Raw genomic sequence first — 54747 nt, 5'->3', positions numbered from 1 at the left:
AGCTGATCATCGCCGATGCGCCGAGCGTCCTGCTCCACCACCCGGATTCGCGATAGCGAATCTTCCAGTTGCCCCTGGACAAAGCGTGCCTCGCAGAAGATGGCACCGGCCGATACCGGGGTGGCGGCCAGGTAGCGGGCCGGAAGGGCCAGTGCTTGTTCGGCCAACGGTGCGGCCCGTTCGGCGTCGCCCCGGTTGATCGCCAACTGCGCGCGCAAGGTGGCGAACTCGGCGGCGAGCTCTTGCCAGGCCGGTTCGTCAAGCTGGGCCTCGATCCAGGCGATGGCCTGTGCGGTGCGGTCGAACTGGTACTGGGCGTGAGAGACCCAGCCGTGGAGGAGGGCCAGGTGTGGCGAGGCGCCGACACGCGGCTCACCGAGCGCCGCCAGGGCCCGCGCCAGCAGGGCAAAGTGCCCCTGACCCAGCAGTGTGGGGCCTTGGACTTCGAGCAGGGCTGTCAGCGCCTCGGGATCGTCGGCCTCGATGGCTTGGGCCAGTGCGAGGCCCGGGGCGTCCAGGGCCAGCCAGGCCTCGCTGGCGCGGCGATGCAGCCGACGTTGGGCCTCCATGCTCAGCTCGTGGCGACGATGGTGCAGGTACTGGGCGAACAAGGCATGGAAGCGGCACCACTGGTCGTGGGGCTCGATGCGCTGCAGGAACAGCCCTGCTCGATCCAGGGCCGCCAGGCGCTGAGTGACCCGGTCTCCCTCCAGTAGCCGGGCCACCAGCTTCGGCGAGAAGCGCTCCAGCACGCCGAGCTGCAGCAGGAACTCGTGGTCGGCTGAGTCGAGGGTATCCTGCAGCAGGTCGTCGAACCAGGCGACGAAGTCCGGATGGGCCCCGGACAGCCGCTCGATCAGGGCATCGAAGCCGGCCCGGGTAGTGGTTCGCTCGACTAGCCAGTTGAGCGCCATTGGCCAGCCTTCGGTCAGTCGCAGGGCCCGCTCGAGGCTGACGCGTGTGGGTGGGAAACTGAGCTGTTCATCGCACAGGGTCTGGGCTTCCTCGGAGTCGAAGGCCAGCTCCAGCGGGCCGATCTCCTCCAGTTCGCCGCGAAGCCGCAGCCTTGGCAGGCCCAGAGTTGGTTGGGTTGTCGAGATGAGCGTCAGGGTAAGCCAGCGTGGCTGGTGGCGAAGCCAGTGGTTGAGTCCTTCGAGAATGACCGGATGGTGCAGGTGTTCGACGTTGTCGAGGACCAGGCGGCAGGGGCTGGCCTCGGTCGGAAGCTCGGCCAGCCAGGACTCCAGCTGGGCGTCGAGGGAGTGGCTAGCGTCCACGGCCGGTAGTGAGGCTGCCAAATGCTCTTTGCACAATCGGTCGAGCGCGGCGGCGAAATAGGAGGCGAAGCGTTCCGGTTGATCGTCGCGGGCGTCCAGGCACAGCCAGGTGGCCCGCTGTTCGAGAGCGGGTAGCCGTTCCGCCACCAGGGTGCTCTTGCCGTAACCCGGCGGTGCCTTGACCAGCAGCACCCGTACACGCTCGTCGAGCACGAAGTGGTCGTTGAGACGAGGTCGGGCGACCAGCGTCAGTGGCAGCAGGGGGGCGGAGAGTTTTTCCTGTATCAATGGCATCCGGGGTCCCGAGACGAACATGGCTAGCCGGGTATTATGCCCGACGTGACGGCCCAGACGGGGATCACTACGACGAACGTCAAAGCCACGGCCGAGCCGCTCCAGGACATCCGGGGTTTTGCGGTTGCCCCTGCTATGATGGCGGTTAAAACGGCAAGGGAGAGTCGATGTGGCAGGGTGGGTCTACTGGCTGGACATGGCGGGGGTGATCGTCTTCGCGCTTTCGGGGGTGATCCTGGCTTGTCGCTCGCGGATGGATCCCTTCGGCATGCTGGTGCTGGCCGCCGTGACCGGCATCGGGGGAGGCACCCTGCGCGACCTGGTGCTCGGCGTGCGGCCGGTGTTCTGGGTCAGCGACCCCGCCTACCTGTGGGTGATCCTGATCACCGTGGGATTGGCGATCCTCGGCTTTCATTACATCCATCGCCTTTCGCGGGTCTTCCTGCCGGTGGCCGATGCCTTCGGCCTGGCACTATTCACGGTGATCGGTACCCTCAAGGCCCAGAGCCTGGGGGCACCCGGTGTGGTGGCGGTACTGATGGGGCTGCTGACCGGGGTGGCCGGCGGCATGGTGCGCGACGTGCTGGCCCGGCGGGTGCCGATGGTGCTGCGCCAGGAGATCTATGCCACCGCCTCCATCGCCGGCGGGGTGGTGCTGGTCTCCCTCGAGGCCTTGGGGATGCCCGTAGTGGCCGCGGTGGCGGCGTCCCTGGCGAGCACATTGGCCCTGCGGCTGTCGGCCATCCACTGGCATCTGGCGCTGCCGGTCTTCGCCTGGGTGACCGTGGCGCGCCCCGCGCCACCCGCAGCTGAGGTTGATGGCGCGGGCGAGCCGCCTCCGCCGCCTCGCCGGCCCAAGGTTCGGGTCAAGATGATTCCCCCTGAGCGGTCGCGTCGTCGCAGGAGATCCTCTTGAGCCTGTTTCGATGGCGAGCGTGTCTGCTGGGTTGGCTGCTGCCGTTCCTGCTGGCCGGTTGTGCCCTTGCCCCGCCGACGCCGCCCGCCGATGAAGCGGTGGCCGCCGAGATCCGTGCCACCTATGAGCGTGCCTTGCCCGGCCTGCCGGGCGGTCAGCAGCGTCACTATGCCCAACGGCTCTATCGCATGACCGGCGAGGCACGCTACCTGCCCTTGAACCGAGACTACGGCGAGCGGCTGGTCGCGTCATTGCGCGACGAGATCGACGGGCTGTCCACGCCCGGTCATGTGTCACGACGCGCCCGGCAGAAGCTGGCCCACTATCCGCAGCGAACCGCCAAGCAGCGGCGTCGCAAGCGCCTGCTCGGCGACTGGGAAGAGATCCTCTACGCCAAGAGCCTGGCCTTCGATCTGACCCAGGCGCACTATCATGGCCTGCTCAATGATGATGCTCTGCCCGGTTATCGGCGCGCCCTGGAGTATCTGGCCGGGGTCGATTTTCGTCCCTTCCTGACCGACCCCGATGTGCTCGACGTCTATGCGGCCCAGGTGGCCAACCTGGTCTATTACCTGCATGACCTGGGGGTGGCGGACCTGCGCGACGAGACCATCGCCGCCTTTCGGGCGCGCTTTCCGCCGTCCCGGGATGCGACCCTCGACCGCGCGCTGTTCCGCAACAAGATCTACGGCATGACGCACTTCGTGATCGCCGCCAGCGACTACTATCAGCGCCCGGTGTCCGCGAACGAGGTCGCCTGGATTCTGGACTATTTCACCGCCAACGTAGGGCGGATCCTCGCCGACACCAAGGAAGACATCTACACCGAGGTGGGCATCAGCTTCCTGCTGGCCGGCCGCGGCGAGTCGCCATCGCTGCGGCGCCTGCGCGATGCCCTGGTGGCGGCCTACGATCCGGTGGCCGGCATGGTGCCGTCGGAGTCGGGCAGCACCGATCTCGCGCATGGCGAGCACCGCAACGTGCTGGCGATCATGCTGCTGGACTGGCCCGACAGACTGCATCCCGGGCCTATCCTGGCGACGCCCGTTCAGGAAGAGGTCGCGATGGCCTGGTGGGGCAGGGCGCCTTCCAGCTGTGGCGCCAGCGTCTCCTTGATGTGCCGGTAGAGCGGCATCAGGTCGCGGTTCATCTCCGCTTCGACGCGGCGCTGATCGATGTAGAAGGCGTTGCGCTTGCCGTGGAACTCGATGGTCTCGCCGACTCGGATGAAGTGGAACCCAGACATCCGCAGCAGACGCGGCAGGCGTGGCTCCATCATGGCGAAGGCATGGGGGCGGTTCGACAGCCCCAGCAGCGCATAGGTGGCCAGGAACAGGCCGATGACGATGAGGGGAAAGGTCTCGCGGTCCGTGTTGCTGAAGGGCTGTTGTTGACGGACGATGCTGTCGATTTCGTCGATGGTCGAGTGCTTGCGGAACAGCGGCGAGATCGCCAGTCGCGAGATCTCGCAGACGTGATCGAGGCACAGCCGGGCCGGATGCAGGCTGGCATGGGTCAGGCTGTCCCCGCCGTGTTCCTGCAGGGGTAGCCGACAGTCGTGACCGTCGGGGCCGTTATCGGGGAGTACCAGGCGCATGCAGCCGGCGGCGAGTCCGGTCTTCCTGTGCTCGATCAGGCACAGGATGGCTCGTTCGTCGTAGGCATCGAACTCCAGGTGGTGCTTGGGATCCGCCGGCGGTTCATACCCCAGTTCCTCGCAGTAGATGTCGTAGCGCAGTCGGAAGATACGGCGTCGTGTCTCCGTATTCCCTGCCAGCCGGAACATGAATTCCTCGCGAAAGCGTGTGTAGAGCTCGGGCTCGATGCGAATCCTGCGCGGGGATGCTTCCGGAGATGGCGAAGTCATGGCGATACGTCCCTGGGTCGATGAGCGTTAGCTGAGTTCCATGAATCAGGGCTCGGCATCGAAGATGACGTCGAGCGGCTGGGGCTTGCCGAGATGAAAGCCCTGGCCATAGGCGATGCCATAGGCGTTCAGCAGCGGAATCACCTTGTCGCTGTCGACGAACTCGGCAATGGCTTGCTTGCCGAATCCGGCGGCGATGTCGGCGATGGCCTTGACGATGACCCGATTGTCCGCGCTCAGCGCCAGGCTGCGGATGAAGGAGCCATCGATCTTGATGTAATCGACCGGCAGCTGTCCCAGATAGTGGAAGCTGCTGAAACCGACGCCAAAGTCGTCGAGAGCCGTCCGGCAGCCCAGGTCGCGCATCGACTGTAGCACGCCGCGGGCCGTCGAGAAGTCGGTGATGGCGGCGGTCTCGGTGATCTCGAGAATCAGGTGATGGGGGTCGGCGCCGCTGCTGGCCAGCTCGTCGGCCAGGAACTGCTCGAGCCCCTTGTCGTGCAACGACTGCCCCGACAGGTTGACCGCCAGGCTGATGCCCTGCTCCTGAACGCGACGCAGGGCCTTGAGGCTGTGATGCAGCACCCAGCGGTCCAACTGGACGATCATGCCGTTGCGCTCGGCCACCGGGATGAAGTGCGCCGGGGAGGCCAGGCGGCCGTCCTCCTCGCGCATGCGAATCAGCACCTCGTAGTGCTTCACGTCCTGGTCGGCGAGTCGCACGATGGGCTGCACCATCAGCGCGAAGCCCTCCTCCTGCAACGCCTTGCGCAAGCGTTCGCCCCAGTAGACACGCTCCTGCAGCTCGTTCTTGGCGCTCTCCAGCGTCGACAGCAGGTGCCAGCGCTGCGGGCCGTGTTCCTTGGCCTTGTACATGGCGACATCGGCACTGGCCAGCAGGTCGGCGGGATTGTCGCCATGAATGGGGTACTGGGCGATACCGATACTGGCCACGACACGGTGACGACGGCCGCCGGCTCTGAAATGCAGGCCCTCGAGCAGCTGGTTGCACTGCTGGGCGATACCGATCGCCTGATCGGCATCGACCTGCTCGAGCAGGATCGCGAACTCGTCGCCGCCCAGCCGCGCGATGTGGCCGCGATGGCCTATGTGGAGGCGCAGCACATCGGCCACCTCGCGCAGCAGCTTGTCGCCGGCATGGTGCCCGCTGAGTTCGTTGACTTCCTTGAACTGGTCGAGATCCAGCAGCAGCAGCGCGCCCTGGCGACCTCGCTGCAGGGTGAGCTGGATGGCTTCCTGGAAGTAGCGGCGGTTGTAGAGTTCGGTGAGCGGATCGCGCTCGGCGAGCCAGGTCAGGCGACCCTCGGCGGCCTTGCGCTCGGTGATGTCGAGCCCCACCGAGATCCAGGCCAGGCCGGTATCGCCGCCGCCCGGAAGCGGGGCGTGGTACCAGGCGATGGTATACACCTGGCCCTCGGGAGTCAGCAGGGTGCGTTCCTCCTGTTCGGCCGTCCTGGCGTCGGCGACCGGCGATTGGCCCGGCAGGGTGAAGATATCGTCGAAGCGTCGGCCGATCAGGGTCTTTTCCTCTACCTTGAGGACCGTCAGGGCATAGGCGTTGACCAGGTTGATGCGCCCCGTACCATCCTGGGCAATGATGAAGACCCGGGCCGTGTCGAGCAGCCCGCCGACGAAGTCTCGCTCCTTGGCCAGCTCGTCGACGCGCTCGGCGAGCTGCTCGCCCCGGGCCTGGATCTCTTCCTCGAGTACTTCGAGCTGCCGGGAGAGTTCGATGGTGGTGCCTTCGAGAACGTCTATCTCGTCCGGCCAGCGCCGAGTCGACGCGGGAATGGCTCGGCGGGCCTCGGCGAAGCCGCCCCTGGCCAGGGCCGGCAGCACGCCGGCGACCCGCCGCAGGCGCGCCATGGGGCCGAGCAGTATCACCAGCAGCAGCAGCTCGGCGGCGAGCCAGCCGGCCACCCCCGCCACCAGCAGGGTGCGGGTATCGTGATTGATGGACTGGACCTGGGCGGTGATATCGGAGATCAACAGGAAATAGCCGGTACTTTGGCGGTCTTGATTCTCCTCCACGCGAATCGCCGAGAGCTCTTCCAGTCGGTCGCCGTGCTGCAGGGCCAGGGGGGCGTCGGTGAGGCCTTCCAGGGAGGTATGCTCGGCGGCCCGCAGCAGCAGTGGCAGCCCCAGTTCCTCCTGGGTCAGCGCCAGCAACTGGCCATGCCAGGCCGGCAGGCGGCGTGCCGACGGTGGGATCTCGTCTTCCTCCGCCCCGGTGACCAGCAGGGCGATCTCGCTGCCTGAGACCGACTTGGCCTGGCGGATGACGTCGGCCAGGGAGCGCGACAGGATGACCAGGCCTACGCTGGTGCCATCCACCAGTACCGGCACGGCGGCATACTGCCGGCAGCCGGTCGAGCAGCGCAGGGTCGTGAGCGGCATCTCGGTGCTCAGCACGCGCCGGACCCAGGACCGGACGGGCTGTGAGCTGGCCTGGCTCTGCCCCCATGACGCCAGGGGATCGCCCCGCCGATCGAAGACCTGGATCTCGTCGATGCCCGAGTCGAGTTGCAGGGTCGGCCATTGCGAGGCCAGAGAGGCGCGCACGGCGTCGGCGTCGTTGGCCTCCATGGCGGGGCCGAGCTCAGGCGCGGCCGCGGCCAGGCTGGTGAGCTGGCGCAGGCCCTCCTCGGAGCGTTGCAGGGCGAGTCGGACCTCGCGCTGCTGACGAGCATGGTGCTGTTGGCGGCTGTCCTGAAACTGCCGGGTCAGGTTGGTATGGCCTAGCCAGGTGAACAGCGACACCAGCACCAGCAGCAGCAGGCTGCTGAGCGCGATCACGCGCCAGGTCAGGCTCAGCGCTCGACGATTCCGGAACAGCGTGATGAAGGACATGTCTCCGATTCCTACGAAAGAGTGGGCGACAGGTTCGGAGAGGGGCTAGAAGCGCAGCGACATCTGGAACAGCAGCATGTTCCAGTTCTCGACCGTCTCATCGGGGTCCGGGTTGTCTCGGGCCGGCAGCCAGCCGGTACCGTCTACGTGGTGATATTCTCCGGCGAGCAGGACTCGCGGATGAGGGGTCCACTGCAGCCCGAACGTCCAGTCCTTGGCGAATTGCGAGTAGGCGGGGCCACCACTCCTGCTCTCGAATCGTTCGCCGGAGCGGTCGTCTCGGTTGGCGACCAGGCTGTCGTATCGCACCAGCCATTGCCAGTCGTCGAAGAAGCGCCGGGTGTACTGCAGATACCAGCTCTCGCCGGTAGTATCGAAGTTGAATCGAGGATCGTTGAAACTCTCGAGCCCCGATTTGCGCAGGGCATACTCCCCCGTCAGGCTCCATAGCTCGGCGTTGTACTGCAACGACAGGACCCAGGGTCGGAAGTAGAAGTCGCCATCGCTGAGTCCGGTCTGGCGAGAGTCGAAATGGGCGCCGACGTCGGCGGTACTCAGGGCCGCGACGATACGGCCACCGTCGTGTTCGTAGCGGACCTGGCCGATGGCCGAGGTTTCCGGTTCGAGATCGCCGGGAATTCGGTCGAGACGCAGGGTTCGGCGCAGATCGTCGCCGGCCTGGACGCGACCCACGCCGGCCTGGAAGCGCAGCGTGCCCTGGGACAGGCGCTCCTCGTAGTAGCTCAGCACGCCATCGGCCGACAGGGCCAGCGACCGGGTACGGTCAAAGTAGATCGACTGCGGCAGCAGGATGCTGGGGCGAGTGAAGGCCACGTCCCGGGTCTGGTTGTAGAAGCCGAAAGGGTTCTTGAAACGTCCCAGTTGCAGGCCGACATTGCGCTTCTGGTCAGACAGGATCTGATAGTCGATCAGGCCATAGTCCAGCTCGGGACTGGCATCGCTGGCGTCGCCGCCGGCGCGGCGACTCAAGACCTGGGCCGCGATCAGCACGTCCTCATGGGGGCGCAGGGACACGTTGGCGCCGACTTCGGTGAATTTCAGGCTGCCGCCCCCTTCGCTACTGGGGCCGAAGAAATCATTGTCGTCGGTGATCACCAGTGCCTGGCTCAGGAATCCATGCAGCTGCAGCGTATCCAGGACGCCGGTTTCTTCACCGTAGGCCGGGGTGATGGCGGCCAGCGACAGCGCGCCCAGGAGCAGGGCGAGGCGTGGCTCACTCCATCGTAATGACTTGGACGCGGTCATCCACATACTCCCTTTCCAGGTAGCCCAGGGCACCGGGAGTGCTGGCGATCTGCTCGAGCATCTCGGCCTGGGTGAGGACGCGATTGGGGGCCTGTCCGGTGCCCGAGAACACCACTCGGTCCCAGGCCAGCTGCAGTTGATGGGGGTAGACGGAAAGGCGCTGCTTGACGAATCGGGCATGAACGGGGTGACGGTTGGGTAGCACGAAGATGCGGGCGGCCTGGCCGTCGGGCCAGGTGCGCTGGCGCATGGCGAATAGCGCCCGGGTAGTGTCTCGGGTCAGGTGGTGAGTCTCGACGCCGGGATTGGCCACCAGCAGGACGGAGGGCTCATCGGCCATCGTCCAGGGGGACAGGCCGATCAGCATCGCCAGGCAAAGGGCGTTGGCCAGCCGCCGCATCATCGGGCGGCCTCCACGAGGCGCTGGTGCATGCGGCGCTTCCCGGCCGGGCCTGGATGGCCAGCCGGAAGGCGATGCGAGATTCGGGCTGTCGTCAGCGGCATGGGGAAGGGGACGATAGCGCTATCTCCCTGCGGCCCTGTCCGGGCATCGTTGTTATCGAGGCGTCGGGGTCGACCGCACTCAAGCGAGCGGTCGAGCGTACGTTTCGGCACAGCTTACCCTCATTCGCTATATGACGGGAAGGCAATGAAAGTCATGTGCTTTTTCACCATTGAGCAGGCCGGCTAGTTATAGATGCCGAAACTGCCGGCGTTGAGCCACAAATGGGTGGCTACGCTTGCGGCGTAGCCCAGGGCGATCACCGGTGTCCAGCGCAGGTGACCCAGGAAGGTGTAGCTGCCCCGTGCCTGGCCCATCAGCGCGACGCCGGCCGCCGAGCCCACCGACAGCAGGCTGCCGCCGACCCCCGCGGTCAGGGTGATCAACAGCCAATGGCCGTGGGACATGTCCGGCTCCATGGTCAGCACCGCGAACATGACGGGAATGTTGTCGATCACCGCCGAGATCACCCCCAGGGCGATGTTGGCGCCAGTGGCATGCCACTGGGTGTAGAGCGCGTCGGAGAGCAGCGACAGGTAGCCCATGAAGCCCAGCCCCCCGACGCACATCACCACGCCGTAGAAGAACAGCAGGGTATCCCACTCGGCTCGGGCCACCCGGCTGAAGACATCGAACGGCACCACGCTGCCCAACTGCTCGAGGCGCTTCCAGTCGCCGCGCTGGGTGTAGAGCGAGCGCTTGCGCGCCAGGGAGCGTGGCAGGGTCTGGCGCAGGTAGTAGCCGAAGAACTGCAGATAGCCAAGGCCGGTCATCATGCCCAGTACCGGCGGCAGCTTCAGCAGCGTGTGGTAGGCGACCGCGGTCGCCACGGTGAGGATGAACAGCAGGATGATGCGCCGGGCCCCGCGCTTCATGTAGATCTCTTCCTCCAGGGCCGCCGGCTTGCGGTTCTTGATGAAGGCATTCATCGCCAGGGCCGGGATCAGGAAGTTCACCAGCGATGGCGTCAGCAGCTCGAAGAACTCGTGGAACTTGACGATCCCCGCTTGCCACACCAGCAGGGTGGTGATGTCGCCGAAGGGGCTGAAGGCGCCGCCGGCGTTGGCGGCGACCACGATATTGATGCAGGCGAGGTTGATGAAGCGCTTGTCGCCTTCCGCCACCTTGGTGACCACGGCACACATCAGCAGCGCCGTGGTCATGTTGTCGGCCACCGGCGAGATCACGAAGGCCAGCAGCCCGGTGATCCAGAACAGCGATCGAAAGCTGAAGCCCTTGTGCACCATCCAGGCGCGCAGGGCGTCGAAGACGCCGCGCTCGTCCATGGCATTGATGTAGGTCATCGCCACCAGCAGGAACAGCATCAGCTCGGTGAATTCGAGCAGCGTGGTGCGAAAGGCATGTTCCGAGGCGTCCGGCAGGCCCGACTGCACGTAGATCCAGCCGATCAAGCCCCAGATGATACCGGCCGCCACCAGCACCGGCTTGGACTTGCGCATGTGGATCTTCTCCTCGGCCATGACCAGGCTATAGGCCAGGATGAAGATCACCACGGCCAGGCCACCGACGAAGGATTGCGTCAGATCGATCTCGCCGGCGGCGGCGAGGGCGGGCGAGGCGGGAAGCGTCAGCAGGGCCAGCCCCAGGAGCGGGAGAAGGATGCCGGGTCGTCCTGTGAGATGCCGGGTCCGGTGGGGAAAGCGACAGAGGGTCAGCATGGCGTCGATCATCCGTGGCAGAGAAGTGGGCGAAAGCATCCGATTCACCTGAACACTAGCATCAGCGTACTCAGCCAAAGCGCTGATGCGCTTGCCCCTTTGGTAGGGGGACATGGGCTTGGATCAACGCTAACGACGATGCACTATGGGAGGATCGGCCGCCCGAACCAGGCAATTTTGTGGCATCATCTGGCCTCCCCCGGCTTCGGCCGTGACCAGATACGCATCGCCAACGACTTCAGGGCAGGCTCTAGACGCATGTTTCTCGATGATTACCACTCGCGCGCGGGTTCGCGACTCTGCATCTCGTCAGAGCAGGCGAGCCGCTTCGCCAAGCGCGTCGCCGGTGACTTCAACCCCATCCACAACCCGGATGCGCGGCGTTTCTGCGTGCCCGGCGACCTGCTTTTCGCCCTGGTACTGGCGCGCTTCGGACTCTCCCAGCACATGACCTTCCGCTTCTTGAGCATGGTCGGTGCCGGCGTGCCGCTGGACTTCGTCGAGGACGATGACGGTCGCATTCGGGTGCGAGACGACGGCGGCAAGTGCTATCTCGAGGTGGAGCGCGGTGGTAACACGACCCATGACGAGTCGGTGGTGGAGGCCTTCACTCGCTGCTATGTGGCCTTCTCGGGCAAGAATTTCCCGCACTACCTGAAGCCGTTGATGGAAGACAAGGGCGTGATGTTCAACCCCAAGCGCCCGCTGGTGATCTACGACAGCATGGGGTTCTCGCTCGAGCGCCTGAACGGCATCGAGCCTGGCCTGGAACTGATCGATGCCTCCCTGGAGGTAGCCGGCAAGCGTGGCGACGTGCTGCTCGAGTTCCGCATCCGCGCCGGCGGCGAGGAGGTCGGCACCGGTTCCAAGAAGCTGGTGGTCAGCGGGCTGTGCGACTATGACGCGGGCGCCATGGATGCCGTGGTCGAGGAATTCTATCGCCTCAAGGCCGCCCACGAGGCCGACGCCTGAACCCTGGCGGGCTTTGCCGGGCCTCGCGGCCTGCCGATGACCGCCCGCCTGGGCGGCCATGGCGTCAGGGCGTCGAGGGCAGGCCCAGCAGCATGCCGCCCAGGCCGCAGACCAGCACTACCGTCCAGGCCGGGCGCTGCCACACCGACAGCAAGGCGAAGCCGGCCAGTGCCAGGGCGAACTCTGCCGGCCCCAGGATGGCGCTCGTCCACACCGGCTGGTAGAGGGTTGCCCCCAGCAGACCCACCACGGCGGCATTGGCGCCGCGCATCAGCGCCTGGACCCCGGGCCGAGTCCGCAAGCGGTTCCAGAACGGCACGATGCCCACCAGCAGCAGCAGACCCGGCAGGAAGATCGCCACCAGGGCCAGCAGTGCCCCCGTCACGCCGCCCGTCGTCATGCCCAGATAGGCGGCGAAGGTGAACAAGGGGCCCGGGACCGCCTGCGCCGCTCCGTAGCCGGCCAGGAAGGTATCGGCGCTCAGCCAGCCGGTGCGCACGACCTCGGCCTCCAGCAGCGGCAGCACGACGTGCCCACCACCGAACACCAGTGCCCCCGACCGATAGAAGGCATCGAACAGCGCCACGCCCTGGCCAGCACCGGCCATCACCAGCAAGGGAAGGCCCGCCAGCAGCAACGTGAACACTGCCAGGCACGCCAGCCCTGCGCGTCTAGAGACGGCGAAGTCCAACGCCGCGGGCGACACGCGGCCGGCCTCCCGGCAGGCGGCCAGCCCGATCAGGCCTCCGAGGGCGATGGCCATCACCTGACTGCCCGCGTCGCCGGCGGCGATGACCAGCAGGGCGGCCCCCACGGCGATCGTGGCCCGGACCCTATCGGGGCAGAGGGTTCGGGCCATGCCCCACACCGCGTGGGCGATGATCGCCACCGCCACCACCTTGAGGCCGTGCAGCAGCCCGCTGCCCAGAGGGCCCGACAGGCTCGCCGCTCCCAGCGCGAAGCCCATCAGCAGCAGGGCCGATGGCAGCGTGAAGGCCGTCCAGGCGGCCAGTCCGCCGAGGGGGCCGGCGCGCATCAGCCCCAGGGCGAATCCCACCTGGCTGCTGGCAGGCCCCGGCAGGAACTGGCACAGCGCCACCAGGTCGGCATAGGCGTGCTCGTCGAGCCAGCGGCGCCGGATCACGAACTCCTGGCGGAAGTAGCCGAGATGGGCGATGGGCCCGCCGAAAGCGCTCAGGCCCAGCAGCAGGAAGGCGCGGAAGACCTCGCCGGGTCGTCGTGATGTATCGGTCATTTGGTCTCCATTGGCTCGGGGGTGGGCAAGGCGGTGGGCTTTGCCGCATGATGCCTCCCATTGTCCCGGTACAGGATGACCACTCGATGATACGCACGCTGCTGGTGGATGCCGCGGGCCGCCTTGCCCAAGGCGACGAATCCTTGATCGAGCGCTGGCGGGCAGAGCCGCAAAGCCACATCTGGATCGACCTGCAGGGCGAGCCCCTGGCCGCCGAGCGGGCCTTGCTGGAGGCCTTCGGCTGTCATCCGTTGGCCATCGATGATGCCCATCGCGACCGCCATCCACCCAAGATCGAGGAGTTCGAGGACCATACCTTGATCCTCTATCGCGGCATCTCCTCCTTCGACGCCGATCTTGCCTACCAGCCCCAGCGAATCGCCTTCTTCCTCGGTGAACGGTTCCTGATCAGCCTGCACCCCGGGCTGGCACTGAGCATCGACCGGTTGATGGCCCAGGATGCCGGCCATCTGCTGGCGCGCTCGCCGGAATACGTGGCGCTGCGGGTCATGTATGCCTCTGCCGGTTACTATCTGGACAGCCTGCTGGCCTTCGAGAACGAGCTGAGCGACCTGGAGGACGCCCTGATCGAGGACGGCAGCGATGCCCTGATGCGCCGGGTGATCGGCTATCGCTCCCGGCTGGTGAAGATGCGCCGGGTATTCAACTATCACCTGGGCATCACCCAGGAGCTTACCGCCTACGACTATGCCCATCTGCCGCGTGGCAACGAGGAAACGCTGCACGCCATCAACGACGTGCACGAGCGCTTCGAACGCCTGCACAGCCTGACGCAGATGTACTACGACATCTGCGGCGACCTGATCGACGGCTACCTGTCGCTGTCGTCGCACCAGCTCAACCAGACCATGCGGGTGCTGACGGTGATTACCGCCATCTTCGTGCCGTTGACCTTCATCGCCGGTATCTATGGCATGAACTTCAGCCATATGCCCGAGCTCGCCTACCGCTACGGCTACTTCATCGTGATGGGCGTGATGCTGGCGATTGGCGGCGGCCTGCTATGGTGGTTCCGGCGCGTCAAATGGCTGTGACCGTGGCGCCGGGGTAGGGCATAGTGACGCAGCGTGAGCGGCTCTCACGCTGCTCGCGTTCTCGCTTCGGAGGCTAACCCCATGATTCCATGATGTTATGGTCTCCAGCTTCGGCCATTCGGCGATGGCTCATGCAGCGCTGCAGGGTGGACGTCGGCGCCCAGCCCCGTAGTCTCGGAGGCTTCCACTCTGATCAAGCCCCTGACCATGCATCCCCAGCGCGAACAACTGCACAACGAGCTGCATGCCCGGCCCTCGATCTACTTCGCCGGGCCGGCTCACCTCCACCACTATGCCTTCCTCGACACCGACGGCGTCTGTGACGGCATCGTCCATCGGCTGTGCGAGCTGACCGGTACCTCCCCGGCGCTCGACGCCGTCCAGGGCATCCTCACCCTCGACGGCGGCCAAGTGCTGAAGTGGGAGCGTCATACCGAGTTCTTCACCCTGACGCTGATGGTGCCGATCGCCGACGGCGATCCGCTGTGGCCCACGCCGCCGCCCCGGCTGGCCGAGATCGCCTCGAACCATCACGAGGCGCTGATCAATGCCACCCTGATCCGGATCGAGACCGAGGAGAGCTGGGCCGGTGACACCGCCCACTATGGCTTTCGCGATCCCGCCGGCTCGCGGGTCGCTGGCGGTGACGCCACGGCCTGGAGCGATTTTCGCCTCGACGAGGGTGGCGTCAACCGGCTGCTGATCGTCAATCGAGCCCTCAACGACTTCCGCCTCGGACGTATCGCTCGGCGGCTGCTGGAGATCGAGACCTATCGCATGATGGCCTCCCTGGCGCTGCCTCAGGCCAAGGCGCTTGGCACCGAGCTGGCGACCTTCGAGGCGGAGCTGGGCGAACTCTCCGACCGCAACGCCGAAGACCGTCCCGAGGGGCCGCGCCCCTTGCTGGCGGCGATCGCCTCGCTGTCGGCGCGGCTCGAGCGCAGCGGCGCGCGTAGCCGACATCGTTTCGCCGCCACGGACGCCTATGCGCGAATCGTCTTCGCCCGGGTCGAGGAGCTGCGTGAGACTCGGGTCGGCGACTGCCAGCGGCTGGGTATCTTTCTGATGCGCCGCTTCCAGCCCACGGTGCGCTACTGCGCTGCGGTGGATCGTCGCCAGGAGCGGCTGGCCGAAAACGTGGCCCGCCTCAACGACCTGCTGCGGACTCGCGCCCAGGTCGAGATCGAGGAGCAGAACGTCGAGATGCTGCGCAGCCTCAACGAGCGCACCAGCAGCCAGTTGAAGATCCAGAAGGCCGTCGAGGGCCTGTCGATCATCGTCATCAGCTACTACATCTTCAGCCTGATCGAACTGGCGCTGCACAGCCTCGAGGCGTTGGGCATGCCCATCGCTCCGCGTCGTGCCGTCGCGATTTTCGGCCCGCTGGCGGTCCTGGCGATTGCCGCGCTGGCCTGGCGGATCTGGCGGGTGAAGCGCCACCACTAGGAGGGAAGGCCTGGCGCCGACCGAGTGGCCGGCGCCAGGCAGGAACGGGGCGCGCTGGCGGCGCGCGCCGAGGGCTATTTCAGGTAGATCTGCCCCTGCTCATGCAGCGAGCGGCAGTCGTTGGCATCGTGATAGCGGTCTTCGTCGAGGTTGATCGAGTGCACGCCAGGCCCGCCGAAGCGCGGATCGTCGCACTCGCCGTCGTTGGCCCACTGGCTGGTGTTGTCGCCCCATTCGATACCGGTATCGTCGCTCCCGGCGGTCGTGCCGCCGCCGCTGCCCCAGGAGGGATCGGCCTCGGAGATATAGAGGGTCGCTTCCGGCAGGCCACCCGAGGCGTAGGTGCCGATCCAGATGTTGTAATTGCCCGAAGGCGGGTTGCTCCACTTGATCCCCGGGTTGGTGCCGGCCGCCGTGGAGAAGTCGTCGTTGCAGTGCCAGTTGCCCGCGGCGTCGTAGACCACCAGGGTGATGTCTTCCTGGGCCTCGGCGTAGATGCTCAGGGTGTACTGTCCGGCCTCGTAGTTGAGGTCCAGGTCGGGCTTGTCGCTGACGTAGCCGCTGCAGTTGGCACCGGCCTCGTCGGCCGAGCGGCTGCCGCCGGCGGAAAGCGAGGTCACGTAGGGGTCGGGCTGGAAGCCGGAGTTGAGGTTCACCGTGCCGTAGGTGGGAGCCGCCTCCCAGTCCAGGGCCTGGACGCCGGTAGCGAGGCACAGCAGCGGAAGGGCCACGATGGCGGCCCGGCAATGAGTTGACGACAGCATAGTTCTGTTCCCTGCAATTTTTTTCAAGTCATGGTGCATGGCGCACCCGGCCATAGTACTCAGCCCCCCCGGAAAGTCACGCCGAGGTGGTCTCCCGGCGCAGGCCCTCCAGGCGGGCGTAGAGGTGCTCGGTGAAGAAGCCGTGCATCAGGAAGCGCTGACTGAGGTTCCACGGCCCGACCAGGTAATGCGGATACTTGTTGTAGGCCAGCTCGGCGAGGCTCGGGTCGTCGATCATCCGGCCGATGCGCAGCGCGATGGACTGGTCCAAGTTGAAACCGTTGATGGCGTCGCGGTACTCCTCGCGGGTCAGCAAGAGACAGAACAGGCACATGAACAGCACGTGGGCGCTCTCGAAGTCGAGCACCTGGGTGCGCCGGCGCTCGACCGTGAATTCGGCCATGTCCAGCGGCCGCCAGTGGTCCCAGCGCAGCGCCTCCGGCGGCCGCGGCGCGCTGTCCTGGCCGCGCTCGCCAAGCTCGGCGAAGGCCCGGAACAGCTCCTGGTCGTGGTCGACGAAGCTCTCCGTCAGCATGTCCTCGATGCGTCGCGGATACAGCGCCAACGGCTCGACCTTCCCGGCGGCACCGTTGTCGATCAGGAAATTGATCACGTTGGACTCGGTAGCGTAGTGGCGCAGGATCAACAGGTTGGCCTCGGGGCTGACCACGTGGCGGCAGAACCAGCAGATCAGCCGCTGCAGCAGGCCGTGGGCGCGGAACTGGGGCAGCGGCAGGCGCTTGAAGAACCAGGTCAGGTGCAGCAGCGCGCCCAGCACCAGCTGCAGCAGCGGGCGCAGCGACCAGCGGGTGGGGCGCTGCATGTCGTCGAGCCACAGCGTCAGCGCCTCGCGCTCGATGGGCAGGGTGTCGTCGGCCTCCAGGGCGCGCAAGAAGGGGCTACGCCGGCTCATGATCGATCTCCTCGAGCTGCAGGGCATACAGCCGCGCCACCACCCGGGCGGTGCGCAGGATGGCGCGGCGCTCGGCCTCGCCGCGGCAGACCCGGTCGAGCAGCGCGTAGAGCTTGTCCAGGTGGGCGTCGTCGTTGGCTCCGTGATAGCGCATGAAGCGCGTGGCGCCACCGTCGCCGCCGATGGCCGCATCGATGCGCCGGGCCCAGTCGTCGGCCATCTTGTGGCCGAGCCCCTCGATGATCCACATGGCGCCGATCAGATCGACGGGGTTGGGCTGGCCGGCGCGATACATCATGAAGGCGTGCAGCGCCTCGCTGCCGGCGTTGCGCTCGGCGTCGATGATCGTCTGGCGCTCGCCGCCGGCCGCCACGTAGTCGGCCTCCAGCATTTCATAGTCGCGGTGTTCCTCTCGGGCGTGCTCGATCACCATCGAGCGTACGTCGGCGAAGTCGCGCTCGAAGCTCGAGGCGCCGCGGGTGATCCAGCGTGCGCCCTCGATCACCTGCTGGCGCAGATGGCACAGCAGTCGGCGATAGTCGTCGTCGGTGAAGCGATCGCGTTCCAGGCGCTGGAGGATCGGCACACGGCTCAGCTGGCGCTCGAAGTCGAACCAGACGCGCATCAGGCCCTGCAGGCAGGCCTGGCCCTCGAGGGTAGTGACCTTGTCGCTCATGAGGTGGCCTCCCTGACCACGGTGAGGTGCATGTAGACGTTGTTGAAGCGCCCGCTCTCGGGCACGAAGCACAGCAGGGTCTCGCCTTCGGCGAGCTCACGGGTGCGGCGGAACTCGTCGAGCATGATGAACAGCGAGGCGCAGCCGGTGTTACCGCGGGTGTAGAGGTTGGTGTACCACTTTTCCTCGGGAATGGCGGCGCCGGCCTGGGTGAGCATGTCGTAGATCTGGCCGCGGAAGTGGTGCGAGGAGTAGTGGCACAGCAGGTGGTCGACCTCGTCGACCTTTACCCGGCTCTCGTCGATCAGCCGCAGCAGGCCGTCGACGCCGAGCTTCACCAGGTGGTCGAGCAGCCGCACGTCCTGGCGGATCAACAGCGCGCCGTCGGCCTCCGCCTCGCCATAGGTGGGGTAGTCCTGCCAGCTCGAATGGCGCCCCTGGCCGTTGGGCCGGCCCACGCTCATGCACACCGGAAAGGCATCGGCGTGGGACACGCCGCGGATCCAGTCGATGCGGAAGCTCAGGCCGCGCGGCCGGTCCTCCAGCAGCAGGGCGCCGGCGCCGTCGGAGAGCATCCAGCGCAGGAACTCGGCATTGAAGTCCGGCGTGGCCCCGGCGGCCTCGAATCGGCTGGCCTTGAACAGCCGCGAGGCCAGCTCGCTGGCGACCACCAGGGCATTGCCGTGCTCGCCGGCGCGGATCGCCGTCCAGGCCGCCTTCAGCGCCATCATGCTGCTCGAACAGATGCCGTGGCTGGTCTGCAGTTCCAGGCTCGGCAGGCCCAGCTCGGCCTGGACCATGCTGCCGAAGCCCGGCAGCACCAGGTCGCCCTGGCTGGTGGCCACGCTGAGCATGTCGACCCGGGCGTCGGGCACGTAGCCTTGGTCCAGGCAGTCGCGGCCGGCCAGGGCCGCCATCTCGGCGTTGCTGACGGTGGTGCGATGCTCGGCGTCGATGGCGTAGTGGCGCGTCTGGATGCCGTTGGCCTCGAGGATGCGCCGTTTGAGCCGGCTGGGCTTGCCGTGGACAAGGCCCAGCACTTCCTCGATGCGTTCGTTGTCCACCGGTTCGCCGGGCAGGTGGTGGCCGGTGCTGGTGATGTAGACGCTCATGCCGACCTCCGGCGCTTCAGGGCGAAGACCAAGCAGCGCAGATTCTCCTCTGCGTAGGGGAACACCGCCAGTACCGCCATGAAAGCGAGATAGCCGGGCAGGTAGCCGGCGCCGCCGTGGGGCGTTTCCAGCGGTACCAGCGACAGTTGGCCGGCCCAGTCCAGGGTCAGCAGGTCCGCCACCGTCGGGCCGTTGATCACCGCGATCAGCGCCAGCATGTAGAGCGGCAGGCTGGCCAGGTAGTTGTGGGCGTGCATCTCCCAGATGCTGATGTGTCGGCGCGGGGCGGCGTAGTGCACGTCCCAGTGGGCGACCAGCTCGTGCAGCACCCAGGCCGCCAGGCAGATCAGCAGCACCAGCACGTTGACTTCGAAGAGCAGGCACAGAAGGATCGGAATGCCGACCTGGAGGCCCATCAGCGAATGGACCAGCGACTCCTTGAGCCCCGAGGTGGCCTCTATGCGGGTCGCACGGTGGCAGCACCAGTCGATGAAGCCGGCGATGCCCCAGAGCGGCAGGAAGACGTAGAGCAGGACCTGGACCAGCAGCGCATCGGTGGTCATGGGTTGACCTCACGGTGGCTTGGACGGGCGGTGGATGACACGATGTAGGCTCCTTCCCTGGAGGTTTGGAAACGGTGTTCGAAAACAATCCTAGTCGAACGCGGACGAAATGCAAACGATCGTTTTAATTTTCTGGCGCCGTCGAGTCTTTCACCGCTGCCGGGCGGTTCGGGACGCGAAAGAACGCAAGGAAATATAAGCTATGCCGAATCAAAAGACCCGGGTTCTTCGCCCGCTCGAGGCGTCTCGGCTGAATACGCTGCAAGGCTGGTTCCCCGATGCCGCCAGCTGTCGGCGCTGGGGTGGCCCGGCCTTTCGCTACCCGTTCACGGCGCAGAGCTTCCGGGAAGACCTGGGTTTCGACGAACTGGCGAGTTTCGGTCTGCTGGGCGAGGGGGGTGAGCTGCTGGGCGTCGGTCAGCACGCCGAACGCTGGGGTCGCTGCCACCTGATGCGGCTTGCCATTGCCCCCGAGGCTCGCGGTCGGGGCCTGGGTGGAGAGCTGGTTCGTCGCCTGGCACGGGTCGGGCAGGCGTCACTGGGCGTCGAGCACTGCTCGCTGTTCGTGTTTCCCGACAATCCCGCGATCTCGCTCTACCGGCGGCTGGGCTTCGCCGAAGCGGCCTTGCCACCGGGAGAGGCAGCGCCCGAGGGCTGTCGCTATCTGGTCGCCGAACTCGTGCGTTCCGGCCCGTCGGGATAGATTCGGCGAGCGCACGGGGAGGACGCTATGCTGGTGGGCAGACCCTCGGGTCTCGTTCCTTTCCTAGCTTCGTTGGGAGATATCGCACCATGAACACGACGCCACTCACCGCCAGGCTGGGTCGCAGTCTGCTGCTGGCGCTTTCGCTGGTGGCCGGTTCGGCCCTCGCCGCAGACGGTCAGGATCTGACCTTCCAGGGCGATGCCAGCTTCCAGGGGCCCCACGGCGGCATGCCGATCCAGGCGGCACTGGTGGACACCGCCAGCGGCGATACCATCGCGGTGGAAACCGGCGAGGTCTCGGCCGATGCCGATCCGAGCTTCACCTTCACCTTTCCAGGGGCGCTCACGGACGACGGCAGCTACGCCGTGCACTACTGGATCGACTCCAACTTCGGCGGCGGCACCGCCGGCAACTGTGACGACATGCAGCACGACCATCAGTGGAGCGTGCCCATCCAACCCACCGGCGGCCCGGTGACCCATACCGAGCACCACGATCCTTCGGCTCAGACCGCCGTCTGCGACACTTTCCGCTGAGCGAAGGACTGCCGAGACTCATTTCTCAGGCGACAGCTCCCGTCGACGGTCGTCGTCGCTGACCCGGTCACGACCGCTGCGCTTGGCACAGTACAGGGCGCGATCGGCCCGGGTGACCAGGCCGTCGATGGCGGTGTCGTCCGACGTCACCAGCGTCACCCCGATGCTGACCGTCAGTGTCCAGGGAAGGCCCTTGACTACCAACTCGGTCACTTCGCCGCGGAGCCGCTCGGCGGCTTCCAGGGCCTCTTGCCGTGTGGCGACCTTGATCAGGCCGATGAACTCCTCGCCGCCGAAACGGGCGATGAGGTCGCCCTGGCGTCGCGATCGCTTGAGCAGCTCGGCGAGCGCTCGCAGGACCCGGTCGCCCAGGTCGTGCCCGAGCCGGTCGTTGATGGCCTTGAAGTCGTCCACGTCGACCAGGATCAGCGCGAAGCGTTCACCGTAGCGGTGCCAGTGCTCGAGGTAGCGCGGCGCGGCCTCGAAGAAGGCCCGGCGGTTGTCCAGGCCGGTAAGCGAATCGCTGTAGGCCTGCTGCCTCATGGCCTGCATGGTTTGCTCCAGCTCCAGCGTGCGCTCGAGGATCCGCTGCTCCTGATGGCGATTGGTTTCCTCGAGGGCCTGCTTGGCGCTGCGTAATTCCTCGACCCGTGACGCCAGCCGCTGCATCAGCGAGCGGGCGGCCCTCTCGAGGGTGAGGATCTCGTCATCGTGACGATAGCGGGGCGGCGGACACCGGTCTGCTGCGAAGTCACGATCGTCGGCTTCGTCCAGCAAGCGCGACAGCCGACTAATCGGCCGAATGGTCAGTGCGTGGAACACGGCGAACAGCACCAGCGCCAGGACCAGGGCGCGGAGAGTACCGGTCAGCAGGGTCGCCAGCATGCGGGTGGCGAAGCCATTGATGGCACTTGCCGGACTGATCTCGAGCACCAGGGTGCCGATGGGTGACTGGCCCTGGTGATGCAGCGGCAGTTCGAGTCGTCGTTCTCCGCCGAACAGCCCCGAGCCGAACGGCAGCCAGGTGGCGGGCCTGTCTACCCGGGTGTCGCCCAGCAGGATCTCGCCGGGCAGTCTCAAGCGGCATCCGTGGATGGCAGGATGGGCGGTCATGCCCTCGCACATCACCCTTGCCAGATGGCCGTCCAACTGCCAGGCGGCGGTGGCGGCAGTGCTCAGGGTGGTGGCCACCAGCTGGTCCAGCGTCTCCTGCTGCGCCCGCCGGTCGTTTCGATAGTCGATCACGATCTGCATCGCGGACAGCAGCCAACCCGCGGCCAGTGCCACGACCAGTACCAGGCGCACCTGGCGACGGGCCAGTCGGCTGCCGAATGCCGCCCGCAGCCTGCGGGCCAGTCGCCTAGTCATCCGCGGCCTCCAGGGGGCGAATGGCCGCCTGCAGGGCCGCCAGCGAGAAGTCGTAGCCGGTGCGCTCGGGATGGTGGTAGCGGCTGAAGCGCCGGAAGTCGATCCGCGACCACTGTCGTTGCGTCAGGATCTCTTGCAAGGCACCGGGGATCGGCGCGCGCAGCGCGGCCATGGGGAAGTGCAGCTGCGTCGTCTCGGCGGTGATCGGGATGCCATGGTGCAGGTCATGCAGCAGTACCATCGCCCAGGCGCCGGCCAGGAAATGGCCGCCGTGGGTGAGCGTCATCTCGCCGTCGTTGACCCGTGCCAGGGCGGCGGTGGACCAGTTCATGCCGACCACCGCATAGTCCCGCCCCGCCATCAAGCCATGCCGCTCGGCCGCCGCCATGGCACCGAGCGCGATGGGGTCGTTGGCCGCCCAGATGGCATCGAAGCGGCGCTGCGTGCTCAGCCAGGTATCGATGCGACGATAGGCCTCGTCGTAGGACCAGTCGACCACCAGGCGGCGCCGCTCGTCGACGTCCGGGGCGGCCGCCAGCGCTCGATCCAGGCCGGCCAGCCGCGCCTGGGAGGCCGGAGTGGCAACGTCGCCGGCCAGCGTCATCAGTGCGATGCGACCCGGCTGGGGCGAGAGACCGCGGGCGGCATCGAACAGCGCCGTGGCCATCTCGTGGCCGGCGCGCTCGTTGTCCGGGGTGAGGCTGCCCAGCCAGCAGGGCAATTCCTGGCCCGCTCGTCCGACGCGTGCCACCTGTCGATCGGTCAGGGTGTTGAGCAGCAGCAGGGTCGGAACGCCGCGCGCATCGGCGGCCCGCACCAGGTCGGCGGCCTGGCCGTGCTCGTTGACCAGGATCAGGTAGTCGGGCGGTGAAGGCGAGGCGATGGCGGCCTCGGCGTTGGCCCGCATGCGCGGCCATTCCCGTTCGCCGTAGCTGATCTCCAGCGACAGTCCGAGCTGCTCGGCCGCGGCGCGCATGGTCTCGCTGACCGAGCGCCAGAAGCCTCCGGAAGCGAAGCCGGGGTTCACGAACCTGACGTGGATCGGTGCCGAGGCATCCGCGGCCGTCGGTGATGACAGGCAAAGGGGGGCGAGGCAAGCGAGCACGAGCATGAAGAATCTCAATGGGCCTGCCTCGCGCGTGTCAGGGAAGGAACGTGCACGCCGTCCCCGGCAGCGAAAGGGGACCGGCGAGCAGCGACGCCCCTCATTGTCTTACCGGAGATGCCTGATATTCAATCCAGCGATATCCACGCTTCGCCGCCGCGAGGCAGGGCAGGACGCCAAGGCCGGCGGCGCTCAGGGCCGTACCTTGCCGCGCAGTGCCTTGGTCTTGCCCTTCTTGACCTTCTTGTCGACTCGTCGGCGCTGGGACGCCTTGGTCGGGCGAGTCGGCTTGCGGGTCTTGCGCTGGCGGATGGCCTGGCGGATCAGTTCGCGAAGCCGGTTCAGCGCATCCTCCTTGTTGAGCTCCAGGGTCCGATGTTCCTGAGCCTTGATGACGATCACTCCGTCCTTGCTGATGCGCTGGTCGGAGAGCGCCAGCAGGCGTTCCTTGTAGAAGTCCGGCAGGCTGGAGGCACGAATGTCGAAGCGCAGGTGCACCGCCGAGGCGACCTTGTTGACGTTCTGCCCGCCGGCGCCCTGGGCGCGAATCTGATGGATCTCGATCTCGTGATCGGGGAGCTCCACGGTGTTGGAGATGCGCAGCATGATCACCTCGTCGGTCGACGTTCAGTCTTGATGCCGGAGCGGCTCGAGGAGCTCATTGAGACCGTTGTGATCGATCTCGTGCATCAGCGCCAGCAGCCAGCCGATCTGGCCCTCCGGAAAGCCTTCGCGAGCGAACCAGGCCAGGTAGGGGCCGGGCAGGTCGGCGATCAGGGTGCCCGCGTGCTTGCCGAAGGGCATGCGCAGGGTGACCAGGCGTTGCAGGTCCTCGGGGTGCAAGGCGCCGCTCCTTCATCATGGGGTTCGTGAAATGACGTGGCAGGTTACGCCACCGCAGAGCGCGGGGCCAGCCCGTTACCGGTGCCGGTGGTGGCGCTCTGAAGCGCGCATCGCGGCCGATGCGCTCCTTGCGCCCTTGAACTTCGCGCTACCGGCCCGCATGCAGTGAAGGCAGTCATCCCCACGAGGAGATCTCATGACGACACTGGTGATCGGTGCCAACGGCCAGATCGGCCGGCAGTTCTGCGAGCTGGCCCAGGCGGCCGGGGAGCCCATCAGGGCCATGGTGCGAGGCGAGACCCAGCGCGCCTGGTTCGAAGAGCGTGGCATCCCGAGCGTTGTCGCCGACCTGGAAGGCGATTTCGCCCATGCCCTCGAGGGCTGCGACCAGCTGGCGTTCACCGCCGGTTCCGGACCCCATACCGGCCCCGACAAGACCCTGCTGATCGATCTCTACGGCGCCATGCGGGCCGTTGACCTGGCGGCCGAGCGGGGGCTCGCGCGCTTCGTGATGGTCAGCGCCCTGCGCGCCGAGGATCCCCAGGCGGCGCCCGAGAAGCTGCGCCCCTACATGGCCGCCAAGCTGGCCGCCGACGCCTATCTCAAGGCCTCCGGCGTGCCCTGGACGATCCTCAAGCCGGGGCGCCTGATCGACGAGCCGGCCACCCGTCGCGTGGCGACCTCACTGACCGAGACCGGGGGCGAGAACACCGTGTCCCGGGCCAACGTGGCCGAGGCGTTGCTGCACCTGGTGCAGGCGCATGGCCTGTCGGGCCGCGAGTTCCTTCTGCTGGACGGCGAGCGGGCAATCTCCGAGGCACTGAGCTGAGCGGCGCGAGGCCGGTTCAGCCGTCCTGGGCTGCCCGAATGCGGTTGCGTCCCGCGGCCTTGGCGCGATAGAGCGCGCGGTCGGCACGTTCCAGCAGGGCATGGCTGGCTTCGTTGCCGGCCAATGCCGCGACACCGGCCGAAAAGGTCAGGCGGAGCCCCGGCCTGGCCAACGGCTTCGTCGGCAGCTCGCAGCGCAGTCGTTCCAGACTGGTTTCGGCATCCGGCCGGGTCACCCCAGGCAGGATCACCAGGAACTCCTCTCCGCCGAGGCGGGCCAGCACGTCATAGTGGCGCAGCCCGTGCAGTAGTGCGTCGGCGGCGCCCTGCAGGGCCTCGTCGCCTGCGGTATGGCCGTATCGGTCGTTGACCTGCTTGAAATGATCCAGGTCGCAAATTGCGACGCATAGGGCGCCGCCGAGCCGCCGATGGCGAGCGATCTCCTCCTCCAGGCGGGCCAGTCCGGCGCGGCGATTGAGCAGGCCGGTAAGCTCGTCGTGACGGGCCAGGTAATCGAGCCGGCGTTCCAGGGCCTTGCGCTCGGTGATGTCGGTGACGAAGGTGACCTTCTTCGCTTCGCCGGCATCGTCGAAGAGGCGCGCGGCCTCGGCGATGATGGTGCGCCGCTCACCGTTCTTGCGTCTTACCTCCCACTCCTGGCGTCGAGCCAGGTCTTCCTCACCGCGGATCAGCCGCTGATGCATCTCGAGCAGTTGTCCACGCTGCTCACTCGGCACCATCATGGTGAAGGGCTGGCCCAGCAGTTCCTGTTCCGCATAGCCGTAGAAGTCGCAGTAGGCGGGATTGACCATCTCGTAGCGGCCCGTGGCATCGGTGATGGAGATGCCGATCGGTGCCGCCTGGATCAGTCGGGGAATGTCGTCGGGCCCGGTCAAGGTCAGCGGCATGCGGCATCCCTCCTGGACAGTGGGGCGGCGTGGAGCGCCTCGAAGCGTTCCGCTGGGACCGTCGCCAGGGCATCCAGTGCCGGCCGGGCGAAATAGTAGCCCTGTTGGAGCCCGATGCCGGCCTCTAGCAGCCAGCAAGCCTCCGCCGCGGTTTCCACGCCCTCTGCGATCAGCGTCAGGCCGAGCCGGCGTGCCAGGGTCACCGTGGCCTCGATCAGCGCCTGGCGCCGTGGATCCCGATGGCAGTCCTCGATCAGGCGCCGGTCCAGCTTGAGCTTGTCCGGGTGCAGGTCGGCCAGCATGTCCAGGTTGGCGTGGCCGGTGCCGAAGTCGTCCAGGGCGACGCGAAACCCGCGTCGCCGGTAGGCGGTAATGATGGCCATCAGGTGGTCCCGGTCACTGATGCGCTCCGACTCGACGATCTCGAAGATCAGCTTCTCGGGCGGCCAGCCGACCCGGTGCGAGACCTCGAGGGTGGCCGCCAGGCAGGCCTCGGGTTCGTAGACGGCGTTGGGCAGGAAGTTGATCGACAGCGACTCCCGCATGCCTAGCCGACTGGCTTGCTCGATGGCCCTGACCCGACAGGCCTGATCAAACCGGTAGAGCTCTACATCGGTGACGCGGTCCAACACTTGGCCGGCCGGCTCCCCACCGGGGCCGCGCACCAACGCTTCATAGGCGTGGATGCGCCGATGCTCGACGTCGACGATGGGCTGAAAGGCCATTGTGAAGTCGAAGGGCAGCGCTCCCTCGCAGCGACGGCAGTGGCCCGTGACCCGTGCACAGTGTGCCATGGTGGTTCCCCGGCGATGTGCCACCACTCGGCCCGGGCAGGGGAAAAGGGATGGCAGACAGATGTATTTCGTTGCCAAGTATCGTTTTTGTACTGTTCTTGTACAAGTATTTGGCGTGTCCTCGACGTTCTGGCACCTTGTCGGCATCATCGGTGCCTAACCGTTTTCCCAGGAAGCCCGCATGACCGACCCCCTTGCCGACGAACTGGCCCGTCGTGTTCGCCGTCAGCTCGAGATGGCTCCCGAAGCCGTGCTGCCGATGACCTATCAGCAGCTCGCCGAGGCCCTCGAGCTCACGCCGCCACGCACCATCCGCCGCGTCGCCTTGGCGCTGGAGGCGCTGATGCGCGAAGACGCCCGCGAGGGGCGTCCCTTTCTCGCGGCCCTGGTGGTCAGCCGTCAGGGCGAGGGGCTGCCTCGGGCGGGATTCTTCGAGTTGGCGGTCGAGCTGGGGCGTTTCCCCGATGACCCGGATGCCCAGGCCACGGCCTGGCGGGAGGAGTTCCGTCTTGCCCTGTCGGCACGGCTGACTGGTCGTTGAGCGACGGCGCCGTGTCGACTATCGGCCACTCTGACATGAACTGAAGGCATGCTACGAACCGAAGCCACTCACGGATAGCGTGGGGAAGAGCCGGGCAGTATCACCCGTCCATGGGCTCGTCATGGTGTCCATGCGCAGGCGCGGGTGGGCCCGCCACGGTAGGTGAGGGGGCGCGTGGCGGGAGAGACGAGCCGAGAGGGGAGATCAGGAGTGGCGCTGTCCCTGGTCGCTGACGTCGATGTCCACCTCGACCATCATGCCAGGGCCGATCAGCTCGGTGGGACCGTCGTCAAGGGCGATCCGCACCGGCAGGCGCTGGGTGATCTTGGTGAAGTTGCCGGAGGGGTTGGGGTCCGGCAGCAGCGCGAACTGACTGGTGGCCGCGCGCCCGATGACCGTGACATGGCCATGGAAGGCATCGTCGGGAAAGGCGTCGACGGTGATGTCGACCGGCTGGCCGACGCGCAGTTCGCCGATATCGGTTTCCTTGATATTGGCCTCGACCCACAGCTTGTCGGGGTCGTGCATCATCAGGATCGGCTGGCCGGCGGCGATGAACTCGCCCTCGTCGACCAGCGTCTTGTTGACCACGCCGTCGATCGGGCTCGGCACGCGCAGGTCGTCGAGGCGCAGCTGCTGCTGTGCCAGTCGTGAACGGGCCTGGGCCAGCTCCTGGTTGGCCACCGCCAGCTGGGCGCGGATCACGTCGGGATTGGGCAGCGGCATCTGCGAGCCGCTGATGAAGCCGACCCGGGCGTTGTCGGCCTGGGCCTGGCTGACCTCGACCTCCCGAGAGGCCTGGCGATACTCCGCCTGGGCCGACTGCAGGGTGTAGTAGTCTTCGTCACGCTGCTGCTGCGAGACCGAGTGGTTGGCCAGCAGTGAATTAGAGCGTTCGTAGTCCTTTCGCGCCTGTTCGAGGCGCGCGTTGGCGGCGTCCATGGCTGCACGGCTGGCTTCCAGCTCCTGATGGGTCAGGTTCTGGCCGCCCTCGAACTGCGCCTGGGCAAGCGACAGCCGCGAGCGCTCGTAATCGAGCCGTGCCTGCCGAGCGGCCACACCGGCCTGAAGCGTCGCCAGCTGTGTCTCGTCGGGGCGGCTGTAGAGCTGCGCTACCCGGTCGTCGCGAGCCAGGGTATCGCCCTCGGTGATCGAGAAGTCGGTCACCCAGCCCGCCAGGCGACTGCTGACGGTCACCTGGTTGGCCATCACCCGGGCATCCTGGGCGCTGACATGGGTCAGGCGGTGATGGATCGCCAGGCCGGCCCAGGCCAGGCCGGCCACGACCAGCAGAATGAGCAGTCCCAGGCGGGGCGCGCTGGGCAGGCGACGGGAAGCGGCTTGCGGAGTTGGCGATGCCATGTTGAAGGTCCTCGAACTGACGAAAGGATGATGGGCGACGCCTCAGGCGTGGCGCCAGCGACTGAGCAGCAGCGACGGGATGGCGACCACCATCAGGCTGCCCACCAGCAGCCAGAAGCCGTCCTGATAGGCGAGAATCGCCGCCCAAACCGACTCGAGTCGGCCCATCAGGTAGCCGGCCGCGGCCTGCTGCTGGGTGTCCGGGATGCCGAAGCGGGCGGCCAGGTCGGCGTAGTCGCCGAGTTGGCCCGAGGCCATGGCGTTGTCGGCGTTGACGCCGGCATTGAGGTGGTGGCCGTGCTGGGCGGTCTGCCGATCGAGCAGAATCACCAGGCCCGCCGTGCCGAGCGCTCCGCCCAGCTGCATGGCGAAGTTGATCGCTCCCGAGCCGTGGCCGGTGAGGCGCAGCGGCAGCGCGGCGATGGCGTTGGACAGGGTCGGGGGCGGAAAGGAGGCCATGCCGATGGCCATGATCGCCATGCTGCCCGCCAGGAAGGCGAAGGAAGTGTTCCAGTCCATCTGCGCCATGTGCCACACCGAGAACACCGTGCAGGCCAGCCCCGGCAGGGTGATCCAGTGCGGCGGATAGCGATCGCTGAGCCAGCCGACCAGTGGCACCAGTACGCCCAGCACCGCCGTCGACGGCACGAAGATCATGCCGGCGGTGACCGGGCTGTAGTGCAGCACCGACTGCACGAACTGCGGCAGCAGATACATCACGCCGTAGAAGGAGCCGCCGAACAGCAGCATCGCCAGGGTGCCGACCACGAACAGCCGATAGCGGAAGATCGCCAGGTCGAGCAGCGGATGTTCGCTGCGTCGCTGCCAGGCCACGAAGAACGCGCCGCAGGCCAGCGAGAACAGGGTCAACAGCGGGACACGCGGATCGTCCCAGCCCCAGCGCTGGCCGTTGGAGAGCGCCGCCAGCACGGCGAACACCGCGGCGAACAGCACCACCACGCCGGCCCAGTCGAACGGCGGCCGCGGGCCCTTCTGCTCGCGGGGCGGGAGGAAGAAGTAGCCCATGACCACCGCCGCCAGGCAGATCGGCAGGGTGATGAAGAACACATAGCGCCAGGTGAAGTTCTCCACCAGCCAGCCGCCGATCACTGTCGCCAGGGTCAGCGGCAGCCCCAGGCACATGCCGTACATGGCCACCGCCATGCCGCGTCCCTCGGGCGGATAGGCCGCGAACAACGCCTGCATGGCCACCGGTCGGATCAGCCCGGTCATCGCGCCCTGGATGATGCGGGCGGCGATCAGCGCCGCCATGCCATCACCCAGGCCGCCCAGGATCGAGGCGGCCACGAACACCAGCAGCAGCCCCATGAAGGTGGCGCGCTGGCCGACGGCCGCCACCAGCCAGGGGGCGACCAGCAGTGACACCGTGGTCGAGGCGAGAAAGCCGGTGGACAGCCACTGGACCTGGGAATCGCTCATGCCGAAGGCGCCCTTGATGTAGGGAATCGCCACGTTGACGATGGTGATCGACATGCCGAGTGCCACCAGCCCCAGCATCACCGTGAGGGTGACCCATAGCCGGTAGCGGGGGCCGTAGCGTTCGAAGAGCCGCTCCACCTGGGTCATGGGCGACACCCCACGACTCGGGGCAGCTGGCCCTGAGGGACATCATCGCGCAAGGGCGCTCTCCTTCATTCGCCGAGGCTTCCGGACCGATCGAGCAAGGGCGGCATGATTCGCCACCCATGCCGGGTGTCCGGCAGACAGGCGGGCCGGCACCCTGGAAGATGCCGGCCCGAAGCGAGGAAACAGCAAGCCATGAGACTGGAGTAGCCAGTTCATAGTTCGTTGGCTAAATATCCTATCGTACCCTGGCGGCAAAGCACAGGGTTGGTGGGGGTTGCGGCTCGCTGCTCGATGGGGATAGCTCGAGCATCGCCTGTCCGGGGGCACCCTCTTTCGCGCACAGGGCTCATGCTACCCTGGCGCGTCATTTCCACTATCGGAGCCGTGAATGGACGTCATCGGCCTGAGAGAGCTGTTGGGGCAAGGCGTGAGCCTGGTGGCGCTGGCGCTGTGCGTGATCGGCTTCGCCAGCAAACGCGACCAGCGGCTGTTCGGACTGCTGCTGATCGCCAACGTGGCATTTGCCGCCCAATTTGCGCTGTTCCAGAGCTGGGTGGCGGCGGGGATCTCGGCACTGATCGTGCTGCGCATCGCCCTGGTGCGCCGCTATCCGGGCAATGTCGCCATCATGGCCGCCATGCTGGTCGCCACCCTGGCGATCGCCGCCCTGACCTGGAGCGGTCCGCGTGACGTGCCGGCTCTGCTGGCCGGGCTGCTGGGCACCTACGGCATGTTCATGCTGCGCGGCATTGCCATGCGCGCGGTGCTGGCCGCGGCGGCGTTCTGCTGGATCGTCAGCAACCTGCTGGCCGGCTCCATCGGTGGCACCCTCGCCGAGGCGCTGATCTGCATCACCAACTTGGTGACCATCTGGCGCCTGAAGCGCGCCGAGAGGCGCTATGGGCCAAATAGAATGGTCTGAACCGGATCCCGAGTCGCTCAGGCGGACTCGGTCTCCTTGCACACATCCACCTCCTCGGCTTGGGCCAGTTCGGCCAGTCGAGCGGGGGAAGGCGCACCGTGCCGGGCTGGGCGCCGGCGGCGTGAAGGGCCGGCCGGCGTGAGGTGATGCGGGCAGGGCGCCCGGTTTACATCTGGGCGACGAGGTAGTTATCGCGGCCGACCAGCTTGATCAGCCGCAGCTGCTGCTCCAGCCAGTGGGCGTGATCCTCCTCGGTGTCGGAGAGCAGCGGCAGCAGGATGGCGCGGGTGTTGAAGTCGCGCTCGCGCTCGCACAGGGCGATGGCGGCCTTGAGCGCGTCGCCCACCTCGTACTCCAGCTGCAGGTCGTTGGCGAGCATCTCTTCAACGTCCTGGCCGATGCGCACGGGCGTGCGGGTGTGGATGTCCGGCTTGCCCTCGAGCATCAAGATCCGTTCGATCAGCTTCTGGGCGTGGCCCTTCTCGTCGTAGAACTCGTGGTCGATGCGCTCGTGGAGCTTGCTCAGTCCCATGTCGGCGTACATCTCGGCATGGACGAAGTACTGGTCCATGGCGGCGAGTTCGGCGGCGAGCAGGCCGTTCAGGGCGTCGATGATCTGCGGGTTGCCTTGCATGGTGTCCTTCCCTGGCGAGAATGTCTGGCTGCATCCTAGTGCGAGTCTTTTAGATGGTCAATTTTTCTTTTATTTTCAGTTATTTGAGACTATCTTTGCGTGCGATTCGCATTCGGTCCAGGGTTCGCGTCTCGCCCCTTTCCAGGCGCTGGAGCCGCCTTCAGGGGGCGGGTGGCACTCCGAACACGCTCTTCAGGTAGTTCACGTACTCCGGATCGCGGGTCGTCGCCTTGCCCGGGGCGTCGGAAACCTTGGCCACCGGCTGGCCGTTGCAAGCGATCATCTTGATCACGATGTTCATCGGTCGTACCCCGGGCAGGTCGCAGGTCAGGCTGGTGCCGATCCCGAAGCTGGTTCGGATACGGCCGTCCAGCGCGGTCTTGATCGCCATCGCCGAATCGAAGGTCAGCGCATCGCTGAAGATCAGGGTCTTGCCGCGCGGGTCGATGCCCAGCGTCTCGTAATGGCGGATGCACTTCTCGGCGAACACCATGGGGTCGCCGCTGTCATGGCGCAGGCCGTCGAACAGCTTGGCGAAGTACAGGTCGAAGTCGGCCAGGAAGGCATCCAGGGTGATGGTGTCGGTCAGCGCCACGCCGAGGTGGCCGCGATACTCCTGTACCCAGGCCTCGAGGGCGGCACGCTGGCTGTCCACCAGGCGGCTGCCGAGCTGCTGGTGGGCCATCACCCACTCGTGGGCCATGGTGCCCATGGGAGCCAGGCCGTGGCGCCGCGCGATGTCGACGTTGCTGGTGCCGACGAACTGGCCGGGAAATTCCTCGGCCAGCACCGCGACGATGGCTTCCTGCACCGGCTGTGAGAGCCGCCGCCGGGTGCCGAAATCGGCCAGTCGGAAGCCCGCCAGCTGGGCCGGCGTATAGTCGGCGCGCAGCCGGGCCATCTTCTCGCGCAGCCGTGCCACGGCCTGGTCGACGCTCGCCTCGGGGTTCAGCGTGTGGTTGCGCACTTCGCTGATGATCGCCAGGATCACGATCTCGAACAGGATGCTGTGCGTCCACGGGCCGTCGATGACGATGCACAGCTCGCTGCCTTCCATGTACAGGTCCACGTACTCGGGGCGGAAGCGATACAGCTCCAGGAAGCGGATGAAGTCCGGCGACAGGTAGGCGAACTCGCCCAGGTAGGCCGACTCCGCCTCGCTGAGCGACAGCGCCGTGAGGCTGTCGATCTGGGCGCGGATCTCGTCGAGGTAGGGAGCGAGGTCCTCGGCGTCGCGGCAGCGGAACTCCCAGGCCACGCTGGCGTTGGGATACTTGTGGTGAACCCCTTGCATCATGGTGAGCTTGTACCAGTCGGTATCCAGCAGCGAGGTGATGATCTGACCCGGGGCGCGGTACGTGGCCGCCATGAAGAATGCTCCCTGTGAGTGGCGATGAGCCCGGCGTGAGCCGGTCCATGATGGTAGCGTGTTCACTATTTGATGACGAATCGTTTTCGCCCGACGGCGTCACGAGGAGAGACGGGCGGTCAGTGCTTCGAGGAAGTTCTGGATACGCGCCGCATTGGTGCCAAGGTCGCTCTTGCCGATGCGCGAGGCCGAGCGCATGTCCACTCTCGTGCCTTCGTCGGTCGGCGTCAGGCGGATCACGATATCGTCCTTGAAGCCGAACCATCGGGTGGTGGCCACCGCTTCCAGCCGCTGCTCCGAGGCTGCCGCGATCTCCCAGCCGCGTTCCCGGGCCAGGGCCTCGGCGGCGGCGTGCACCTCGGGGAGCGGGCGAGCGATCGTGAGCGGCCCCAGGTCCGGGTAGCCGGCTCGCTGGGTCTCGGCGAAGTCGCGCGGGTAGGCGAGCGCATTGGGCGCGGTCCGGCGTGCCTCGGCCAGCGCCTCGAAGGCCGGCGGGTTGGCCAGGTCGGTAGTGATGTCGTGGATCGGCGGCACGCTGCGGGCCAGCTCGCGCAGTTGCAGGGGCTGTGCCACCAGCGCTACCACCGCGACGATCACCAGCATGCCGACCAGGGCCGGCTTCCAGCGTCGACACAGGCCAGCCACCAGGAAGGCCAGCACGCCGAGTCCGGCCGCGCCCAGGCTCAGCAGGGCGCCGCGACGCAGCAGCGAGAACGACTCGCCGAGCGACAGCCACTCCAGGCGATAGGCCGGCCCCACGCCGCCCATCAGCAGCGCCGCTACGGCCAGCAACACGACGGCCAGCCAGGCCAGTGCCACCGGCCAGCGGCCGCCGCGGGGGCGAGGCTTGAAGGTCAATGACATGGCGCGCGCGTCCTCCCTGCGTTGCGGTACATGGCCTCCTAATATAGTGCCCGTGGCGTCCGCCTGCCGATCCCCGTCACAGGCGAATCCATGCACCGGGAGAATCCGCAATAATGTCCAAGCCTGGGGCGTGGGAGACGTCTTAAGCTTCGAAGGGTTGGTGCTCAAGGAGAGATGGCATGGCGACACGGTCCAGCCGGTTTCACTACGTGAAGAGTCGGTTCATTCCCGAACTCACGGTGCTCCATGCGCAAATGAGCGACTTCAGCTACGATCGGCACGCCCACGAGGAGTACGCCTTCGGGGTCACCCTGTGCGGGCGTCAGGACTTCTTCAGCGGCGGCGAGTTTCATCGCAGCCCGCCCGGCCACGTCATCCAGTTCAATCCCGAGGAAGTGCATGACGGCCACCCGGGTGGCGAGAGTCCGCTTGGATACGTCATGGCCTATGTCTCCCCGGCGTCGCTGGAGGCATTGTTTGCCGCGGCGCTGGGGAACGAGCGCGCCGGCGGATACAGGAACAGCGAGACGCTGATGTCGGATCCCGTGCTGCGTGCTGCCATCCTGGAGCTGGTGCAACTGGTGACCCGTGGGGTCGGCAATCGCCTCGATCAGGAGCATGCCCTCTACCGGGTGGCGACGGCGCTCGTGCAGCGTGCCGGGCAGTGCCAGCCGGGAGGCCCGGCACGCCGGGCGGATGCCCTGCTGCTGCGCGCCAAGGACTACATCCTCGCGCATCTGGCGGATGACGTATCGCTGGACGACATCAGCCAGGCCGCTCATCTCTCGAAGTATCACTTCCTGCGCCTGTTTCGTCAGCAGTTCGGCATCACGCCGCACCAGTACGTGCTCAACTGCCGAATCAACGCCGCGCGCAATGCCCTGGAGGCCGGCGCCGTGCCCAGCGACGTCGCCATTCGCTTCGGCTTTGCCGACCTTAGCCATTTCAATCGTCGCTTCAAGCGCATCTACGGCATGACGCCCCACCAGTACCAGCGAAGCGTCATCAACTGATCGAGGTTCCCCCATGCTGGAGATCGTCGCCTATGCCCTGGGCGTCATGTACACCCCTGGGCCAGTGAATCTGCTCGGCCTGAATGCCGGGCTCCATGGACAGGCCAGGACCTCACTGGGGTTCTTTGTCGGGGTCGGGCTGGCCATGCTGGTACTATTCGTGATGTTCGGCTGGGTCGGCGCGGCCTGGGTCGGGGGCGACATGCTGGCGCTGGTGGCCGCCCTGGGCTGCGGCTACATCCTTTATCTGGCCATCAAGGTCGCGCGCTCGAGCATCGAGCTTGCCGTACCGCGACAGGCGCCGCGGGTGCTGAGCCTGCGCGATGGGCTGATCATGCAGCTCTGCAACCCCAAGGCCATCATCGCGACCCTGCCTATCGTCACGATCCAGTTTCCCGCCGCCGGCATCCACGGCGTCGGCCTGCTGCTCTGGTCGCTCGCGCTGGCCGTGCTGGCGACCGGAGCGCCCGGCAGCTACGCGCTGATGGGGGCCCTGCTGGGGCGGCGCATCGAGAATCCCAGGGTGCTCTCCGGCTTCAGCCTGGCGATGTCGGCCCTGCTGGTGGGAGTCTCCGTATCGATCGGCTATGAGCACGTCTGGCTGCCGCTCACCGCCGACCTGGGGTGAGGCGCCGGCAGCGTTACCCGCGGTATCTTCACGCCTATGTGGCCGGCGCAGGGCCGTCGAAGCGCTCGCCATAGAACGACACGATCCAGTCCAGAAAGACGCGCACCCGGGGCGACAGCTGGCGTCGCTCTGGGTAGACCGCATACAGCGGCAGGACGGGCTTGGGCCATTCGGCCAGCACCTCCACCAGTTCGCCGCTGGCCAGTAGCGAGGCGACCGAGAAGTGGGGCAGCTGGATCAGTCCGCAGCCCTGTCGCGCGCACTCCACGTAGTTCGTGCCGTCGTTGACCGTGATCCAGCCGCCGGCCTCGAAGCTTCGCGGGTGTCCGTCGACGAGCAGGTCCAGGGTGCTGTCCGTCGCCTGGTTGCCGGAAAAGAACCGCACCACGGCATGAGCGTGCAGCGCGTCAGGATGCGTCGGCACGCCGTGGCGTTCCAGATACGCCGGGCTGGCGCAGATCACCTGTGGCATGTCGGCCAGCTTGCGGGCAACCAGGCTGGAGTCCTCGGGGACACCGGAACGCAGCGCGCAGTCCACGCCTTCACCGATCAGGTCGACGCGGCGGTCGCCGCTGGTCAGCACCAGGCTCAGCTCGGGATAGCGGCGATGGAAATCCTGAATGCGTGGCAGCACGATTTTCCGGGCCTGAGTGCCGTGCATCTCGACGCGCAAAACGCCGGATGGCTGTCGGGCGGTGGGCTTCAGCATCGCCTCGGCGTCTTCCAGCTCGGCCAGCAGATGCACGCAGCGCTCATGGAAGGCCTTGCCCTCGAAGGTCGGACGTACCTGGCGCGTCGTGCGCTCCAGCAGGCGCACGCCCAGCCGCTGCTCCAGCTTCTGGATGGTCAGGGTCGCCGTCGCCCTCGGCATGTCGAGCCCGTTGGCCGCCTTGGTGAAACTGCCGGTCTCGACGATGCGAACGAACAGCGTCATGGCGTCGAATCGGTTCATGAAGATTGTTTTTCTCAGATGAATAGAGTTCTCAGATTAGATGATTTATCCATGCTGGTGGAATGCCGATACTCGACGGCGTTCACCGAGACAGGAGATGAAACATGGCGGAGGCAGTTCGGAAAGTCGCTCTCGTGACGGGGGCCTCGCGCGGCATCGGCCGCTCCATCGCCCTCAAGCTGGCTGAGGATGGCTTCAGGGTGGTCGTGAATTATGCCGGCAACGAGGCGTTGGCCAATCAGGTGGTGGCCGATATCCATGACCAAGGCGGCCAGGCATTGGCCTTGCAGGCGGATATCCGTGACGCGACGTCTGTCACGCGTCTCTTCGAGCGCGTGCTGGATACCTGGGGGCGCCTCGATGTGGTGATCAACAATGCCGGCAGCATGGAAATGGCCGACATCGCTACCGATAACGTCGCGGCGCTGGATCGCATGTTGAATACCAACCTGCGCGGCAGTTGGCTGGTCATGGCCAAGGCCGCCGAGACCCTGGGCGAGGGCGGTCGCATCATCGCCCTTTCATCCAGCGTGCTGGCCAAGTCCTTTCCCGGCTATGGCGCCTACATCGCCAGCAAGGCGGGAGTCGAAGGCCTGGTAAAGGTGCTGGCCAACGAGCTGCGCGGCCGGCAGATCACCGTCAACGGCGTGGCACCCGGCCCCGTCGAGACCGAGCTGTTTTTCGAGGGCAAGAGCGACGAACAGGTGCAGCGTCTCGCCGGCCTGACACCGCTGGAGCGACTGGGGCAGCCGGAGGACATCGCCGATGTGGTCGCCTTCCTGGCCGGTCCGTCAGGTCGCTGGGTCAACGGACAGATCCTGCGAGCCAACGGCGGTTTCGCCTGATCCAGGCGGTGAGCCGTTTCGGGTCGGTGCTGGGCCTCGCTCGGGTGACCGGGGCCCTTGCGCAACTCGCCTGCAGGAATTCGGCCGCATCGAAGGCCACCATCTCGTCAGAGTGATGGAAGATCGTGAGCCGGTTAAGTATCTTGGGGGCCGACATTGTCGATACCGACTTCCACGAGGCCCCATGAACCCGACCATCGAACTGCTCAAGTCCCACCGCTCAGTGCGCAAGTTCACCGAGCAGAAGATCCCCCATGAGCTGCTGCTGGAGCTGGTCCGCGCCGGCCAGGCCGCGGCGACCTCCAGCCACGTCCAGGCCTACAGCGTCATTCACGTCACCGACCCGGCCAATCGCGAGGCGATCGCCGAGCTGGCCGGCGGCCAGGGCTATGTGGCCAGCGCCTCCGACTTCCTGGTGTTCTGCGCCGACATGAAGCGTCCCACCGAGGCTTCCGAGCGCACCGGCGCCAACGTCGTGCGTGGCATGACCGAGCAGATGCTGGTGGCCAGCGTCGATACCGCGCTGATGGCGCAGAACGTGGCGGTGGCTGCCGAGTCCGAGGGCCTGGGCATCTGCTACATCGGCGGCATTCGCAACAACCCCCAGGCCATCAGCGATCTGCTGCACCTGCCCGAGCATGTCTTCCCGGTATTCGGCATGTGCCTCGGCTACCCGGCCCAGACGCCGGACCTCAAGCCGCGGCTGCCGGTGGAGGCGATCCTCAAGACGGATCGCTACGATGCGGACGACAAGCAGGTGGCGGCCTTCGACGACACCATGCAGCAGTACTATCGCCAGCGCAGCGGCGGCAACAAGGAATCCGACTGGTCGCGCAACCTCACCCCGCTGTTCGACACCAAGCTGCGCCCTCATATGCGCGATTTCCTGATCGAGCGCGGCTTCGAGATGAAGTGAAGGCAGGCGGTCAGCCTTCCTTGTTGCGCTGCCTTGCCGGGAGCAGGACGCTCGGCTAAGAGTGAATCATGCGACCGACAGGCAGCACCATGCAGTGACCCGAGCCGCAGGCGCCGTCTACGGCGACGCGTCGCCGCCGCTCAGGGGGCGCGGTCCGCGTCGACTGGGTCCCGTTGTCCAGCGAGGTGACCGCGATCAAGTACATCTGGGCAGGCGTGTTCGTCGTGGTGCTGTTCTGGTCGGGCATTCATCCCGCGGATCGCGCCACCTGGTGGCTCGAGGTGTTTCCGGCCCTTCTCGGTGCCGTCGTCCTGTGGGGCACCTACCGCACCTTCCGGCTGACGCCCCTGGTGTACACGCTGATCCTGATGCACTGCATCGTGCTGATGATTGGCGGGCATTACACCTACGCCGAGGTGCCCTTCTTCGATGGCTGGCTGGGGTCCGAGCGGAACAACTACGACAAGCTTGGCCACTTCTTCCAGGGCTTCGTGCCGGCGCTGATCGCCAGGGAAATCCTCGTCAGGAAGCGGGCGGTCAACGGGCGGTGGTGGCTCAGGCTGTTCGTGGTTTCCGTGGTGCTGGCCATCAGCGCCTTCTACGAGCTCATCGAATGGTGGGTGGCGCTGGTGTCTCGCGAGGCGGCCGACGCCTTCCTGGGCACTCAAGGCTACGTCTGGGATACCCAGTCGGACATGGCGCTGGCCTTGCTCGGGGCCATCTGCGCCGTCGTGCTGCTCTCCAGGGCGCAGGATCGCCAGATCCGTCGGCTGGCGGCGGGGAGCGGATAACGCCCCGGTCGCGCGTGGCGTTCGCCGCGTGCCGTTCGAGTCTCTGCGGTCGGCCGCCACACTATACTGATCAAAAGGGGCGCCAGACTCGATCGCCGGCATGATCTGGCCTCGTCGACCGTGCCCAAGGCATCGAACGAGGAGCAGAATCTCCGGCATGCGGGCGGTCCGGCGCTATCGATGGGCCGCGAAGAGGCGCGCCGGAAAGCGAGTCACCGGGATCTCGCTGCGCTGTGTTTCGTAAAGTCCCGTAAGCTGCTCTACCCCAGGGGGAATGGAGGGCGAGAAGATGAACGCGGCGGAATATTTGAGTGCGTATGCGGAAGGCTGGAGCAAGGGCGATGCCGAGCGGATTCTCGAGGCGACGGCGGAGGACTACACCTTCGACGATCCCAACTTCGGAATCGTGTCGCGGCAGGCCTTGCCGGAGTATCTGACGGGGTTGAAGGAGGCCATCGCCGCTCAATGCGGGGGGCGGCTTCCTGATCCCTTGATGGTGCTGTCCGACGTGCTCAGTCGGGAGGGAGACGGTGTCCTCACGGCGTCTTGCTGGTGGACCGTCCCGGGGACGCAGGTCAAGGGGAGCGGCCTGATCAAGGCCGATGCGACCGGGGTGCACTCCGAGGTGATCACCTATTACACCAGGCTCGCCGGCTAACCGGCCGCGGCTGCCCTCCTGGCGAAGTGCTACGGGCGCTCGCCGGAGGGCTCGCGAGCATCCCCGGCGCGTTGGCACAGCCCGCCGTGCACGCGCAGTATCCAGTCGCGGATCGCCCGAATCGTCGGGTCATCGCGCCGACCTTGCGGATAGACCAGGTGGAACGGCTTGCCTTCCAGCTCCGGTCCGAAGGGTTGCACCAATCTCTCTTCCTCCAGCTCATCGGCGATCAGTCGCCGGCTCATCAGTGCCACGCCCTGGCCGCCGATGGCGGCGGAAATGGCATGGGTCTCATCGGAGAACACCAGCCCTGCGCTCACGTCCAGCCCGGGCACCTCGGCCCGCTTCTGCCAGCCGGCCCAGTCCAGGGGCGTCACCGAGCCCCCCTGGGGGCGGAAGTGGATCAAGGGGTGCTCGGGCAGTTCGCACGGGTCGCTCAGCCCCAGCTGCGGGCTACAGGCCGGGATAAAGGTGTTGTCGAACAGCTTTTCCGCCACCAGCCCCGGCCACTGGCCGTCGCCGTAGCGAATCGCCAGGTCCGCGGTCACGCCGTCCAGCGCCACGGATTCGTGGGACGCATGGATACGCAGGTCGATCTCGGGGTGCGACTCTCGCAGCAGGCACACCCAGGGCAGCAGCCAGCGCACCGCCACCGCCGGGGTCGTGGAGAGCGTGACCGATTGGCGGGCAGGCGGTGTCTTCAGCCGCTCCAGGGTTTCTCCGATGCGGTCGAATGCCGCCTCCAGCGTATGGAACAGCTCTCGTCCCTGAGGAGTAAGCAACAGCTGCCGGGGCCTTCTGACGAATAGCGCCACCTCGAGGGCATCCTCCAGGCCGCGGATGTGGTGGCTGATGGCCGTGGCGGTCACGGACAGCTCTTGGGCGGCCCGCTTCGCGCTCTCGTGGCGGGCGGCGGCCTCGAAGGCGCGCAGGGCAGACAGCGAGGGGAGTCGGCGAGGGGTCATGGGTGAGGTCAACTCATTCATGTCGGCAAGTATTCATCGTTTGTGGCGCTGATGGAGTAGGCATAGGCTCGGTTCCCCATCAACGATGAGTGAGTTCATCTCATAAGACAAGGAGCCCGACATGCCCCATCTCCTGCATCTCGACGCCAGCGCCCGCCCCGGCCTTGCCGGTACCGACGAGCACGGCTCCCTGAGCCGCCGCCTCACCCACCGTTTCGTCAGCGGCTGGCGGGCTCGCCAACCGGACGCCACCGTGACCCGGCGTGACGTGGGCAGTGCCCCGCCGTCTTTCATCGACCAGCGGTGGATCCAGTCCGCCTTCACGCCCCCGGAGCGCCAGGAACCCTGGATGGCCGCGGTGCTCGCCGAGAGCGATCGGCTGATCGACGAACTCACGGCCGCCGACATCGTGGTGATCGGCGCGCCGCTGTACAACTTCGGCATGCCGGCGGCGCTGAAGGCCTGGGTGGACCAGGTGGTGCGCATGGGGCGTACGGTGGACTACGATCCGAGCCGTCCGGACGATCCCTTCACGCCGCTGCTGGCCGACCGGCCGCGCCACGCCATCATACTGTCGTCACGAGGCGGTGCCGGCTTCGAGCCCGGCGGCGAGATGGCCCACATGAATCATCTGGAGCCGGGGCTTTCCACGGTGCTGGAATTCATCGGCATCACCCGCATCCACCGGGTGGCCATCGAGCATCAGGAAGAGGGCGGAGAGCCCCTGGCCGCCTCGATCGACGCCGCGGAGCGCCGCATCGAGGCGCTGATCGACCAGCTGCAGGCGCAGTTCCAGGACAGTCGTGAGCCGGCCGTGACGGCCTGAGGAGCGACCACGGTTCGTCAAAGGATACTCACCCCGACGGGGCGCCGTCGGGGTGAGGTGTCGGCTGGCATGCATACACGCAGGATCCTGATTTCTCGAGGGCGATGCCGGCTAATGTAGGGAAACTGCACAAGCGGAGGCGGGGAGAAAAAGGCTTCCAGGTGTTGAAGGACCAGTGTTGAAGGACCAGTGTTGAAGGACCAAGTGTTGAAGAACCAGGTGTCGAAAGATTCGTGACGCTAGTGAGTCATGAAGATGTCAAGACTATGAATGGTGATGGATGCCATCCTGGAGAGATGTTTGTCGGTCACCATACCCTGTTCTACCCTAATTAAGCATTTTCGGGATTTGTCGGCCATGAGGCGATCTCCCCGAAAAAGCCTAAAAATCCATGCATTCTTTTCATTTGAATGAAGGCCATTGGCTTGAGCGAGCAGGTACGCCTCGCCAGGTATGATGCCGGCTAATGACGCATGTTGGCGAAAGTGATGGCGTCGACCATCGGTTCCCCATTATCCACCAGGGAAGGAGTGAGACATGAAGAAACGAACCACTCGTCAGCGCCTTACCGGTTCTCTGCTGGCCGTGGCGGCGGGACTGGCGGTATTTCATTCTGTCGATGCCTGTACCCGTGTCCTGTGGAACGATAACGAACTGGCCACCGTGGTCGGCCGTACCATGGACTGGCCGGAGTCCACGGACCCCGTGCTCACCGTCATGCCGAGAGGGGTGGAGCGCAATGGTGGGCTCACTGGTGATGTTGTCACGGTCGAGGAAAATCCCGCCACGTGGACGTCAAAGTACGCGAGTATGGTCACCACGATCTATGGAATCGGTTCGGCTGATGGGTTCAATGAACGCGGCTTGGCTGGCCATATGCTGTATTTGAATGCCACCGATTTCGGGTCGCGCGATCCGAGCAAGCCAGGCGTGCAGGCGGGGCTGTGGTTGCAGTACGTTCTCGATAATGCTGCCACCGTCGATGAAGCCCTGGAGTTGCTGGACGAGATTCAAGTCGTGATGACCGAAGCCAACGGCCATCAGTCGAACGTTCATCTGGCCATCGAGGATGCCAGCGGCGATTCGGCTATCGTCGAATACATCGACGGGGAGCCGGTAGTGCATCATGATCGCGAATACCAGATCATGACCAACGACCCGACCTACGATCAGCAACTCGAGTTACTGGCTGAACAGGATTTCTCCAATCCCAGCAGCGATACTCCCTTGCCGGGCAATGTGAAGGCTACCGATCGCTTCCAGCGTGCTGCCTACTATCTGGAGATGTTGCCGGAGCCCGAGGATGAGCGGGAAGCGATTGCGGGGATATTGGCGATCGCACGCAATGTGTCCGTTCCGTTCGGCGCACCCTACAAAGACTTCGGGATCTATAACACCGAATACCGCACGGCCATCAACCTGGCGGACAGACGCTATTTCTTCGAGCTGACGACGAGTCCCAACGTGATCTGGGCTGACCTCACGAAGTTTGATCTGGAGGATGGTGCGCCGGTGATGACGCTTGATCCGGATAATATCGACCTGGCAGGAAACGTTACCGCCAGCTTCATGGAGGCCGAGAGCGCACCTTTCTGACGGGGCTGGTGTCTATGCCGTCACCGCTTGGATCGTCGCTAGCAGATACATTCGGCCGGCACCACTAATATGTGGTGCCGGCTTTTATATCATGTTCTGCAAGGTGGAAGCGTGCCGGCCAACGAGACGCTCCCCGAGCATGGACGACCTGACAGCCCTGCCGCCGGCTTCTAGGCTGGCTGGTGCTGGGAAGCCCACGGCACGGGGCGTCGCCTCAACATGATAGGGACACGACAGACGAGGTGAGGGATGAAGGTCAAGCGGATCATGGCCAATATGGCCACGGAAGAGCTCGACAAGGCGGAAGCCTTCTACGGGGGCATTCTCGGCCTGGAACGTCTGATGGATCACGGCTGGTTTCGCACCTACGGCTCGGACGAGCGAATGCGGGTTCAGGTCAGCTTCGCCTCGCAGGGCGGCTCGGACACGCCGGTGCCCGATTTCTCCATCGAGGTCGATGACCTCGAGGCGGCGCTGGCGCGCTTCGAGGAGGCGGGCGTGGCCATCGAATATGGGCCCGTCAGCGAGCCTTGGGGCGTGCGGCGCTTCTACGTCCGCGACCCCTTCGGCAAGCTGGTCAATATCCTGCAGCATGAGTGAGCGGCGGTATTTTTCACTCGATGCGGAGAGTCGCCGGACAGGTGGCATAATCGGGTTGCTTCGGGCGCTGACAAGGATACGTAATGAAAAGCATGTTTCTGGCTTCCTCTTTCAAGGATGTGGCGAGCCTGTTCGTGGAATCGGTGAGTGGCGAGTGCGCCGGTAAACGCGTGACCTTCATTCCCACGGCAAGTCTCACCGAGGAGGTGAATTTCTACGTGGCGGCGGGCAAGGAGGCCCTCGAAAACCTCGGGATGATCGTCGACGAGCTTGAGATATCCACGGCTGCAGATGACGAGATAGCAAGCAAGCTCAAGGCGAATGACTATATCTATGTCTCGGGAGGCAACAGCTTCTTCCTGCTCCAGGAGCTGAAGAGGAAGGGGGCCGACCGGCTCATTGCCGAGCAAGTGGCGCTGGGAAAGGTCTATATCGGGGAGTCAGCCGGCTCCATCGTGCTGACGCACGATATCGAATATGTGGCAGAAATGGATGATGTCGCTGCTGCTCCTGGGATGGGCTCTTTTGCCTCGCTAGGGCTTATCGATATCTATCCGGTGCCTCACCACACGAATCATCCGTTCAAGGGGGCTATCGAGAGCATCATCTCGACCTACGAAGAGCGTTTGCCGCTTTGCCCCATCAGCAATACCCAGGCCATCGTTGTCAGTGGGGATGAGTACAGCATCTGGAGCGTAGAGCGCTGATCATCCGCCGCAGGCTGTGACCTGCGGCGTCGACTTGTCGATCGGTAGCACAGACTGCTGGCCCTGTGCTTGGTGCGAGGAAGGGCAGGGAGCCGGATCGACGCCTCATGTCACTCGTGGGAAAGCCCTGCTCAGCAGCCCCGTGAGGCTGTGTCCCGCCACTCCTGTATCAGCCGGCTCACGAGTTCGCCGGCGGGCAGTTCGCGTGCCAGCGGCGCGCCCTGTCCGGCCCAGTGGGCCGCGAATTCATGATGCCCATGCCCATGCCCATGCCCGGCCGCCGCCGCATTGAGCCGCTTGGCCGCGTCGTACGCCACCGGATAGGCGGGAGGCGTTGCCTCGGTCATGGAGTCGGCATGGCGGATCAGGCGATTGAGAATGCCGCGCGCCGGGCGCCCGGACAGCGCCGTGGTCATGCGGGTCTCTCCGGCGCGTTCGCTCCTGAGGTTCGCGCGATAGCCTTCGTTGGCCGCCGATTCGGGGCACAGGATGAAGGCGGTCCCCAGCTGGGCGGCGCTGGCGCCCAGCGCCAGGGCAGAGCGGATGCCCTGGCCATCCATGATGCCGCCGGCCGCGACGATCGGCAGGGCCATCTCCCTGACGAGCCGTCGAACGAGCACGGAAGTGTTCAAGCGTTCATCGTTCGCTTCCGGGTCGAAGCAGCCTCGGTGCCCGCCCGCTTCATGGCCTTGGGCCACTATCGCGTCTATGCCCCGAGCCTGGATCCACCGCGCCTCCTGCGGACTGGTGGCCGTCGCCAGCGTGTAAATGCCGGCGTCCTGCAGGGCGCGTATTCGCGCCTCGCACGGCAGGCCAAAGTGAAAGCTGACCACGGCGGGGCGAGTCTCGAGCAGCATCTCGAAGGCCTCATCGTCCTCGATGAAGCTGCGGTAGATCTCATCGAGCTCGGCCGGCGGCTCGCTGCCGCTTTCCTGGAATAGCGGCGCCAGGTGCTCGAGCCAGGACGATTCACGAGCTGCGTCACGCCGTGCGGGGGCATGACAGAAGACGTTGACGTTGAACGGGCGGGTCGTCAGCGCCTGGGTTCGTTCGATCATCTTCCGGGCCTGGGCAACGCCGCTCGCACCGATGCCCAGGGAGCCCAGGCCTCCGGCATTCGACACGGCCGCCGCCAGCTCGGGCGTGGCCACGCCGGCCATGGGCGCCTGGATGATGGGGTGGATGCCCAGTCGGGCGATCAAGGGATTCGACGATGTCATATGAGCGGCCTCCACGAGCGCAAGAAACGATGGCTTTCATTTATTCTCAATATGAGAATAAAATAGATTGATGGATTTCAAAAGGCGAATAATGTGGATCTGGAAACCCTGAAAATCTTCGAGGCCGTCGCCGCCGAGCTGAGCGTGACCCGCGCCGCCGCGCGGCTCGGGCGTGCGCCGTCGAATGTCACGACGCGCATACAGCAGTTGGAGGCGGAGCTGGACGCGGAGCTGTTCGTTCGCCTCGGCAAGCGCATCACGCTCTCGACGGCGGGGCAGCGCTTCCTCGCTTACGCGCAGCGCCTGCTGGCGCTGGAGGACGAGGCCCGGCAGGCCGTAGGCGGCGGTGGTGGCGGCAGCCTGCGCATCGGCAGCATGGAGAGCACGGCGGCCAGCCGGTTGCCGGCGCCGTTGGCGGCCTTCAATCGCGCCCATCCGGCGACCCGGCTCGAGGTAAGCACCGGCCCCTCCGGACTGCTGATGGATGAGGTGCGCGACGGGCGGCTGGACTGCGCCTTCGTGGCCTTGCCCGCCGAGCTCGAGAACGAGCCGGCCCTGGCCGAGATGGGGCTGCAAAGCGCGCCGGTCTGGGAGGAGTCGCTGCTGCTGCTGTTGCCGCCTGTCGACGCCAAGGCCACTGCGCCGGCGGAACTGCGTACCCGCGCCCTGGCGGCCTTCAAGCCGGGCTGCACGTATCGGGCCATGGCGGAGCAGCGTCTCGGCATCGTCGCCGGAAGCGAGTGGCGCATCCAGGAGCTCGGGTCCTACCATGCCATGGTGGCGGCCGTCGCCGCGGGCGCCTGCGTCACCCTGCTGCCGCGCAGCGTGCTGGAGCTGAGCCGCGTGCCGGACGATCTGGCCACGCTGGAGATGGGCACCGTCAGCACTCTTTTGCTGTGGCGCCGCGGCTACGAGACGCCCGCGTTCCAGGCGTTCGCGGATCAGTTCCTGGGGGACGCATGACCCGCGTGCCCGCGTGGATGCGCTCCGCCATCGACGCGGCGCTGGTCATGGCCATCGGCATGGGCTTCGGCCGTTTCGCCTACACCGCGCTCTATCCGCACATGGTGGAGGAAGGCGTGCTGAGCCTGAGCGGCGGTAGCATGGCGGCGTCTGCCAACTATGCGGGCTATCTGGTCGGGGCGCTGCTGGCGGTCAAGGCCAGGCCGGCGAGCGCCCATCGCTTCTGCCTGTGGGCGGTGGGAGGCACGGCGGCGTGCCTGGCCATGCTGGCCGTGATCGACGCCACCTGGGCCATCGTCGCCGTGCGCGGTGTCGCCGGCATCTTCAGTGCCATCTCCATGGTCGCCGCGTCGCTGTGGCTGCTCGAGCACCGCCAGCACCTGCAGGGAGCGCCGCTGCTTTACGCCGGGGTGGGCGTCGGTGTCGCCCTGTCGGCCGAGCTCGTCGTGGTGGCGGCGCGGCTGGGGCTCGAGAGCCCGGGGCTGTGGCTGATGCTCGGCGTCGTCAGCCTCGTGCTGGGCGGCCTGGCCGTGCCGGGGCTGACGACCGGAGCGGCGTCCGAACGGCCTGCGTCATCGGCGGCGCCACGGCGGGGCGAGTCGGTCAAGGCGCTGCCGCTGGTGACGATCTATGGCCTGGCGGGCTTCGGCTACATCGTTACCGCGACCTATCTGCCGCTGCTGGTCAAGACGGCGCTGCCCGACGTCGACGCCGCCCATGTCTGGGCCGTGTTCGGCCTCGGCGCCGCGCCGTCCTGTTTCCTCTGGCATCGCCTGCACCTGCGGCTTGGCACCCGGCGATCACTGGCATGCAACCTGGGCCTCCAGGCGTTCGGTGTCGTGCTGCCTATCCTGCTTCCCGGCGGTGTGGGCTACATGGCCAGTGCCCTGCTGGTCGGTGGCACCTTCATGGGCACCGTGACCATCGCCATGCCGGCCGCGCAGCAGGCCGCCCGTCACGCTAGCGGCAACCTGCTGGCCAGCATGACCCTCACCTACAGCATCGGGCAGATCATCGGCCCTCTGGGCGCCACCGCCCTCCATGCCATCAGCCACAGTTTCCAGGGCTCTCTGCTGGCGGCTGGCGGTGCGCTCCTGGTGGGGGCGTGCATGAGCCTTGCCGCGCTGTAACGTCTTCCCATCCGGCATTGTGAAGGAGTCTGCCGTGAATACTGTCGATCCCGATGTCTTCGTACCGGTCAACGACCTGCTGTGTCGTTTCTTCCACTGCTTCGACCGGCGGGACTGGCCGGCCATGACCGAGTGCCTCATGCCGGAGGTGACGGTCGACTACGCCTCCTCGGGGCGGGAACCGCCCTCGACGATGCCAGGGGAGGCGTTCGTCAGGCGCCGCCGGGAGGCCGTCGACACCCTGACCAAGCAGCACGGCTTCTCCAACCTGCGGGTCACCCGGGAGGGCGATGGCCACGCGGCCATCGCCAGCTGCCACTACCTGATCCTGCGATTCGAGCTGTCGCGAGAGCTCGCGGCCGAAGAGGAGAACTTCTTTCACTCCTGCGGGAGCTATGAATTCCAGCTGCGCCAGGTGAGAGGCGAATGGAAGATAGCGGGCATCAAGCAGCAGGCGCTGCAGAGCTGGGGCAATAGCAGCCTGCATGCCGGCTCGGCCCAGGGGCAGAAGTCTCAGGGGAAGGAGTGAGCCACTACCCTGGGGGGGCGTTCTGCTGTGCAAGACTGCCCCCTTCCGGCGACCACGAGTGAGCCACTACCCTGGGGGGCGTTCACGCCAGGCTGGCCTCTCGCTCCAACTGATATGCTTTTTTAGCCAACTTCTGACCCTGTTATGGTTTCGGCGCTTCTGTCATCGTGGCCGTCAATGAGGCCATGCTTGCCCTGCGGCCTGCGCGAGTCGTCGGGGCGAGTAGGCAAGGCAGATCGAAGGGTCCGTGAGCATGGGCCGATATCCAGGGCGGTGAGGGGTGATGATGATCTACGTGGCGTTCTTCCTGATCTTCGTCGGCGTGACGTTCGCGCTCCATCAAGTGTATAGCGTGCACTACGCGATCAACTTCGAGGACGAGGAGGAGCGCCCGGCGCAGGTCAACCAGGCTCTGAAGACGCTGGCCGAGGAAGCCAAAGGATGTTCCGGCAATGAGCCGTCGCCGGGCTTCGTGCAGGCGGTGAAGCGCATCTTCGGCAATCACGTCGATCCGCGTCTGGTGCTGGCGGCGATGGCGCCCGGCAGGCGCAAGGCCTTCGCCGAGCCGCTGCTGCGCCGCAAGCGCAGGATCGAGACGGCCGGCGAGCTGACCATCGCCCACCTGCCGTTCTGGCAGACCCGCCCGCCGATGCACTATCGGCGCGGGCCGGTGCTGGTGCTGGTGATGGCCTGCAGCCTGCTGGCGCTGTTCTGGGGCGGGATGAGTATCTTCACCCTGGCCTACCCGGTGGCCGTGCCGGCGCTGGCCTGGGCCAACGACCTGGCCGTGCTCACGGCGCTGGTCTATGCCTCGGCGCTGCTGGCCTACGGTGCTTCGAAGCTCGATTTCTACCTGCACGACATCCAGCAGATCGGCCGGCTGAATCGGCGCCTGAAGGCCGGCGAGCTGGGGCGCTGATCCCTACGCCTGGAGCATATGCGTGTATCCCAGCCCCGCAACCCACAGCCCCAGGCCGAAACTGGCATGTGCCAACAGGCTACGCCGCCTGGCGACGTTGGGCTGAGGCATCTTGCGAGCGGCCATCCCCGCGCCTAGACAGGGCTGCAGGACGGCAAAGGGGAAGAGTACCGTCAGCATGCCAAACACCAGCGGTGGCGCGAGCGTCGTTCGATCGAGCCAATCCGCGCCCGCCAGGGCGAGAAAGGCCGCGGCGAAGGCGATCCCGATCATATAGTGCGCGGCCCAGCCCAGGGCCGCTTCGCCCCGGATCCGCGCGCTCTTGCCGATAGGGCGATGGATAAGCGTGCCGCCGGGAAGATGGCCAAGCCAGCGCCCCACCATCGCGTAATCCAGGGAAGGGATGCCGAACAGGCGATGGCGCAGCAGGGCGACGATATCCATGAAGATCGTCGCACCGCCCCCAATAAGCGCGGCCTCTATCATCAGCTGCGTCATGGATGAGCTCCTGCCACGCGTGCAGCGTTCGCTTGCAGGGCGCGAGGATCGATCGCGAGATTCGCCATGTGATGTGTCCTCTCTGGAAAGCTTGGTTGAGGACAAGTAACCTACTACTTCAAGTCAACTTGAAGTCAAGTCGCATGCTCGATATTTCCGAACTGGCACGAAAAAGCGGAGTTCCTGCCTCGAAACTGCGTTATTACGAAGAAGTCGGGCTGATTCGTTCCGTCGGGCGAAAGGGCCTGCGCCGTGTCTTCGATGACCGCGTGCTGCCGCGCCTTTCCCTGGTCGCGTTGGGGCAGGCCGCGGGATTCTCGCTGGCCGAGATCCGCGACATGCTGGGGCAGGAAGGCACGCCAAGCATTGATCGAGACATGCTGAGCGCCAAGGCGGATTCTCTGGATCGCCATATCAAGGAATTGAGCGCCCTGCGTGATGGTTTGCGCCATGCGGCGTCCTGCACCGCCCCCAGCCACCTGGAGTGCCCGACCTTTCAGCGCCTGATGCGTATCGCCTTGGCGCGCCAGGGGGCGACAAAGCGTGATCTCAAGCGGGACTTCGCGAACAGTCACGGGGAAAGAGGCCGTCGCGATGACGGCGCATGATGCTCGATGTCTGACTCAGGACCTGCTCGCCCACGGTACGACCGGATGAGGCCATGAGCGGTATCAAAAGGTGTCGATCAATTCGCCCAGCGTCGCCATGGCCGCTTCGCTACGCGGGTTCCAGGGGTGGCCGTAGCTCAGGCGCAGGCAGTGGCGAAAGCCCCGGGTCGCCGAGAAGATCGGGCCCGGCGCCACGCTGATGCCGCGCTTCCGCGCCTGGCGAAACAGCCGCAGCGAGTCCACCCGCTCGGGGAATTCGAACCACAGGAAGTAGCCGCCGGCGGGGTGCGTGGCGCGCGTTTCGTCCGGGAAGTAGCGCGAGGCCGCGTCCAGCATCTGCCTCTGCTGGGTCTCCAGGGCATGGCGTAGCTGTCGCAGGTGGCGGTCATAGCCGCCGTGCTGGAGGTAGTCGGCGATGGCTGCCTGGGCAGGCACCGAAGGCGAGATGGTGGTCATCAGCTTGAGTCGCGAGATCGGCTCGGCGAAGCGACCGCCCGCCACCCAGCCGACCCGGTATCCCGGAGCCAGGCACTTCGAGAACGATCCGCAGTGGATGACCAGGCCTTCGTCGTCGAACTGCTTGACCGGTTTGGGCGGCGTGGTGCCGAAGTGCAGCTCCGCGTAGGCGTCGTCCTCGATCAGCGGCACCCGGTGGCGCTTGATCAGCGCGTACAGTTCGCGCTTGCTGTCGTCGTCGAGACTGGCGCCCAGCGGGTTCTGCAGGTGGCTCATGAACCAGCAGGCCTTGATGGGCAGCCGGGCCAGGCTGTCCGCCAGCACGTCCAGGTCGATGCCCGTGCGGGGATGCACGGGAACCTCCACGGCCCGAAGCTTCAAGCGCTCCAGGATCTGCAGGCTGGCATAGAAGGCCGGCGACTCGATGGCGACCAGGTCGCCGGGCGAGGTCACGGATTGCAGCCCGAGGTTCAGCGCTTCCATGGCGCCGCTGGTGATCACCAGTTCCTCGGAGGGCAGTGGCATGCCCTTCAGCGTGTAGCGCAGCACGATCTGGCGGCGCAGGTCGGCGTCGCCCGCCGTCATGTCCTTGAGCACGTCGCTGCCGGCCATGCCGCGCAGTCCCTTGGCCATGCTGCGAGACAGGCGCGCCAGCGGAAACAGCTCGGGGCTGGGAAAGGCCGAGCCGAACGGCACCGTCTCGGGGTCCTGCAGCGAGTCGAGCACCGAGAACGCCAGTTCGCTGACCGCCACGTCGGCGGTTTCCTGGCGGCGTGGCGTCATGTGCGGTTCGTGCAGCACGCGCCGCGCCTGCTCGCGCACGTAATAGCCGGAGCGCGCCTTGGCCACGATCAGCCCGCGATCCTCCAGCAGGTAATAGGCCTGGAAGACGGTGGAAGGGCTGATACCGTACTGGCGGCTCGCCTGGCGCACCGAGGGCACCCGCTCGCCCGGGGCCAGCACGCCATCGCGGATCAGCTCGGCGATCTCGTCGGCGAAGCGTTCGTAGCGTTTCATCGGAGGCCTGGTGCTCCCGGCCCTGAAGCCGTGATGGAAGAAGGAAGGGGCAATTCCATCACGGCTGGCAGGGCGGTGGAAGGCCCGGCATCGGAGCCTGCATGAAACCGGCCCCGAACGCCTTGTGCACGACTTGCTTCATCAACATGGGGTTGGAAGCGGCATCTCGGGCGGCTGTTCGGGAATCGTTCGAATATGCCGTCATGGCACTGTGCATTATTTACCGTGACACATACTCTCGATATGCTGCGTCATCGCTGTCCGACAGAGACCAGATATTGTGCCGGTTCGGCACGTCGGGGAGTTCTTCGTAACATGTTGATGTGATGCCCTATCGTCTCGTTGCTGGACGCGCCGGGCGCTTCGCAGCTGATGAAATCCCGGGCTTCGAGATGACGAGCCGGTAAGCGAGATGGCCTGGCACCGATCGCAAGGGGCAAAAAGGCGACATGTCTTAGGGCGATACTCGGCCCGAATATCGATATATGTTGCGAAGTGGCAGTCGATGACCGTCCTTCATGTGGAACTTGCCGATGAAGGCGTTATCCAATCGTGCGGATAACCGCCTGCTACGCCGCATTACGCGGCTCGGTGAATGGTAAACGATGGGCTGGGCGTCATGGCACAAGGACGCCGACGATATACAAGGAGATTAGACTTGGTAACCAGCTACTCATCAGCAAATGCTCTGCTCGAGGATATCCACGCGCAGCAGTCGGTAGAAGGAAGCGAGGCTGCGTGGCCCAAGGGCGAGGCCGAGTTGGTGTCTGATTCACAGACGATCGTATGGACTCTGGAAGACTACGGCGATCTGGTCGTGACATTGACGCGCAGTGATGATCAGTGGATCGTGCTGGCCGATATTGCCCCCGTCGCCGCCGTGAGCGATGCCGCCACGCTGAATCGTCTTCTGCTGGAGCAGGGCATTGCGGTTCCCCTGGTGTCTGCCGGTGTCATGACCCTCAACGGCGAACCCCACTATGTGGTGTATGGGCAGCTCTACGTTGACTCCCGGCCGGAGGCGATCAGCGCCGAGGTGCATGCCTGTGCGTCTGCCGCCATCGATATCGCCGATCTTGTCCAGGATTACATCGACTAATCTGCACGGAAGCATAGCCATGTTGCGTAAACTCTTTACAGCCTTTCGCGGTGCTGCCAGTGAAACCGGCGAAGCCATCATCGATCATCAAGCCATCCGCATCCTGGAGCAGGAAATGCGTGATGCGGAAAAAGAACTGAACGATGCCAAGACCCAGCTGACCTCGATCATGGCGGATCGCTCTCTGGCTCAAAAGAAGGTCGATACCCTCGAAGAGAGCATCAGCGAATATGAGGCGAGTGCCATCGCCGCCCTGGAAAAGGGGGATGAAGCGCTTGCACAGGAAGTGGCCGAGCGTATTGCTTCGCTAGAGGAAGAAAAGAGCTCTGAAGAAGCGGTGGTTGCCCAGTTCGATGGCAGTATCGAGACACTGCAGTCGACGATTCGCAAGTCGCAGAATAATCAGCGGCAGATCAAGCAGCAGATCAGTGTGGTGAAAGCCACCGAGTCGGCTCAGAAGGCTCAAGCCGCCGTTGCCGAGAAGCATTCCGGGCAGAATGCCTCCATGAGCAATGCCATGGATTCTCTGGACCGCATCAAGAAGAAGCAGGCACATCGCGCCGCTCAGATGGAAGCCGCGTCACAGATGGAGAAGGAAGCCAGCGGTGCGGATCTCGATGAGCGCCTCAAGAAGGCGGGAATCGGTTCCAGCAATCGTCAGGCCAGTGATGTGATGTCACGCCTCAAGGCGCGGGCGTCGAACACAGAAAACGGCAGCTGATCGATTCACTACAACGAAAAATCATCTCGATGAGGAAACGCCTGCTCCAGTGATGGAGGAGGCGTCGAGGTTATGTGATGCCTGTAATTCTACGTCTCCTGAAGGCGCTGAAAGCGTCGATGTTTCAGGTGAGCTGGAGCTTCCTTCTCTTCGTTACCCTGGGCCATCTCTTGCTTTCATGGCTCGCCATGGTGGTCGCCAGTGAAGAAGTGGCATCCAGTCCGATAAAGTGGCTGTACTTCTATATCACAACGGCCTCCACTGTCGGCTATGGAGACTATTCTCCCGTGACGGCCGGCGGCCAGCTTGTCGCCGCGCTCTGGCTGATTCCCGGTGGTATTGCCATCTTTGCCGCGCTGATCGGCAAGGCAACCATGACCATCAGTACCTATTGGAGGCATCTCATGGAAGGGAAAAGTGACTATCGCTCTCTGACCGGTCATACCCTGGTCATTGGCTGGCATGGCGAGACCACGCGCAACATCATCAATATCCTGCGTGCCGACACCGAGCTGCCCGACGACATCGTGCTCTGTGTCTGCCAGGACATCAGTAACCCGATGCCTGGCGATATCAAGTTCGTCCGTGGCGAGAGCTTCGCCAGTGCCGATCTGCTGCAGCGAGCGGGCGTCACCGGCGCCAGTCGCATCATCATCTACGATGACAGCGACGAGCGGGTCGCCACCATCGCTCTCTCGGTCTATCCCCTCAAGTCGAGCCGTTGCCATATCGTCGCCCACTGCGGCGACCCGCATACGGCGGACATGCTGCGTCGTACCCTGCCCGGCATCGAATGTACCGAGGCACTCGCCATCGAGATGCTGGTACGCTCCTCGACGGATGCAGGCATCAGTCGGGTGGTCAATGAGCTGCTCTCGGTGACGCATGGTGCGACCCAGTATCAGGCTTGCTTGCCGGCGGCCAATGGCATGACCTATGGCGAGCTGTTTACCCGAGCCAAGCGACAGTGCGATGTCACCCTGCTCGGCATCAGCGACAGCAATGAAGATGACGGTAATCTCCTCAACCCTCCAGGAGACGTCGTGCTGCAAGAGGGCGATGTGATTTTCTACATGGGCAACAAGCGCCTTTCCGAACAAGAACTGGTCGGGCTGCTGGCACCGTCAGATGCCGTCACCCCCTAACGCTTCCGAGGAATCATCGGCATGTTCGACAAGATCAAGACCCTGTTAACAGGCGCGGCCCCCGATCACAAGGGGCAGGAAGCCTACGACCACCAGCATGCTCGGCTTGCACGCGGCTTGCCGTTGGGCATGTCGCCGGAGGATTTTGCC

57 protein-coding genes (2 of these 57 cut by a window edge) are annotated in these 54747 nt (G+C 65.8%); 29 read left to right on the top strand and 28 right to left on the bottom strand.

The features are described from left to right. On the bottom strand, positions 1 to 1571 hold the 5' portion of the coding sequence (gene malT, locus FHR96_RS01380) for an HTH-type transcriptional regulator MalT (protein ID WP_183385841.1). It extends 1141 nt beyond the left edge of the window; 1571 of the gene's 2712 nt are visible here — the first part of the coding sequence; it begins with the start codon at positions 1569 to 1571; the stop codon falls past the left edge of the window. A 169-nt stretch (positions 1572 to 1740) separates the two neighbouring features. On the opposite strand from malT, the gene FHR96_RS01375 reads away from it, so the two are divergent. After that, entirely contained in the window at positions 1741 to 2487 is a 747-nt protein-coding gene (locus FHR96_RS01375) for a TRIC cation channel family protein (protein ID WP_183385840.1), read from the top strand. Continuing rightward, positions 2484 to 3614 (top strand): DUF3541 domain-containing protein, encoded by a 1131-nt coding sequence (locus FHR96_RS01370; protein WP_183385839.1) that lies wholly within the window; start codon positions 2484 to 2486, stop codon positions 3612 to 3614. Before FHR96_RS01375 ends, FHR96_RS01370 begins: the two co-directional genes overlap by 4 nt. On the opposite strand, the gene FHR96_RS01365 is transcribed toward FHR96_RS01370, so the two are convergent. The 5 genes from FHR96_RS01365 to nhaD all read right to left on the bottom strand — a co-directional run bounded on the left by FHR96_RS01365 (position 3536) and on the right by nhaD (position 10711). Then, positions 3536 to 4354, bottom strand: a complete 819-nt coding sequence (locus tag FHR96_RS01365; protein WP_183385838.1) for a PEP-CTERM/exosortase system-associated acyltransferase — start codon at positions 4352 to 4354, stop codon at positions 3536 to 3538. The genes FHR96_RS01370 and FHR96_RS01365 overlap by 79 nt on opposite strands. Before the next feature lie 45 nt (positions 4355 to 4399). Beyond that, positions 4400 to 7225: a bifunctional diguanylate cyclase/phosphodiesterase gene (locus FHR96_RS01360; protein WP_183385837.1), complete on the bottom strand. Its 2826-nt coding sequence runs from the start codon at positions 7223 to 7225 to the stop codon at positions 4400 to 4402. Positions 7226 to 7270: 45 nt separating this feature from the next. Further along, positions 7271 to 8491, bottom strand: a complete 1221-nt coding sequence (locus FHR96_RS01355; RefSeq protein WP_246392714.1) for a hypothetical protein — start codon at positions 8489 to 8491, stop codon at positions 7271 to 7273. Beyond that, positions 8460 to 8894 (bottom strand): hypothetical protein, encoded by a 435-nt coding sequence (locus tag FHR96_RS01350; protein ID WP_183385836.1) that lies wholly within the window; start codon positions 8892 to 8894, stop codon positions 8460 to 8462. The genes FHR96_RS01355 and FHR96_RS01350 overlap by 32 nt, the downstream gene beginning before the upstream one ends. 284 nt (positions 8895 to 9178) lie before the next feature. Further along, positions 9179 to 10711 carry a sodium:proton antiporter NhaD gene (gene nhaD / locus FHR96_RS01345; RefSeq protein WP_379685182.1) on the bottom strand — a complete coding sequence of 511 codons (1533 nt, stop codon included), beginning with the start codon at positions 10709 to 10711 and terminating at the stop codon, positions 9179 to 9181. A gap of 219 nt (positions 10712 to 10930) precedes the next feature. Here nhaD and FHR96_RS01340 point away from each other — a divergent pair, with 219 nt between their 5' ends. After that, on the top strand, positions 10931 to 11644 hold the full coding sequence (locus tag FHR96_RS01340) for a DUF3581 family protein (RefSeq protein WP_183385835.1): 714 nt from the start codon (positions 10931 to 10933) through the stop codon (positions 11642 to 11644). 64 nt (positions 11645 to 11708) lie between these two features. On the opposite strand, the gene chrA is transcribed toward FHR96_RS01340, so the two are convergent. After that, a complete protein-coding gene (gene chrA / locus FHR96_RS01335) occupies positions 11709 to 12899 on the bottom strand; it encodes a chromate efflux transporter (protein WP_183385834.1) in 1191 nt (396 codons plus the stop codon). An 86-nt stretch (positions 12900 to 12985) separates the two neighbouring features. Here chrA and FHR96_RS01330 point away from each other — a divergent pair, with 86 nt between their 5' ends. Together FHR96_RS01330 and FHR96_RS01325 are read left to right on the top strand one after the other, a co-directional pair. After that, positions 12986 to 13954 carry a magnesium transporter CorA family protein gene (locus FHR96_RS01330; RefSeq protein ID WP_183385833.1) on the top strand — a complete coding sequence of 323 codons (969 nt, stop codon included), beginning with the start codon at positions 12986 to 12988 and terminating at the stop codon, positions 13952 to 13954. A gap of 207 nt (positions 13955 to 14161) precedes the next feature. Beyond that, the gene (locus tag FHR96_RS01325; RefSeq protein WP_183385832.1) at positions 14162 to 15400 is read left to right on the top strand and encodes a DUF3422 domain-containing protein; all 1239 of its coding nucleotides are present in this window, start codon (positions 14162 to 14164) and stop codon (positions 15398 to 15400) included. A gap of 74 nt (positions 15401 to 15474) precedes the next feature. Here FHR96_RS01325 and FHR96_RS01320 read toward each other — a convergent pair whose 3' ends face one another. From FHR96_RS01320 to FHR96_RS01300, 5 genes are all read right to left on the bottom strand, one after another. After that, positions 15475 to 16164: a hypothetical protein gene (locus FHR96_RS01320; protein WP_183385831.1), complete on the bottom strand. Its 690-nt coding sequence runs from the start codon at positions 16162 to 16164 to the stop codon at positions 15475 to 15477. 76 nt (positions 16165 to 16240) lie between these two features. Continuing rightward, entirely contained in the window at positions 16241 to 17077 is an 837-nt protein-coding gene (locus tag FHR96_RS01315; RefSeq protein WP_183385830.1) for a DUF6999 family protein, read from the bottom strand. Next, positions 17064 to 17753, bottom strand: coding sequence for a hypothetical protein (locus FHR96_RS01310; RefSeq protein ID WP_183385829.1), 690 nt, complete (start codon positions 17751 to 17753; stop codon positions 17064 to 17066). The genes FHR96_RS01315 and FHR96_RS01310 overlap by 14 nt, the downstream gene beginning before the upstream one ends. Then, positions 17750 to 18865: a beta-ketoacyl-ACP synthase III gene (locus FHR96_RS01305; RefSeq protein ID WP_183385828.1), complete on the bottom strand. Its 1116-nt coding sequence runs from the start codon at positions 18863 to 18865 to the stop codon at positions 17750 to 17752. The genes FHR96_RS01310 and FHR96_RS01305 overlap by 4 nt, the downstream gene beginning before the upstream one ends. Next, positions 18862 to 19428 (bottom strand): diguanylate cyclase, encoded by a 567-nt coding sequence (locus FHR96_RS01300; RefSeq protein WP_183385827.1) that lies wholly within the window; start codon positions 19426 to 19428, stop codon positions 18862 to 18864. Before FHR96_RS01300 ends, FHR96_RS01305 begins: the two co-directional genes overlap by 4 nt. A 202-nt stretch (positions 19429 to 19630) precedes the next feature. Between FHR96_RS01300 and FHR96_RS01295 the strand changes: the two genes are divergently transcribed. After that, a complete protein-coding gene (locus FHR96_RS01295) occupies positions 19631 to 20131 on the top strand; it encodes a GNAT family N-acetyltransferase (RefSeq protein WP_183385826.1) in 501 nt (166 codons plus the stop codon). 89 nt (positions 20132 to 20220) lie between these two features. Continuing rightward, positions 20221 to 20670, top strand: a complete 450-nt coding sequence (locus FHR96_RS01290; protein ID WP_183385825.1) for a hypothetical protein — start codon at positions 20221 to 20223, stop codon at positions 20668 to 20670. Positions 20671 to 20688: 18 nt separating this feature from the next. Here the strand turns inward: FHR96_RS01290 and FHR96_RS01285 are convergent, their stop codons facing one another. The 4 genes from FHR96_RS01285 to FHR96_RS01270 form a co-directional block, all read right to left on the bottom strand. Continuing rightward, positions 20689 to 22038: a GGDEF domain-containing protein gene (locus FHR96_RS01285; RefSeq protein WP_183385824.1), complete on the bottom strand. Its 1350-nt coding sequence runs from the start codon at positions 22036 to 22038 to the stop codon at positions 20689 to 20691. Beyond that, the gene (locus FHR96_RS01280) at positions 22031 to 23149 is read right to left on the bottom strand and encodes an ABC transporter substrate-binding protein (protein ID WP_183385823.1); all 1119 of its coding nucleotides are present in this window, start codon (positions 23147 to 23149) and stop codon (positions 22031 to 22033) included. Before FHR96_RS01280 ends, FHR96_RS01285 begins: the two co-directional genes overlap by 8 nt. A gap of 186 nt (positions 23150 to 23335) precedes the next feature. Beyond that, entirely contained in the window at positions 23336 to 23749 is a 414-nt protein-coding gene (gene arfB / locus FHR96_RS01275; RefSeq protein ID WP_183385822.1) for an alternative ribosome rescue aminoacyl-tRNA hydrolase ArfB, read from the bottom strand. A 21-nt stretch (positions 23750 to 23770) separates the two neighbouring features. Continuing rightward, on the bottom strand, positions 23771 to 23986 hold the full coding sequence (locus tag FHR96_RS01270; protein ID WP_183385821.1) for a DUF3820 family protein: 216 nt from the start codon (positions 23984 to 23986) through the stop codon (positions 23771 to 23773). A gap of 196 nt (positions 23987 to 24182) precedes the next feature. On the opposite strand from FHR96_RS01270, the gene FHR96_RS01265 reads away from it, so the two are divergent. Continuing rightward, a complete protein-coding gene (locus tag FHR96_RS01265; RefSeq protein ID WP_183385820.1) occupies positions 24183 to 24815 on the top strand; it encodes an SDR family oxidoreductase in 633 nt (210 codons plus the stop codon). Between the two features lie 16 nt (positions 24816 to 24831). On the opposite strand, the gene FHR96_RS01260 is transcribed toward FHR96_RS01265, so the two are convergent. Both FHR96_RS01260 and FHR96_RS01255 read right to left on the bottom strand, forming a co-directional pair. After that, positions 24832 to 25722, bottom strand: coding sequence for a GGDEF domain-containing protein (locus FHR96_RS01260; protein WP_183385819.1), 891 nt, complete (start codon positions 25720 to 25722; stop codon positions 24832 to 24834). Beyond that, positions 25713 to 26516, bottom strand: coding sequence for an EAL domain-containing protein (locus tag FHR96_RS01255; RefSeq protein WP_183385818.1), 804 nt, complete (start codon positions 26514 to 26516; stop codon positions 25713 to 25715). The genes FHR96_RS01260 and FHR96_RS01255 overlap by 10 nt, the downstream gene beginning before the upstream one ends. Before the next feature lie 181 nt (positions 26517 to 26697). Between FHR96_RS01255 and FHR96_RS01250 the strand changes: the two genes are divergently transcribed. Next, entirely contained in the window at positions 26698 to 27057 is a 360-nt protein-coding gene (locus tag FHR96_RS01250) for a hypothetical protein (protein WP_183385817.1), read from the top strand. Positions 27058 to 27261: 204 nt separating this feature from the next. Here FHR96_RS01250 and FHR96_RS01245 read toward each other — a convergent pair whose 3' ends face one another. Next, positions 27262 to 28419, bottom strand: coding sequence for an HlyD family secretion protein (locus tag FHR96_RS01245; RefSeq protein ID WP_183385816.1), 1158 nt, complete (start codon positions 28417 to 28419; stop codon positions 27262 to 27264). Between the two features lie 42 nt (positions 28420 to 28461). Next, entirely contained in the window at positions 28462 to 30006 is a 1545-nt protein-coding gene (locus FHR96_RS01240; RefSeq protein WP_183385815.1) for a DHA2 family efflux MFS transporter permease subunit, read from the bottom strand. Positions 30007 to 30394: 388 nt separating this feature from the next. Here FHR96_RS01240 and FHR96_RS01235 point away from each other — a divergent pair, with 388 nt between their 5' ends. Then, complete coding sequence (locus FHR96_RS01235) at positions 30395 to 30928, top strand: YgjV family protein (protein WP_183385814.1); 534 nt, start codon at positions 30395 to 30397, stop codon at positions 30926 to 30928. Positions 30929 to 31094: 166 nt separating this feature from the next. Here FHR96_RS01235 and bfr read toward each other — a convergent pair whose 3' ends face one another. The 3 genes from bfr to FHR96_RS01220 all read right to left on the bottom strand — a co-directional run bounded on the left by bfr (position 31095) and on the right by FHR96_RS01220 (position 33795). After that, positions 31095 to 31562, bottom strand: coding sequence for a bacterioferritin (gene bfr / locus FHR96_RS01230; RefSeq protein WP_183385813.1), 468 nt, complete (start codon positions 31560 to 31562; stop codon positions 31095 to 31097). A 160-nt stretch (positions 31563 to 31722) separates the two neighbouring features. Then, a complete protein-coding gene (pncB, locus tag FHR96_RS01225; protein ID WP_183385812.1) occupies positions 31723 to 32931 on the bottom strand; it encodes a nicotinate phosphoribosyltransferase in 1209 nt (402 codons plus the stop codon). A gap of 99 nt (positions 32932 to 33030) precedes the next feature. Beyond that, positions 33031 to 33795 (bottom strand): DUF1499 domain-containing protein, encoded by a 765-nt coding sequence (locus FHR96_RS01220; protein WP_183385811.1) that lies wholly within the window; start codon positions 33793 to 33795, stop codon positions 33031 to 33033. Positions 33796 to 33974: 179 nt separating this feature from the next. Between FHR96_RS01220 and FHR96_RS01215 the strand changes: the two genes are divergently transcribed. Continuing rightward, positions 33975 to 34808: an AraC family transcriptional regulator gene (locus FHR96_RS01215; RefSeq protein WP_183385810.1), complete on the top strand. Its 834-nt coding sequence runs from the start codon at positions 33975 to 33977 to the stop codon at positions 34806 to 34808. Between the two features lie 13 nt (positions 34809 to 34821). Then, positions 34822 to 35436, top strand: a complete 615-nt coding sequence (locus FHR96_RS01210) for a LysE family translocator (protein WP_183385809.1) — start codon at positions 34822 to 34824, stop codon at positions 35434 to 35436. Between the two features lie 34 nt (positions 35437 to 35470). Here FHR96_RS01210 and FHR96_RS01205 read toward each other — a convergent pair whose 3' ends face one another. Then, positions 35471 to 36388: a LysR family transcriptional regulator gene (locus tag FHR96_RS01205; RefSeq protein WP_183385808.1), complete on the bottom strand. Its 918-nt coding sequence runs from the start codon at positions 36386 to 36388 to the stop codon at positions 35471 to 35473. Between the two features lie 104 nt (positions 36389 to 36492). Here FHR96_RS01205 and FHR96_RS01200 point away from each other — a divergent pair, with 104 nt between their 5' ends. The 4 genes from FHR96_RS01200 (at position 36493) to FHR96_RS01185 (ending at position 39598) form a co-directional block, all read left to right on the top strand. Then, on the top strand, positions 36493 to 37233 hold the full coding sequence (locus FHR96_RS01200) for an SDR family oxidoreductase (protein WP_183385807.1): 741 nt from the start codon (positions 36493 to 36495) through the stop codon (positions 37231 to 37233). A gap of 184 nt (positions 37234 to 37417) precedes the next feature. Beyond that, the gene (gene nfsA / locus FHR96_RS01195; RefSeq protein WP_183385806.1) at positions 37418 to 38149 is read left to right on the top strand and encodes an oxygen-insensitive NADPH nitroreductase; all 732 of its coding nucleotides are present in this window, start codon (positions 37418 to 37420) and stop codon (positions 38147 to 38149) included. 173 nt (positions 38150 to 38322) lie between these two features. Further along, complete coding sequence (locus FHR96_RS01190; protein WP_221195653.1) at positions 38323 to 38940, top strand: DUF2238 domain-containing protein; 618 nt, start codon at positions 38323 to 38325, stop codon at positions 38938 to 38940. A 289-nt stretch (positions 38941 to 39229) separates the two neighbouring features. After that, positions 39230 to 39598, top strand: a complete 369-nt coding sequence (locus FHR96_RS01185; RefSeq protein ID WP_183385805.1) for a nuclear transport factor 2 family protein — start codon at positions 39230 to 39232, stop codon at positions 39596 to 39598. A 29-nt stretch (positions 39599 to 39627) separates the two neighbouring features. On the opposite strand, the gene FHR96_RS01180 is transcribed toward FHR96_RS01185, so the two are convergent. Then, positions 39628 to 40563 carry a LysR substrate-binding domain-containing protein gene (locus tag FHR96_RS01180; RefSeq protein ID WP_183386086.1) on the bottom strand — a complete coding sequence of 312 codons (936 nt, stop codon included), beginning with the start codon at positions 40561 to 40563 and terminating at the stop codon, positions 39628 to 39630. A 121-nt stretch (positions 40564 to 40684) separates the two neighbouring features. Here FHR96_RS01180 and FHR96_RS01175 point away from each other — a divergent pair, with 121 nt between their 5' ends. The 4 genes from FHR96_RS01175 (at position 40685) to FHR96_RS01160 (ending at position 44292) form a co-directional block, all read left to right on the top strand. Further along, positions 40685 to 41389, top strand: coding sequence for an FMN-dependent NADH-azoreductase (locus FHR96_RS01175; RefSeq protein ID WP_183385804.1), 705 nt, complete (start codon positions 40685 to 40687; stop codon positions 41387 to 41389). Between the two features lie 537 nt (positions 41390 to 41926). Continuing rightward, complete coding sequence (locus tag FHR96_RS01170; protein WP_183385803.1) at positions 41927 to 42985, top strand: linear amide C-N hydrolase; 1059 nt, start codon at positions 41927 to 41929, stop codon at positions 42983 to 42985. Between the two features lie 249 nt (positions 42986 to 43234). Further along, on the top strand, positions 43235 to 43585 hold the full coding sequence (locus FHR96_RS01165) for a VOC family protein (protein WP_183385802.1): 351 nt from the start codon (positions 43235 to 43237) through the stop codon (positions 43583 to 43585). A gap of 83 nt (positions 43586 to 43668) precedes the next feature. Then, positions 43669 to 44292, top strand: coding sequence for a Type 1 glutamine amidotransferase-like domain-containing protein (locus FHR96_RS01160; protein WP_183385801.1), 624 nt, complete (start codon positions 43669 to 43671; stop codon positions 44290 to 44292). A 131-nt stretch (positions 44293 to 44423) separates the two neighbouring features. Here FHR96_RS01160 and FHR96_RS01155 read toward each other — a convergent pair whose 3' ends face one another. Then, positions 44424 to 45512, bottom strand: a complete 1089-nt coding sequence (locus tag FHR96_RS01155; protein ID WP_183385800.1) for an NAD(P)H-dependent flavin oxidoreductase — start codon at positions 45510 to 45512, stop codon at positions 44424 to 44426. A gap of 93 nt (positions 45513 to 45605) precedes the next feature. Between FHR96_RS01155 and FHR96_RS01150 the strand changes: the two genes are divergently transcribed. From FHR96_RS01150 to FHR96_RS01135, 4 genes are all read left to right on the top strand, one after another. Next, the gene (locus FHR96_RS01150; RefSeq protein ID WP_183385799.1) at positions 45606 to 46475 is read left to right on the top strand and encodes a LysR substrate-binding domain-containing protein; all 870 of its coding nucleotides are present in this window, start codon (positions 45606 to 45608) and stop codon (positions 46473 to 46475) included. Beyond that, positions 46472 to 47605 carry a YbfB/YjiJ family MFS transporter gene (locus FHR96_RS01145; protein WP_183385798.1) on the top strand — a complete coding sequence of 378 codons (1134 nt, stop codon included), beginning with the start codon at positions 46472 to 46474 and terminating at the stop codon, positions 47603 to 47605. The genes FHR96_RS01150 and FHR96_RS01145 overlap by 4 nt, the downstream gene beginning before the upstream one ends. A 34-nt stretch (positions 47606 to 47639) precedes the next feature. Then, complete coding sequence (locus FHR96_RS01140) at positions 47640 to 48134, top strand: nuclear transport factor 2 family protein (protein WP_183385797.1); 495 nt, start codon at positions 47640 to 47642, stop codon at positions 48132 to 48134. 283 nt (positions 48135 to 48417) lie between these two features. After that, a complete protein-coding gene (locus FHR96_RS01135) occupies positions 48418 to 49053 on the top strand; it encodes a hypothetical protein (RefSeq protein WP_183385796.1) in 636 nt (211 codons plus the stop codon). Between the two features lie 3 nt (positions 49054 to 49056). On the opposite strand, the gene FHR96_RS01130 is transcribed toward FHR96_RS01135, so the two are convergent. After that, positions 49057 to 49551 carry a DUF2938 domain-containing protein gene (locus FHR96_RS01130; RefSeq protein ID WP_183385795.1) on the bottom strand — a complete coding sequence of 165 codons (495 nt, stop codon included), beginning with the start codon at positions 49549 to 49551 and terminating at the stop codon, positions 49057 to 49059. A 143-nt stretch (positions 49552 to 49694) separates the two neighbouring features. Here FHR96_RS01130 and FHR96_RS01125 point away from each other — a divergent pair, with 143 nt between their 5' ends. Next, a complete protein-coding gene (locus FHR96_RS01125; RefSeq protein ID WP_183385794.1) occupies positions 49695 to 50159 on the top strand; it encodes a helix-turn-helix domain-containing protein in 465 nt (154 codons plus the stop codon). A gap of 63 nt (positions 50160 to 50222) precedes the next feature. Here the strand turns inward: FHR96_RS01125 and mapR are convergent, their stop codons facing one another. Next, on the bottom strand, positions 50223 to 51632 hold the full coding sequence (gene mapR / locus FHR96_RS01120; RefSeq protein ID WP_183385793.1) for a GntR family transcriptional regulator MpaR: 1410 nt from the start codon (positions 51630 to 51632) through the stop codon (positions 50223 to 50225). A gap of 658 nt (positions 51633 to 52290) precedes the next feature. On the opposite strand from mapR, the gene FHR96_RS01115 reads away from it, so the two are divergent. From FHR96_RS01115 to FHR96_RS01100, 4 genes are all read left to right on the top strand, one after another. Further along, a complete protein-coding gene (locus FHR96_RS01115) occupies positions 52291 to 52731 on the top strand; it encodes a DUF2170 family protein (RefSeq protein ID WP_246392711.1) in 441 nt (146 codons plus the stop codon). Positions 52732 to 52750: 19 nt separating this feature from the next. Then, positions 52751 to 53452 carry a PspA/IM30 family protein gene (locus tag FHR96_RS01110; protein ID WP_183385791.1) on the top strand — a complete coding sequence of 234 codons (702 nt, stop codon included), beginning with the start codon at positions 52751 to 52753 and terminating at the stop codon, positions 53450 to 53452. Positions 53453 to 53529: 77 nt separating this feature from the next. Next, entirely contained in the window at positions 53530 to 54597 is a 1068-nt protein-coding gene (locus FHR96_RS01105; protein ID WP_183385790.1) for an ion channel, read from the top strand. A gap of 21 nt (positions 54598 to 54618) precedes the next feature. Continuing rightward, positions 54619 to 54747: the 5' end (the start) of a DUF2491 family protein gene (locus FHR96_RS01100; protein ID WP_183385789.1), read on the top strand. It continues 612 nt past the right edge of the window; 129 of the gene's 741 nt are visible here — the first part of the coding sequence; it begins with the start codon at positions 54619 to 54621; its stop codon lies off the right edge, out of view.

The organism is Halomonas organivorans, assembly GCF_014192055.1.
Classification (GTDB): Bacteria; Pseudomonadota; Gammaproteobacteria; order Pseudomonadales; family Halomonadaceae; genus Halomonas; species Halomonas organivorans.
This window is presented reverse-complemented; position numbering and strand designations above follow the sequence as displayed.

What these genes read in the sequence shown, in the direction of transcription:
- FHR96_RS01235 (WP_183385814.1), top strand. Translation starts at nt 30,395, where the DNA reads ATGGACGTCATCGGCCTGAGAGAGCTGTTGGGGCAAGGCGTGAGCCTG.
- FHR96_RS01160 (WP_183385801.1), top strand. Translation starts at nt 43,669, where the DNA reads ATGAAAAGCATGTTTCTGGCTTCCTCTTTCAAGGATGTGGCGAGCCTG.
- FHR96_RS01290 (WP_183385825.1), top strand. Translation starts at nt 20,221, where the DNA reads ATGAACACGACGCCACTCACCGCCAGGCTGGGTCGCAGTCTGCTGCTG.
- FHR96_RS01155 (WP_183385800.1), bottom strand. Translation starts at nt 45,512, where the DNA reads ATGACATCGTCGAATCCCTTGATCGCCCGACTGGGCATCCACCCCATC.
- pncB (WP_183385812.1), bottom strand. Translation starts at nt 32,931, where the DNA reads ATGGCGGCCACGTACCGCGCCCCGGGTCAGATCATCACCTCGCTGCTG.
- FHR96_RS01110 (WP_183385791.1), top strand. Translation starts at nt 52,751, where the DNA reads ATGTTGCGTAAACTCTTTACAGCCTTTCGCGGTGCTGCCAGTGAAACC.
- FHR96_RS01280 (WP_183385823.1), bottom strand. Translation starts at nt 23,149, where the DNA reads ATGCTCGTGCTCGCTTGCCTCGCCCCCCTTTGCCTGTCATCACCGACG.
- FHR96_RS01350 (WP_183385836.1), bottom strand. Translation starts at nt 8,894, where the DNA reads ATGATGCGGCGGCTGGCCAACGCCCTTTGCCTGGCGATGCTGATCGGC.
- FHR96_RS01295 (WP_183385826.1), top strand. Translation starts at nt 19,631, where the DNA reads ATGCCGAATCAAAAGACCCGGGTTCTTCGCCCGCTCGAGGCGTCTCGG.
- FHR96_RS01330 (WP_183385833.1), top strand. Translation starts at nt 12,986, where the DNA reads ATGATACGCACGCTGCTGGTGGATGCCGCGGGCCGCCTTGCCCAAGGC.
- FHR96_RS01250 (WP_183385817.1), top strand. Translation starts at nt 26,698, where the DNA reads ATGACCGACCCCCTTGCCGACGAACTGGCCCGTCGTGTTCGCCGTCAG.
- FHR96_RS01265 (WP_183385820.1), top strand. Translation starts at nt 24,183, where the DNA reads ATGACGACACTGGTGATCGGTGCCAACGGCCAGATCGGCCGGCAGTTC.
- FHR96_RS01165 (WP_183385802.1), top strand. Translation starts at nt 43,235, where the DNA reads ATGAAGGTCAAGCGGATCATGGCCAATATGGCCACGGAAGAGCTCGAC.
- FHR96_RS01105 (WP_183385790.1), top strand. Translation starts at nt 53,530, where the DNA reads ATGCCTGTAATTCTACGTCTCCTGAAGGCGCTGAAAGCGTCGATGTTT.
- FHR96_RS01360 (WP_183385837.1), bottom strand. Translation starts at nt 7,225, where the DNA reads ATGTCCTTCATCACGCTGTTCCGGAATCGTCGAGCGCTGAGCCTGACC.
- FHR96_RS01300 (WP_183385827.1), bottom strand. Translation starts at nt 19,428, where the DNA reads ATGACCACCGATGCGCTGCTGGTCCAGGTCCTGCTCTACGTCTTCCTG.
- FHR96_RS01145 (WP_183385798.1), top strand. Translation starts at nt 46,472, where the DNA reads ATGACCCGCGTGCCCGCGTGGATGCGCTCCGCCATCGACGCGGCGCTG.
- FHR96_RS01240 (WP_183385815.1), bottom strand. Translation starts at nt 30,006, where the DNA reads ATGACCCAGGTGGAGCGGCTCTTCGAACGCTACGGCCCCCGCTACCGG.
- FHR96_RS01200 (WP_183385807.1), top strand. Translation starts at nt 36,493, where the DNA reads ATGGCGGAGGCAGTTCGGAAAGTCGCTCTCGTGACGGGGGCCTCGCGC.
- FHR96_RS01170 (WP_183385803.1), top strand. Translation starts at nt 41,927, where the DNA reads ATGAAGAAACGAACCACTCGTCAGCGCCTTACCGGTTCTCTGCTGGCC.
- arfB (WP_183385822.1), bottom strand. Translation starts at nt 23,749, where the DNA reads ATGCTGCGCATCTCCAACACCGTGGAGCTCCCCGATCACGAGATCGAG.
- FHR96_RS01340 (WP_183385835.1), top strand. Translation starts at nt 10,931, where the DNA reads ATGTTTCTCGATGATTACCACTCGCGCGCGGGTTCGCGACTCTGCATC.
- FHR96_RS01305 (WP_183385828.1), bottom strand. Translation starts at nt 18,865, where the DNA reads ATGAGCGTCTACATCACCAGCACCGGCCACCACCTGCCCGGCGAACCG.
- FHR96_RS01185 (WP_183385805.1), top strand. Translation starts at nt 39,230, where the DNA reads ATGAACGCGGCGGAATATTTGAGTGCGTATGCGGAAGGCTGGAGCAAG.
- FHR96_RS01320 (WP_183385831.1), bottom strand. Translation starts at nt 16,164, where the DNA reads ATGCTGTCGTCAACTCATTGCCGGGCCGCCATCGTGGCCCTTCCGCTG.
- FHR96_RS01125 (WP_183385794.1), top strand. Translation starts at nt 49,695, where the DNA reads ATGCTCGATATTTCCGAACTGGCACGAAAAAGCGGAGTTCCTGCCTCG.
- FHR96_RS01130 (WP_183385795.1), bottom strand. Translation starts at nt 49,551, where the DNA reads ATGACGCAGCTGATGATAGAGGCCGCGCTTATTGGGGGCGGTGCGACG.
- chrA (WP_183385834.1), bottom strand. Translation starts at nt 12,899, where the DNA reads ATGACCGATACATCACGACGACCCGGCGAGGTCTTCCGCGCCTTCCTG.
- FHR96_RS01260 (WP_183385819.1), bottom strand. Translation starts at nt 25,722, where the DNA reads ATGCCGCTGACCTTGACCGGGCCCGACGACATTCCCCGACTGATCCAG.
- FHR96_RS01325 (WP_183385832.1), top strand. Translation starts at nt 14,162, where the DNA reads ATGCATCCCCAGCGCGAACAACTGCACAACGAGCTGCATGCCCGGCCC.
- FHR96_RS01180 (WP_183386086.1), bottom strand. Translation starts at nt 40,563, where the DNA reads ATGACCCCTCGCCGACTCCCCTCGCTGTCTGCCCTGCGCGCCTTCGAG.
- FHR96_RS01205 (WP_183385808.1), bottom strand. Translation starts at nt 36,388, where the DNA reads ATGAACCGATTCGACGCCATGACGCTGTTCGTTCGCATCGTCGAGACC.
- FHR96_RS01365 (WP_183385838.1), bottom strand. Translation starts at nt 4,354, where the DNA reads ATGACTTCGCCATCTCCGGAAGCATCCCCGCGCAGGATTCGCATCGAG.
- FHR96_RS01315 (WP_183385830.1), bottom strand. Translation starts at nt 17,077, where the DNA reads ATGAGCCGGCGTAGCCCCTTCTTGCGCGCCCTGGAGGCCGACGACACC.
- FHR96_RS01135 (WP_183385796.1), top strand. Translation starts at nt 48,418, where the DNA reads ATGATGATCTACGTGGCGTTCTTCCTGATCTTCGTCGGCGTGACGTTC.
- nhaD (WP_379685182.1), bottom strand. Translation starts at nt 10,711, where the DNA reads ATGCTTTCGCCCACTTCTCTGCCACGGATGATCGACGCCATGCTGACC.
- FHR96_RS01355 (WP_246392714.1), bottom strand. Translation starts at nt 8,491, where the DNA reads ATGACCGCGTCCAAGTCATTACGATGGAGTGAGCCACGCCTCGCCCTG.
- FHR96_RS01210 (WP_183385809.1), top strand. Translation starts at nt 34,822, where the DNA reads ATGCTGGAGATCGTCGCCTATGCCCTGGGCGTCATGTACACCCCTGGG.
- FHR96_RS01310 (WP_183385829.1), bottom strand. Translation starts at nt 17,753, where the DNA reads ATGAGCGACAAGGTCACTACCCTCGAGGGCCAGGCCTGCCTGCAGGGC.
- FHR96_RS01245 (WP_183385816.1), bottom strand. Translation starts at nt 28,419, where the DNA reads ATGGCATCGCCAACTCCGCAAGCCGCTTCCCGTCGCCTGCCCAGCGCG.
- FHR96_RS01215 (WP_183385810.1), top strand. Translation starts at nt 33,975, where the DNA reads ATGGCGACACGGTCCAGCCGGTTTCACTACGTGAAGAGTCGGTTCATT.
- FHR96_RS01175 (WP_183385804.1), top strand. Translation starts at nt 40,685, where the DNA reads ATGCCCCATCTCCTGCATCTCGACGCCAGCGCCCGCCCCGGCCTTGCC.
- FHR96_RS01255 (WP_183385818.1), bottom strand. Translation starts at nt 26,516, where the DNA reads ATGGCACACTGTGCACGGGTCACGGGCCACTGCCGTCGCTGCGAGGGA.
- FHR96_RS01220 (WP_183385811.1), bottom strand. Translation starts at nt 33,795, where the DNA reads ATGTCATTGACCTTCAAGCCTCGCCCCCGCGGCGGCCGCTGGCCGGTG.
- FHR96_RS01285 (WP_183385824.1), bottom strand. Translation starts at nt 22,038, where the DNA reads ATGACTAGGCGACTGGCCCGCAGGCTGCGGGCGGCATTCGGCAGCCGA.
- nfsA (WP_183385806.1), top strand. Translation starts at nt 37,418, where the DNA reads ATGAACCCGACCATCGAACTGCTCAAGTCCCACCGCTCAGTGCGCAAG.
- bfr (WP_183385813.1), bottom strand. Translation starts at nt 31,562, where the DNA reads ATGCAAGGCAACCCGCAGATCATCGACGCCCTGAACGGCCTGCTCGCC.
- mapR (WP_183385793.1), bottom strand. Translation starts at nt 51,632, where the DNA reads ATGAAACGCTACGAACGCTTCGCCGACGAGATCGCCGAGCTGATCCGC.